Genomic DNA, 42771 nt, shown 5'->3' with positions numbered 1-42771 from the left:
ATGCACAATTAAAGTATAAATACGGAAATCGGAAATTTTGGGCAGAAGGATATTATGTGAGTACAGTGGGCTTGAATGAAGCAACCGTAGCTAAATACATTCGTGAACAAGAAGCACACGATCAAGCAATAGATAAACTGAGTGTAAAAGAGTACGAAGATCCGTTCAGCAATTATAGGAACAAAAAGAAATAAACCAGTTTAACTGGTAAGTGAAAATGACAAATTACACTGAGCCTGAACGGATTTGTGGTCAGGCTAGCGTCTTTAGGCGCAGTTTGGCAACAGGGGGTTATACCCCAAGAGCAAACCACCCGTTGGACGGGTGGTCATGATTAACAATAGATGGAATTTTATGATTGCTTATTGAGTATCTCTTTGATACACTTATCCGGTAATGATAATGATTATCAATGAATGGGATTTTATTTAAAAGATGAGAGGAACGTAAGGTATGTCATCATATTCAACAAGCGAGAGTGAGCCAGGGTCTTCACTGAAACCTAAATTGCGTACTCGGCCGATCGCTGCCTCTTTGATATTATTTGGTGGATTTATAACATTAATATTCGGGATTGCATTTTGTATTTCATTTGGTGCTTCTGACATTTCTCTATCTACCGTATGGGAAGCTGTGTTTCACTACAACCCGGATATTCCCCAGCATTTAGTCATTCATGAGCTGCGTTTACCACGAGTGCTTGCAAGTGCTATGGTTGGAGCAAGCTTCGCAGTTGCTGGTGCACTGATGCAAGGAATGACGCGAAATCCGATGGCAGATTCCGGGTTATTGGGATTAAATGCAGGCGCAGCCTTTGTGATGGCGTTGTCCTTTGCTTTTTTTCCAGGCTTATCGTTTATTGGACTCATTCTGTGCTCTTTTCTGGGAGCAGCGATTGGTGCAGGGCTTGTGTTTGGTTTTAGTGCATTTTCAAAAGCAGGGGTGACTCCTGTCCGCTTGGTGCTTGCCGGATCTGCTGTTAGTGCTCTTTTGGCTGCACTAAGTGAGGGTGTCGCACTTTACTATAACATTGGACAGGACTTGGCGTTTTGGTATGCAGGTGGAGTAGCAGGAACAACATGGATTCAGCTTAAAGCTTTGTTACCGTGGATAGGCTGCGCACTTATTGCTGCAATAGGACTCTCCCGATCCATTACACTTTTAAGCTTGGGAGAAGAGATTGCGACTGGACTTGGGCAGCGCACAGGACTTGTCAAATTAGCTGCTATGATTATTGTTCTGATACTTGCCGGTTCTTCTGTTGCAGTGGTAGGTGCAGTCAGTTTTGTTGGTCTAATTGTCCCGCATGTGACAAGATTTTTGGTTGGGGTCGATTATCGATGGATCATTCCTTGCTCTGCAATCCTTGGAAGTCTGCTTGTTGTATTTGCCGATCTTGCAGCCAGAACGATCAATCCTCCTTATGAAGCGCCAATTGGTGCACTTATTGCATTGATCGGGGTGCCGTTCTTCCTTTATTTGGCACGCAATGAGAGGAGGTCATTGTAAAATGAACAGCTCTCAAATTAGATTAATTGATCAAACCAGAAAAAAACGCGGAATTACAGTAATGTGTGTTATTGCTGTTCTTATCGTTGTTGTATTTATTGTGAGTATGAATATTGGATATATCCGTCTGTCGCCAATCGATGTAATGAAGACCCTGTTTGGCAAGGGAACAGACAGACAATGGCTCATCCTGTTTGAATTTCGACTCCCGCGGATCGTGATCTCCGTGCTTATCGGAGCGGGTCTGGCTGTGTCAGGCTGCGTCATGCAGGGGATTTCTCGTAATCCATTGGCTGACCCTGGGATATTAGGAATAAATGCTGGCGCAGGGCTGATGGTCATGCTGTTTATTTCGTTTAATCCGATGACAACTATGGGATCTGTATTTGTACTTCCGCTGCTAGCTTTAATCGGGGCCGGTTTGACTGCGATTCTGATCTACGCGTTAGCCTATAAAAAAAATGAGGGGATTTCATCTTCAAGACTAATACTTAACGGTATTGCCGTAGCTGCAGGAATCAGCTCCGTGATGATCGTTCTTACTCTGGCGCTTGAGCCGCAAAAATATCAATTTGTAGCCAAATGGCTAGCGGGAAGTATTATGGGCACTAACTGGAAATATGTGCTTGCGCTGCTGCCATGGATATTAATTTTGCTTCCGTTTGTTTTTTATAAAGCGAGGGTAATGAATGTTATATCTCTTGGTAATGGGACTGCGACTGGACTAGGTACCGACGTACAAAAAGAGAGTATTATGCTATTATCCGCTGCAGTTGGTCTGGCCGGCTCTTCCGTGGCAGTAAGCGGCGGTATCGGTTTTGTCGGACTGATCGCGCCTCATCTGGCTCGAAGGCTTGTTGGGCCCAAGCATCAATTGCTGTTTCCGGCATCCGCCTTAACAGGAGCTTTATTAGTTATTCTTGCTGACACCATTGGCCGCTCGATATTACAATCGTCAGAAATTCCAACGGGTATTGTTGTAGCAGTGATCGGAGCCCCATACTTTTTATATTTATTGTCACGCGTAAAGAAATAATTAAGCTAAGTTACTGTATATTCCAGAGGAAAATGACGGATAATTGAGCATTTCTCAAAAAAAATGTCCCTTTTTAAGGATTACGCTAATATTTTGTGATTTTTATTGATTATTTGTAGAAATTTATATATAATCGTTTTTGTTTGATTTTTAAAATCTGAAATGGAGGTTAGTGAATTGGGTAAGGCTCTTATAATTGGTGCTGGCGGTGTGGCCAGTGTAGTTGTTCACAAATGTTGTCAGGTTCCAGATGTTTTTGAGGAGATCTGTATCGCAAGCAGGACGCTCGCAAAATGTGATGCTCTCAAAGAAAAACTGGATGGCGGCCGCACAAAAATTCAAACCGCAAAGGTAGATGCGGATAATACGGATGAGGTAGTTGCACTGATTAAGAGTTTCGGACCTGACGTTGTTATCAACGTTGCACTTCCGTACCAAGATCTTGCGATTATGGATGCATGTCTTGCTACTGGCGTTCATTACGTTGATACAGCGAACTATGAACCGCCAGATGTTCCAAAATTCGAATACAAATGGCAATGGGCGTATAAAGAAAGATTCGAAAAGGCTGGACTTACAGCATTGCTAGGAAGCGGCTTTGATCCAGGTGTTACAGGAGTTTTCGTTGCATATGCACAGAAGCATCATTTTGATGAAATTCATTCTATCGATATCGTAGATGCTAACGGCGGGGATCATGGATATCCGTTCGCAACAAACTTTAACCCTGAGATCAACATTCGTGAAATTACTGCTAACGGACGTTACTGGGAAAACGGTGAGTGGATTGAAACAGCTCCATTAGAATTCAAGAAAACTTACGACTTGCCAGAAATCGGACCCAAAAACATCTATCTTTTATATCATGAAGAACTAGAGTCTTTGGCTGTGAATATCAAAGGATTAAAGAAAATTCGCTTCTGGATGACATTCTCTGATAACTACATCAACCACCTGAAGGTGCTTGAAAACGTAGGAATGACTTCAATTGAGCCAATCATGTATGAAGGTAAAGAGATTATTCCGTTGCAATTCTTGAAAGAGATCCTTCCAGATCCAGCTTCTCTTGGACCTAGAACTGTAGGGAAAACAAATATCGGATGTATCATTCAAGGAATTAAAGACGGTAAGCCAAAAACTTACTATGTATATAATGTATGTGATCATCAGGAATGCTATAAAGAAGTGGGCTCTCAAGCGATTTCTTATACAACCGGGGTTCCAGCGATGATCGGCGCTATGCTCGTTATGAAAGGGCTTTGGAAAAAGCCTGGCGTATTCAATGTAGAAGAATTCGATCCAGATCCATTCATGGACGCTCTGAACAAATACGGCTTGCCTTGGAAAGAAGATTTTGCTCCTGTATTGCTTGATCCTGCTGAGGTACATGCATGAGCCTGGATTTTAATGCATTACCATCACCATGCTTTGTCGTTGACGAAGCGCTGCTTACTAGAAATCTTGAAATTCTGGATTCGGTTCAACAACGCACAGGCTGCAACATTCTACTAGCGTTAAAAGGGTTCTCGATGCATTCAACTTTCCCATTAGTAGGGAAGTATCTCAAGGGCATCACGTCCAGCTCGCTGAATGAGGCAAGACTTGGCTATGAGAAAATGGGCAAAGAGGTGCATGCTTACGCACCGGCTTATGTAGATTCAGAGTTCGATGAGCTGCTTCAGTATTGCGATCATATTGTGTTTAATTCATTTAGTCAGTGGAATAAATACAAGGATCGGGTAAAGAGCGTTCAAGGGAAAACGATCGAATGCGGCATTCGAATTAACCCTGAATACTCGGAGGGTCGTACTCCGATTTACGACCCTTGCTATAATCATTCAAGACTAGGCGTTACCTTGGCGAACTTCAAGCCTGAAGAGCTGGAAGGAATCGACGGGATACATTTCCATACCCTCTGCCAGCAAAACTCGGATGCACTTGAGCGTACCGTTCAAGTTATTGAAGAGAAGTTCGGAGAGCATCTGCACAAGATGAAATGGATCAATTTTGGCGGCGGTCATCATATTACTCGTGAGGATTATGATATTGAAACGCTTGTACGTGTCATTAATCGAATTAAAGATACTTATAACGTTCAAGTCTATCTGGAACCGGGTGAGGCTGTTGCATTGAACACAGGTTTCCTTGTCGCATCGGTATTGGATATCATTGATAATGATATGAACATCGGGATTCTGGATACTTCGGCGGCATGTCATATGCCTGATGTACTTGAAATGCCGTACAGACCGGAAATCATTGGTGCAGGAATGCCGAATGAAAAGGCTTATACTTACCGTTTTGGCGGATTAACTTGCCTTGCGGGAGACGTCATAGGAGATTATTCTTTTGACGAGCCTTTGAAGCCGGGTGATCGACTCGTGTTCACGGACATGGCGATCTATTCTATGGTGAAGACAAATACCTTCAATGGTGTAAATTTGCCATCAATCGCTAGCTATAACGAGCAAGAAGGAATTAAAATCATTAGACAATTTGGATATGAGGATTTTAGTTCGAGATTGTCGTAACATAAGTAAAGCAAAAAGAAACCTTTCCTTGGTAAAATGGAGGCACCACCCAACCATATACCAAAAGGAGAGGTTTCTTTGTACATTCAATATACAATGGACCAACTTCATATGCCAATGGACTTGGAGGATGACATGCTTTTTACTTGATTGTCGCCCACTATTGACAAGTAAATTTGAAAAAGTTAACATGGAAACTAAGGGGTATCATAATAGTTTCCGAAGTTTAATTCCAATTAAAGGATGTTTTGATAATGGAGAATGTAAATCGTTTGCGTATCATGAATGCAGCTCGCGACTTGTTTAATACGCGGGGATACCGAAATGTAACTGTTCAGGACTTGTCAGAAAAGCTGGGTATGAGTAAAAAAACAATATATCAATATTTTGTAAGTAAGGAGGAAATTGCTGCTGCTGTCTTGGAAGAAACAATGTCAAATATGGATCGACTTTATGATTCATGCGAGAGTGACCCGTTTCAATCAGACCCTTTGACAGTATTAAAATTGTTCGTTTCGCTTGCAAAAGATGAAATGATGAGACTTGGACCGATGTTTAGGCACGATCTTGAAAAGTTCCTACCTGAATTAAATGAGAAGTACCAAAAGTTCAGTAATGAGAAGAAAAACCGTTTGGGTCAATTACTTGAGAAAGCTCAAGAGATGGGTTTGATTAAAAAAGACATTTCCGTTCACTTGACGATAGAAATTTTGTTGATATGCATAAAAGCACTTGTTCAAAAGGATAACAGGTTTCAGTCTGAGAAAGGGATCGATCTGTTTCTTGATATCTTCTGTAAAGGTATTGTTGGACTAGAGATGGAAGAAAACGAAAGAAGTAGTTAAATTCTGATTTTTTTTGGAAACCGAAAATCCTGTAATAGTTTCTTTGTTCTCATCCTATTTTATAAAGGTGGCGTAGACAATGGAAAAGTATGTGTTGAGTTTCATTGAGATCGATAAGTCTCATTTATCTGAAGTGGGCGGTAAAGGAGCCAATCTCGGCGAGATGACGAAAGCTGGTATGCCTGTTCCTCAAGGTTTTTGTGTAACAACGGCTGCGTACCGCGCTTTTATCCATACAAGTGAATTGATGGATCAGCTATTCACTCAGTTAGACCATATCAAACATGACGATTTAGAGCAAATACGCGTACATGGACAGCAGATTCGGGATCATCTTATTTCATTAACGATGCCTGAAGACATTCAAGACGCGATTTTGGAGGTGTGGAAAGTAAATGGCCAGAATAAGGCTTATGCTGTTCGCTCCAGTGCAACCGCTGAGGATCTACCATCAGCATCGTTTGCAGGACAACAGGACACCTATTTGAATATCTGTGGTTTAGAGTCGCTTTTTGCAGCCATTCAACGTTGCTGGGCCTCATTATTCACCGACAGAGCAATCTCTTATCGAACAAAAAACGGTTTCGACCACCGAGATGTATTTCTCTCCGTTGTGATTCAAGAAATGGTCTTCCCGGAAGTTGCGGGTATTATGTTTACCGCGGACCCGATAACGGGGCACCGAAACACAGTATCTATCGATGCAAGTTTCGGACTAGGCGAAGCCTTAGTGTCTGGTTTAGTCACTGCGGATTTATATCAAATTCGATCTGGAAAAATTACCAAGAAGCAAGTATCAAAAAAGGAGATCGCAATTTACGGAGTTCCAGAAGGGGGAACCATCACGAGGCAGTTGCCACTTGAGCAGCAACAACAACAGGCTTTACCTGATCAGAGAATTATTGAGCTTGCAGCGATTGGCCAGCGCATTGAAGCACATTATGGCTTAGAGCAAGATATTGAATGGGGTTATGCGGAGGGCAAGTTTTATATTCTTCAAAGTCGACCGATCACTTCGTTATACCCTGTACCACAAGTGTCAGATAACGATTTTCATGTTTTTCTCAATTTGGGCTATATTCAAGTGATGACCGATCCGATGAAACCCCTAGCGATTTCGCTTTTGAGCAATATTCCTGCTTTTTTTAAGAATGATCCGGAATCCAATGGTTCTAAATTTTTACTTGAAGCAGGCGGACGAGCGTTTGTCGATTTCACAGGACCATTGTCCATCAAGCCTGTCCGTAAACAACTCTTAAAAGTATTTGGTGGTATGGATGAATTATTAGCCGCGGCGGTACTCGAAGTTACTGAACGCGATGCTTTTCAACAAATTTCCATCCCGAATAAAACACTTATGCAAGTCGGGAGGAAAATGGCATCAATCATTATCCCTACTGCAGTAAAAGTGGTTAACAACTTGTACTTCAAAAATCCAAGTCATGCCGCTAAAGAAGCGAACGACCTTATCGAAAAGATTGTTGCGCATACCGAGAAAGAAATATTTGACGCGTCCGGATCGGATCGAATTCGACTGATTCGGCACGGCATGAGACGTATGTTGCCGGATATACTCTCTAAAATTGCCGTAAACTTAATTGCGGGTGTCCTGACTTCTGGCCGTCTCAAGAAAGAACTGGACAAACAGCTAGATGAGGCCGGGCGTAGTTCTCTCTTTAACAAATTGAGCAAATCTATGCCTGGTAATGTCACAACGGAGATGGGCTTGGCGCTCGGCGACCTAGCGGATGTAGCAAGGTTACATCCCAAAGTTGTTGAGATTTTGCAGAGCGCAAGTACCAGCCGATTTTATGATGAACTTGTTAACATTCCGGGCGGGATGGAGTTTCGACGAGCATTAGATATTTTTATGCAAAAATACGGCATGCGAGCCATTGGTGAAATCGATATTACGAAACCAAGATGGATCGAAGATCCGATACTCATTGTTCCAAGCATCTTAAGTAATATCCGGACAGCTGAAACTGGAGAACACAGGAGGAAGTTTAAACAAGGAGAGCTTGAAGCCGTAAAGGCTGGTCAAGAAATAATAGCCCAGTTCCCTTCTTCGAAAACAAAAAAGATGTCCCGTTTAGTCCAACAATATCGTTCGCTAATGGGGATGCGGGAACACCATAAATTCGTGCTAATTAAAGTGATGTACATTTATAAGCAAGCAATTCTTGAGGAAGCACGAACCCTTGTTGGAAAAGGCGCATTACTACGTGAAGATGATATTTTTTGTTTTACGCTAGAAGAGATTATTAAATTAATTGAAAATCGTTTCACTGGTAAAGTTAAAGATATTGTCGAGGCTAGGGAAAAACAGTATGAGCAAAATTTAAAGCTCAAATCTCCTCGCGTAATGACTTCCGAAGGGGAAATCATTACGGGGAAATTGCGAGAAGGCAATGCCCCAGTAGGGGCGATTGTTGGCACCCCGGTGTCGGCAGGTATCGTAGAAGGTATTGCGAGGGTTGTTCTCAAGCCGGAGGATGCAAAACTTCAACCGGGAGAAATATTAGTGGCTCCCTATACGGACCCGGGATGGACCCCTCTATTTATTTCCGCAGTTGGTCTCATTACGGAAGTAGGCGGCATGATGACGCATGGTTCGGTCGTTGCCCGTGAGTATGGGATACCGGCAGTTGTCGGCATTGAAAGAGCGACGGAAATTATTAAAGATGGATCGTATGTTCGCGTGAATGGGACAAATGGATTTGTTCAAGTACTTGATGGCAGTAATCGATGAGTCCCAGCAATGAAATAATTAATAGCTTGGTAGGGAAATGCTTGAAGCACCATGACTTCTTATCACATATACATGGTATTAGTTATAGTTAATTCTTATTTTTAATAGTGAGGAGAAACTATGATTATTTAAGTGTAACCGTGAGAAGAATAATCAGGAGGTGTATTGTGATTACTATTCTATTATTACTAGGGAGCGGAATGGGACTGTATTGGTTGTTAAAGGAGCCATCGGATTCTGCGTATAACAATGTTGTAAGACAGGCAAGTGGACAAGAGGAACACAATCAGCCGATCACTGTTATCGTTTCAGCAAAGGGCCTTACAGCAAACAATCAGCCGACGACAAACAACTATTTCAATGAATCCTTGAAAGAAGTACCATGAGTAATCTACAAGTGGTCATAATGCTCACGATATTTGCAATTACTGTCATTATGATGCTGTGGAGACCACGCGGTGTCAATGAGTGGATACCGACCGCTGTATCGGCTGTATGTGTATTCCTGATCGGGATCGTTCCTCTAACAGATGTTTTAAGTATCGGTGGTATCGTTAGCGGAGCAGCTATAACAATCCTATCGACCATTGTAATGTCAATTGTTCTTGAAAGCATCGGTTTTTTTCGATGGGCAGCCATTAATTTAGCAATAAAAGCAAACGGATCTGGCTATAAGCTATTTTGGTATATTAACCTTCTGTGTTTCTTAATGACTCTATTTTTTAATAATGACGGTAGTATTCTAATTACGACCCCAATTATTATTCAAACCTTGACTCTCCTCAAATTTAAGCCAGAGCAGCAATTTCCCTATCTGATTTCTGGTGCATTAGTAGCTACAGCATCCAGCGCGCCCATAGGTGTTAGTAATCTTGCAAATCTGATAGCCCTAAACATTGTAGAATTGGACATTAACACCTATGCAGCAATGATGTTTGTTCCATCCATGCTAGGTATCATTTGTATTCCAACTTTGCTGTATTTCTATTTTAAGAATAAGAAAATAATACCTTCGCAAATTCCTACTGATATTCATTCTGCACAGTCTCCATTGTTCTCTGACAGTGATGGACAACCTCCTATAGACTGGGCTCTCTTCCGCGTATGTATCTCAATCGTAATCCTTACCAGAATCAGCTTCTTTGTATTAGCTCCGTTAGGGGTTCCGACGGAATGGCCGGCTATTATGGGTGCGTTAGTACTCATTTTGATTAGATGGTATAAGAAAGGGATTGCCCCTTCAGATGTACTCAAGAAAACTCCTTGGAGTATTCTGATTTTTGCCTTCAGCATGTATGTTCTAGTATATGGTCTTCATAATACTGGAATGACAGAAATTATTATTAATCAATTTGGACCATCTGCCAGAGAAGGATCATTCAACGCTGTATTTATTTTCGGATTACTGTTAACGGTATTATCTAACATTTGCAACAATTTGCCATCGATTATGATAGGTACGTTTTCAGTGGCAGATATGGGGTTAGATGTTCATTCTATGCAAGTAGCGTATCTAGGAAATGTGATCGGAGCGGATATTGGCTCTCTTATTCTACCTATTGGAACACTGGCAACATTAATATGGATATATACGTTGAGAAGATATCAAATTTCAATTAAGTGGGTTGACTACGTAAAGGTTACCATTCTAGTTATTCCAATCAGTCTAATTGTAAGTTTGCTAGGTTTATATTTATGGACAGAGCTATTTTTCTTGTGAGGAATCAAGTGAAGAAGCCGTTTTCCGTCTTGACGGATGTAACGGCTTTTTTCTGTATGATTTTCTAGAGGATTGAGTGGATTTCGTCTAATATACATATATGGAATATAAGGGCAGGCAAAATCTATTAAAATGGATCTATTCCCATTACGCATATGCCTATGCACGAAATATAGAAACGAAAACACTAAATATTATTTTGGATAGTTGTCTAAAACCCGATTTGGTTTTTCTGCTGAACGTTATTCAACCGAGTCGCTGCATGAGATAAGAAACCAAATTCTAAATGAAGTTAGCAGGAGGCTAAAAATCTGAATCTATTATTAAAAAAGCGAACAAGCTTTCGCTTTGATGGTATAATGGTGTTGTGATGGAGGTCAATTATGAAAGGAATTGGGACGATGGCGGCTAAGACAAAGATGATTCCTCCGCAGCTTCCGGCGGATTTAAACGAGGCGGCTTGGGAAGATTTGCTGGCGGATGAGGATCATGAACTGGTACGTGCGACGATGAGCGGCGCGCATTTTGAATACGAGGTGTTGGAGAAATGCACGCTATCCAAGGTACAGTTCCGCGGCTGCTCGTTTGCGCATACCAAATTTGAGCGGATGGATATGACGGATGCCGTGCTGGAAAACTGTGATCTATCCAACGCAGTGTTGCACAAAGGTATTATCCACCGTGTGCATTTTAAGGATTGTAAATTGACCGGGGTCAATCTGTCCAAGGCGAACCTCGGATTCGTGACTTTCGAAAATTGCCTGATGAATCTGAGCGACTTTGTGGAAGCATCCTTGAAACAGGTGAAATTCAACGGTAGCTCGTTGCAGAATGTGAATTTTTACGGCTGCAAATTTAAGGATGTGGAGCTCCATGAATGCGATTTGAATGAGGCGGATTTTAACGATACATCGCTAAAAGGCATGGACATCAGCACTTGTACATATGAACGGATCGATATACCCGTACAAGCATTACCCGGATGCACCGTGTCGCCAGAGCAGGCGATCGGTTTTGCTAAGCTGTTTGGGTTGAAGGTGAAGTATTGAGCGACAAATGCCGGAAATCCGAAAGAATCGGAAATTTTTTTGAAAAAAAACATCCGGCAGTTATACCAATGTTTTCTGGCTGTAGCGATGGTATCGGATTTCTTGCAACCATTATCTTGGAGCGCAGCCTGTCAAAATCATAAGTACGACACTATCATATCCAAAATAGAGCAAAAGATGATTATTACACTCAAGGCAAAGGGGTACAGTACGAAAACGATCAAAACCTGCCATCACAGAGCGCTATACCCACGTCAGCACTAAAAACCTGAAGCGCATCCAAGCCCACTGGACCGAATCCACCGTGATCTGGTTTAACCAATCGTATAGCTGTTAAGGCGAATAATCGGACTTACAGAATAATGAAATAGAGGTATAATCAAGGTTGACAGCAAGAGGTGCAAATCCCCCGGATTTGTTCGGGGTTGTGATGTGCAGAGATAGGGGAGTTATAAGAAATCCTCGCATGATTAATAATTGAGGGTGAATCTGAATGTCTAACATCAGTTCGATAATAAAAATGATTGATATGGCAGCAACTCAAAAGAATTATAAAGAAGTGGAAAATCTAATTAGTGTATTGGACATTAGCGATCAACATGGAATACATAGCTTATTGAAAGAAACAACAATTAAAGTTATTACTGAAAATAAGGACAAAATCAATATTGCTTATAGTGTAAAGGAGCATATTATTGGGTTTCATTTTTATAAATTATCTTGGTCAGATGATATGCTAGATCAATTGATTAAAATATATAAAGAGGAACGTTATCTTGCACTAGAAAGCAGAGTAATTAGTGCAATAAAATCAGATGAAATAATTGTTAGTCAGTTAAACAAATTGGAAAGCATATTTAGTTCAAAGGAGTTTATAAAGCAAATTGAAAGCTGGAAGAAGAGAAATTGTTTAGCTTAGGCATCGAAGGCGGGGACATTTTATATAATATTCACGCATCGAAGCCTTGCAGCTCCTTGGTCTGCAAGAAGCTATCGGCAGGGAAGTGGAATCAGCGGATGTCGTGAATATAGGAACGTTAGATGAAATTACTCGAGGATTTAAAGACCTACAAATCATTATTAACATCACCCCGTGGTCCGATCTTAATGACAGTGATAATATGAATATTATCTTCAATCATATAAAGGATTCTAAAACTTCCAGCACGAAGTCTATACATTGAGGACTCGCCTTGGATTTTCTTAATGTCCAGGATTGCGAGGATTTTCTGTTAGGAGTAGTAGGTGATTTGAGACTCGCTCTTTACTCTTTTTGTCGAGTTTCTCTAAGTACTTGTATGATCGCTTGGATAACTCAACTTTGTAATTCAGCTAGAATATCCTCGAACTTTATAGTTTTCCCCTCAAGGTATTCTTTTTTTGCTTCTCTTATCGCCTGAAGATCATCTTCTGTCAACGGCTCGTCATCGTAAGGAATATGATATGGGATATCTTTCTCAGATAGTTTATCAATTAAGTCTGTAAGGTCTTTTTTACTCATGGCCATGGAAACTTTCAACTCCTTATAAGGATATTGTCAAGAACACTGAGTTTAATACATTAAAACATATTTTGAAGGCATCGCTCCGGGGCCAAGTAACTTCATCTAACAATGTGTTCAAGCATCGGCGGACAAGCCGCCTAGGTCCCGAAAGATAAGTCGAGGAAGCGATTGCCGGGACACATCCGCACCTAACCGATTGCGGCCGCTCACTGCGTTCACTTAAGGTGGTGGGACGTCGTGAACACGGGAACGTTATCTGAAATTCGGATAACCCACTTTAAACCTACTAAAGGAGTAAATTATGAATAATATCAAGGAACTACTTATTTCAATTAGTGATCACAATTATCAAATTCCTGAAGAGTCTAATCTTCGTCTAATTATAGCCAAAATGATACAACAAATAGGCACAGTTGACTCTGAATTGAGAGAACTGATTTATGCGGCATTAGCAAGATGGATGATAGATCACAGTCTTGATGGGGACTTAGTGAAACAAATTACAAATCTGATTTTGGACGATAATCACTTGTTTTTCAGAATAGGTAATTCTGATGATGATACAGTATTCACTCGTTCTTTCTCAGTACTTTTTATTCCTCTTATTTTTATTTATAATCAGAAGTCCAATATATTAACTGAAACAGACTATGAAGAAATATACACAAAAGTAATTAGGTATTTTAATTTTGAAGAAGATCTAAGAGGCTATATTTTACATAAGGGATGGGCACATGCAATAGCCCATGCTGCTGATGCTTTAGAATCAATCGCTGCATCTTCATATTATTCTGAACATCATTTATTTGGGATTCTAGAAGTCATCCAACAGAAAACTTTAAACAATAATAAATATTATTACATGGATAATGAAGATGATAGATTAGCTAGGGCAGTGGTTCAAGTTATTAGCAAGAAAATGATAAAAAACGATTTGTTAATTAATTGGATCCAACAATTCAAGAAAATAAAGATTGAGGGCAAGCTTCCTGAGGATAACATAATTAGAGGGAATACGAAGAATTTCTTAAGAAGCATTTACTTTAAGCTATTGAAATTAGACTCTTTTGAAGAGTTGACAAATGAAATAATAATAATCTTGAATGACTTTCAGAAATGATAGAAGTTAGTTACTCGATGATGTCCCGAACTTCCGATAACACCATATTCGCGCTTCGGTCATTCGCCCTTAGTACGGCAGGAGACTTTGGCAGGGAAGTAGAATCAACTGGACGCACTCAACATTCGTCGAGCGTCGCGAACACAAAAACGTTAGCTGAAACCGCTCAAATGTTAGTATAAAAAATCGAGGTGACAAAAATGAATTTATCACAACCTTTTGAATCCAAACGTCTGAAATTTCGTTTATTAAATGAACACGATATTGAATCAATTCACAGACAGTTTTCTGATATTGATATGTGTAAGTATTTTAGTGAACCCCCTTGTGATAAAGAAGAGGCCAAAAGTATTATCGAACACTACCAGAATCCAGAAGGAAAAGGGTATCTACGTTATGGAATGTTTGATAAAAAAAGTGATAAATTTATTGGAACATGCGGATATCATTATTGGGACCCCGTGAAGAATCAAGTAGAAATTGGATATGATATCTGGAAAGAGTATTGGAGACAAGGTTATGTAACAGAAGCGCTGCCTTATTTAATAAATATTTGCTTTTTGCATCTAGGCGTAGAATGTACATATATACTTACACATCCACAAAATAAAGCATCAATTGCATCTGTCAAGAAATATGGCTTTGTTGAATCTGATTTATGCAGGACTGTTGATACAGAACCGCAAATATGCATGACATTATTAAGAGCAGACTGGAATATTGAAACAGTACATAAAATATAAAACTAAGCTGACTCAGATTTTAGAAGTCGTGAATGTGCCTCAATTAGATATTCAATTTGCATTGCAATAGAACGTTTATTTTTGTCTGCAATAAACCAACGCTAAATCGTATTCTTGATCATATCAATATTTCTTGACGTATGAACTTAGATATCAATTAGATGAGATATCAGAACTTTTTAATAATGGAACTTTCTTTACAAAATTCGATGTAGCCGATCCACACTTGTGAAATAATATACAATAGAGGGGTCATCTATCTATGAGGAACTGAAAGAGATTCAAAGAACATGGTTTAGTAGCATTGATGAACTACTGGAATGTGTAGATGATTTTTTTTCTGCTATAACTAATAAATTGATTTCAATAAAGGAGAAGAAAAAATGATATCAGATGTTGGCAACACAAAAAAGATACAACCTATTGAATTTCTATGGTTAGGATTGTATGCTTTTGCAGGATTTAGTGTGGAACTAATACTTGGGATTATTGTTAATTTATTAGGTATAGAGGAACTAAGTAAAGGATTAAACTCTATTTTAACAGGACTTCTTTGGTTTGCTGTTTCTTATTTGTTAATACATTATTCAAAAAAGAAATTTGATTTCGACGTTTTTGCAGTCAAACATAAACTAACAGTACAGAAATTTCTGGTTATTCTAATTTTAATAGTAATGATAACAATTGCTACATTCATTGGTTTTAATGGTTTCAAACCGTTAGTTGAATTTAAAAATGGTTCACAAGGAAATATCATTACATATCTATTACAGATTTTTTATTACTTAGGCGAATCTGCGCTTATCGTTTTATGCATTAGCTTTGGGCAACGGTTCAGTGAAAAACAATTTTCAATAAGCAAAAATATCCCAAGTGGTGGTCTATTTCTAGCTATAACATGGGGTGTTACGCATATCTTTCTACAAGGAATAAGTGGCGGTTTATTCACTATATTCTTTTCTATTTTAGCAGGTATAATTTATATAAATTGTGAAAAAGATTTTAAATGGAGCTATTTGTTTATAGCAATTGCTTTTATTCTCTAACTGTTTGATAAGACTAATGGAGTAGAGTACCAGAAATATCTGGCACTCTTTTTCTATTGCAGCGTAAAAATGCTCAGGTGAAGTGCAAAAAGAAAGAGGCCCAGTGGTGAAAGCTTCCGGCTCAAACAGGCCAGTTGAAGACGTTTGAGGGGTAAAGAGATTGAAAAAAATAAAATTGAAATTATTGAGTTGAATAGTTTGCTCTTACGAGCCCCTTGGTCGCCAGAGGTACTTTTAAAGAAAGAGATTCAGACCAACAATCCTGCACCGAATAAGCACACGCGCGGTGTAACGGCCTTAAGACGGTGAGAATTCATGAATAAAAAAACGTTATAAGAAACTGGTGCAAGGTTAAATCATTCAAACAAAGGGAGTTGAAAATATGTTTTGTAGCAAGTGCGGGGAGGAACAGAAGGAACAGAAAAATGTAATTTGTCCTAATTGCGGAAATACAGTATTTACACCATACAAACTTAAGGGCTTGAAATGGGACAAACCCAAAGAAAGTGAGGATATATCTATTGTCGCAGATATTGCATTATCAGATCAAAAAAACGAACAATGGTATTATGCATTAAATGGGGAAAGACACGGACCTGTTTCAAGGCTTGAGCTGCTCAACCTTTATAAAAATGAAAAAGTATTTTTAGGCACTAAAGTTTGGAAATATGGAATGTCAGAATGGGCGGACATAAGTCATACAGATTTGATCGATAAAAGTATTGAACCACCACCGTTGAAAGGCGAGGATATTAATAATACATTAGTATGTATATTGGCATTCACACCAATTTTAGGGACTTTGTTAGAATATATAATTGCTGGAGCAATTGGTGTGGCTAGCGGTTCATTATGGTTTATTACTACAATACTTAATACCATACTGTGTATTATTGATGAAAGAAAAATAAAAAAAGCTGGCTATAACACTAAAGAAATGTTGGTGTGGGCAATATTCTTTATTCCAGTTTATCTTTTTAGAAGAGCACATTTGTTGAAACAGAAAAGTGTTTATGCCATTGTTTGGTGTATTACGTTTGTAATTATGATTTTCGCTCCAACGTGGATTTCTGGAATTACTGGTATTGCAGACCCAAGTGCTGTTGATCTTGTTAAAGAGGGGACAATGAATTCGTATCCTAATAAAACAGTGAGTCAAATGGTAGATAACTATTTTCTAGATCCTAAATGGGAAGCTATTATAGGGGACGATAGAAATACATATGTTAATGTTAAGAGAAAAATTACATATCAAGGGAAAAATACCAATGTACTCATTCAATACAAACTAATTAATGATCGTTCATTTGAGTTTTATGCATTGGAGTTTAATGGGGTGCCACAAAATATGCTAACTTATACAGCATTGATGAACAGCATGTATGCTGAGTAGATTTTATTCGGTATATTCGAAAAACACACCAACAGATTATAACATTTAACACCATTTTCACGCATCAGGCCATTCGGAAGGATGTGATTTCGATGATGATTTCATTTAATGTGGGAAATTCACAGAAGTTTAATTTAAGGGCAGTGTGTCTGATCGTCAAGGAGGACCGAATACTCTTCCAACGTTTCAATAACAGTGATTACTGGTTCTTGCCAGGAGGAAGAGTTGAAATGATGGAAGAAACACAAGAGACAATAGAAAGAGAACTACATGAGGAATATGGTTGGAAGATCAAAAGCAAAAGACTAGTTTGGATTGTAGAGAATTTCTTTAGATTGGACAATAAGGACTTTCATGAGTTGGGCTTTTATTATCTGATTCAAATCGATGATGGAATAGAAGTAACTGAAACAGAGTTCAATTGTCTTGAAGGTATTTCAGTGAGTAGATGGATTCACATCAGTGAACTAGATCAGTATCCGATCGTTCCGGAATTCATTAGACAAGGGATCGATATAGGTCAATTACAACAGACAAGAGAAGTCAGACACATTATGAATCGAGGGTAACTCGGAGCGGGCTACTAACACTTGATTGTATTCTTTCAATTATTGCTGCTCACTTTATTTCATATTAGAGGAGGTCATTAGGATGAACAAGCATAGTGTTTATGAAACAAACAGCTTCTATTGGGATACAAAAGGAAATGATTTTTTAGGAGCAATCGTGCTTCCTTTTTATGGAGCATTTGTCTCAGAAGAAAAATGCCAACTTTTTGGCGATGTCTCAGGAAAAAAGATGTTAGAGATAGGCTGTGGAAATGGTCAATCCTTGCAGTATCAGGGGGATCGCAAAGCATCTGAACTATGGGGGATGGATATATCAAAAGAACAAATTGAAAAGGCAAAGCAACATTTGACGGCGTGCGGTCTTTCAGCAAAATTGATCTGTTCTCCCATGGAAGAAGAATGTAACATACCCGTGGATTATTTTGACTTTGTGTATTCTATTTACGCCATAGGCTGGACAACCGACCTTGAAGGCACTTTTTGCAGGATCGCTTCTTATTTAAAAAAAGACGGCATATTTATTTTCAGTTGGTCTCATCCTATACACAAATGTGTTGTTGAAGAAAATAATAGATTTGCTTTTAACAAGTGTTATTTCGATGAATCCTGGTATTCGGTATCTCTTGATGAAGGCGCTCTAACCTTATCTGATCGTAAACTATCAACCTATGTAAATGCGTTGGCGAAAGCAGGGTTTGTTATTGAACAAATGATTGAAGAAACCGAGAATGAAATAATACAATTGCACGATGAAAATAATGATTTCGTAAAAAGAGCGAAAATGTTTCCTGTAACCTTTGTTATCAAAGCAAGAAAACTTTAAAATGACTGAAGAAGAAGCTCCAAAAATAAGTGAGTTAGTGGCTCGATGGAGGGCTGCATCAGATAACATTATTTTCACGCATTGGGCTAACGCCTTCGGTCAGGCAGAGGGATATCCGGGAAGTAGAGACAGCGGCCACACCCAGCATTCGCTGGGCGCGTGAATACAGAACGTTATTTGAAATCTGAGCACACGAATAATGAAAGGAATAATTCAATGGTAAATTCTCCGAAGCATATAGTGACTATTTTTGGGGAGACCCATTGCCGGACAATTTAATACATCGGATGAAAGTCTGGAGATTGAATATTGTATAAATTATAAAGATCAATTTTTAGTAGAGTATAATAACCGGGATTTAAAGAGAAGGACATTTTGTGGGAATATCGAGGAAGGCTCGGACTTCAAATATTATGAAATATGATTTGTATCATTATTTTGAGCAAGATAAAGGGCCATTCAGAAACCTATCTAAACTCTCAATTGAACAAGCAAGTCTTATTTCAAATCAAATTCGAACTGAAGGCAGATCATTTGCAAGCCAACGAAATGATAATTATTTGATGATCAGAAGAGAACTTGAAAGACAAGCTAGAGATCAATTCATTTGTAAAGGTGGGAAACCACGAAATTCATACCCTCATTATATGACATTAGAATCTTGTAAATGGCTTGAGTCATGGTATAGCAATCCAGGACGAATCTCAATTGATTGGAATGAATTCTCTAAAGAATCCATCAGTTTTACTTATGGTGATCTTTTTCCAACGATGCGTTACCCTGATGGAAAAGCATATAGAAAACAAGTTTATAATAAAGATGAAATTATTGAAATAATACAAGAATATGGATTACCACAGGAATGGAATAGTAATGGAGAAAACGGACCAGAAAGATACATTGAAGTTCAAATATGGGATGAAGAGATTATTAAGAGATATTTGTAAGCGATCCTTCGAAGTCGAAGACTTCAAATAACACCGTATTCACGCGGCGGGCATTCCCCCTCGGTCGACGGAAGCATTAGCGGAGAAGTTGAATCAGGCGACAACCCTGCACCACCTAAATAACGGGGAAAGAGTGACATTGATTGCTGAAGTAAATGGATAATTATGGGGAAACTGTTGTAATAGATCATGATATTGTTCTCTACTTAACGAAGAAATTAAAGAATTAGAGTTTGATAGGGATTCAGTGAAGGTGCGGACATTTTATAACGTATTCACACATCGGGCCATTTGGCCCACGGTCCGCCAGAGGCATTTCGGAGAGGTTTAGTCAAGCGGACACTCCTGCGAACCTAACCGTCGCGGTCACGACCGGCAGCTAAAGCTGCCTTAAGGTTCTCGGGTTCGTGAATACAAGAACGAACGTTATGTGAAAGACTAGCAATATTAAAAACAGGAGATGAAAAATGCCACTAATTCATGAATTCCTTGTATTCCCGAAAACCGGTTTTGAACTAAATCAAATTGTTAGGAATGACAATGGTAGAATCGATAAGACTAAATCAGGGTTAGATTATTTAGTTGAGATAGACGATGATTTATTTCAGTACTTTTCAGATACATTAAATTGGATTCCTACAGAGTCAGCTAATTATGGATTTAATTACTATGGTCTAACAGAAATCCATTCAGTGGGAGCAACTAAATTAAAGAAAGTCATAAAAGGTTGGTTTGATATATTTGAGAGTGCCCCTGATATCGTGAAATTAACAGGGAATTATACTTGGTCAGAAAATATAAATGAAGGGAAATACGAAAAAATATATAAAAGAAAAGATGATGTTTTGAAGGTGCTTTTTGAACTAATGATACTATGTAATATAGTTGAGGAAAATAATGAAAAGTTTCTATTGCATATGGGAATCTGAAAAAAATAAAGATTCATTTAAGCTATTCAGGAGGGCTAGTCCATCAAATAACACCGTATCTACGCTGTGGGCTTTGCCCTTGGTTCGCAAGAAGTGGTAAGCAAGGAAGTTGAATCAGCCCACAACCCTGAGAGGCTAAATCTTCAATCGTATAAAGGATTCTTAAACTTCCAGCACGAAGTCTATACATTGAGGACTCGCCTTGGATTTTCTTAATGTCCAGTTCGGGATTTAAACTTGACTATCTGTTGATATGCTCTTATATGTTATTTCGTTTTCACGCTTTTTCCATGACAAACGGGCAAATAAAAATGCAAAATAGTAATCACCATATATGCCATGTACAACAGATAAGTTGTTTCTAATCCCCAAGGAAATTTTTTGGCTCTTTCGGTACAAAAATCGAAAACAGAATATAGGCCACGAGTCCGCTTCCATATGCTGCAAAAAATACTGCCCAGAGTAACCGTACCACTTTGGGGTTTACATCAAAGTATTTGGCAATACCGCCACAAACACCGGCAATCATTTTTCCTTCTCTAATCCTATGTAATCTTTTTTTCATAAACAGTTACCTTTCTGTCATTGTTCATCGGCTCTACGCTTTTGTGTCTGGCTCTTTGATTAATGACCAAGCTTGCCAACCCAATCAGCTATCTGTTCTGTTACCCCTTTAGGGGGGCATTGTTGAATTTCCACTCGGTATAACAGTGTAGAATACCAAAGAGCAACACAAATATAATCAGTTTCTTCTTTTTCTTCATTTTGAGATGACCTATTTCAACTTTCTTCACTATGTTTTAGCCCTTTCAGTATAAAGACAGAAAGGCAGCCGCAAAGCAGTAAGCTAATCCAACTAAGTATTACTTGACTTGTTGATGCGTCATAGTATCCAGAAATAGTAAATACAGCCGTAATGGGATAAAAGGCTTTTAGGAAATTAGACATACTCATAAATAGTCCGGAAAAAGAGTACATCTCAGTGATTACTAGCGCAAGCCAATAGCTCTTTTTCATATGTGATACCAAAGCAATAATGGGCGAGATAGCAAGGAATATGCCTACGCCGTCCAGAAAATATGCTTTCAGAAAACCTAAAACCATTTCTACTGACAAATCAGAAAAATGTAAAATGGCCTCAACCAAAAATGTTATAGCAAAGAGCAGCAAGTAAATAAGTATGCTGAACACGAAAGTAATAATCATCTTTGCGGCGGTTAATTTTTCCTCATTTATGGGAATAAGCCGCAGAGATTTTATAGTGTCCTCCTGTTCTTCACGACAAATCATATAACTGCCTAAAAGGGCAATGACCGCAGGAAGAACAAAAAAAGTTGCCCATGGTTGAGTCATAGTCATATACCAGCCTGCATTGTCTATATTACGAGAGCCGTCATACACATCCTGCTCTCCTAAAAAAACAATGACCGCTACCATAACTGTTGCAAAAACTGCAAGCCAAACAATATTTGAACGGCGAATTTTTTGACGTTCCGCCCAAAGTAATGTTCGCATTCTTTCACCTCACTTTCTTCTCCCCAACGTGATATTTGCAAGCACTACTGCAGCAATATTCCAAACGCAAATGCAAAGAAATGCCAATGGAACATTAACCGCTTGTGTAAATACAATGCCCGGAATATCTCCATTCCTTGCGATTATAACAGCCATACTGGATAAGGGGTGTAGATACATATTTACCGTCATTATGAAAAAACCGAGAAAGCTATAAATCAATGTAATACAAACCGGGAGAATATATCCCTTTTGCGACGCAGCTATTGCCAAAATCGGCAGCATTGCAAAGGCAGCAATAAAACCAATCTCCAAACACTTTTTTAGCAAAAATATTACGCTTCCCCATTCAAATGCGACATATCCGGGAAGTACACTGAACATAACAGAAGCAACGGCTGTAATCAGCATAAAACAAATGGAGTAGATCAAAACTATAAAAAATTTACTGAAAAAGTACCCCATTTTGCTGATAGGCACAATCCAAAGTTGTTTGAGCATATCGTGCTGATTTTCGTCGTGCATAAGTATGGTGCAAAGCATTCCCAAAACGAAAGGCAAGATAATCAAAAATGTGTATCCGAACGCAGACCATTTATAAAACTGTATCGGTTCAACACCTACGTTACCAAAGTACTTGAAGTATAATAGTGCGAAAAACGGCATAATGAGGGCAGCCAACATCATTATCCAGACAAGTTTCCTGCGGCGCAGTTTTAGGAATTCTGTTTGAATTAGTTTAAGCAATGCCTTCTCCTCCTGTAATTTTTTTGAAATAATCTTCCAAGGTGTCGTTGCAGAGCTGAGAGCTGATAACGGTCACATTCTGCGTTACAAGGGCTTTATTGATTTCACCCATATCCAGAGCAGTGTCATAAAGCCGTAAGGTATGGTCGTCTTGAACAGAATAATCTTTCAAGGAAAATTGACGCTCTAAGATCAGTGACGCTTTCGGAATATCTGAAACTTGCAACAGGATATATTTGCGGTTTTTCTTTTCCAGTTCGCCCATGCTGCTTTCTTCCAAAAGAACGCCGTGGTCGATGATTCCAATATCATCAGCCAATAATGAAATTTCCGAAAGAATATGACTGGAAATAAGAATTGTCTTTCCTCGCTCAACGCTCAAATTCTTAATAAAATCTCTTACTTCTGCAATGCCAATAGGGTCAAGACCGTTTGTAGGTTCGTCCAAAATCAGCAGTTCCGGGTCATGCAAAATAGCGTTCGCAATACCAAGACGCTGCTTCATTCCGAGGGAATACTTACTAAACAACTTTTTGTCTTTATAAGGTAATCCCACTACTTTCAATGCGTTTTCAACTGCGTGTGGGGCGGCTGTACCACGCAGCTTCGCAAAAATCTCCAAGTTTTCCGTTCCTGTCAAATTTGGATAAAATCCCGGTGTCTCGATAATAGCACCGATACGGGGATATACCCGTTTTTCTTGACCTTTGATATTTCGTCCTAACACATCTACCTCGCCAGATGTGATTGGAATCAACCCTAAAATCATTTTCATAATAGTGGTTTTCCCGGCTCCGTTGCGCCCTAACAGACCGTAAATCCGACCTTTTTTTACATGGAGATTGACTGAGCTAACTGCTGTCTGCTCTCCGTAAATTTTTGTGAGTTGTTTCGTTTCAATCACAAAATCATTCATATAAAATCTCCTCACTTTCGATAACTGTGCTTTCGCAATGTGATAACCGATATAAAGGCAGAAACAATCACAATTAAAAGTATAAAACATTAACCTTGCCAAAACCTTGCTTTAACCTTGTTTTTATCTTGTTTTAGCAGTAATAAAGCCCTGTGCTGTCACAGGGCTTTTGGCAATAAAATCGTGAATGTAGTTCCAGAGCCAGGAATGCTGGCTGCTGTAATCGTTCCTCTGTGGGCGCTGACAAGCTCTTTGGAAATAGAAAGCCCAAGCCCGTTTCCTTTGGCAACCCGTGAATGGTCGCATTGGTACATTCTTTCAAAAATATGTGGGAGATTATCAGAAGATATACCTTTCCCGTTGTCTGTTATTACAATTTTGGCTTGCTGTTCATTCTCAAAAATACGAAGCGCCATATTATCACCCTCACTGTGAGTAATAATATTTTGTAATAGATTATTGAGAATACGGGTATATGCGTTTGCGTCTATGTGTATGGAATACTCTGTTTCAGGTATATCAAATTCATATTCAAAATGACTGTTTTCTAAAAAAGGAATCCAATCAGCTATAATATTACGGGATAACTCATTCAAATCAAAAATCTCAAAATGAAAAATCTGTTCCCCGGAATCTAATTTAACCCATTCAAACAGATTTTCTACAAAATGTTTTAAGTGCTGGGCTTTATTAGACGCAACATGTATATATTCGTCCTTTTCTTCTCCTACAACAATTTTACTTTCGATTGCTTCCAAATAACCAACCAAAGAAGCAAGTGGAGTTTTCACATCATGGGAAAGACTTGCCATTAGCCGTTTGTATGCCTGCTCTGAATGCTTTTGCTGAATAAGCCGTGATTGGCTGTTGATTGCAATTTCGTTAATACCATAACAAATTTGCCTTGTCATATCGCTCTCCGTTGCTAAAACACGTCGATTAAGGTTTCCATTTTCTATATCTTCTAAAGCGTCTTTCATAAGAGTAAGCTGCGTTTGGATACGCTGTAAGACAGAAACAAGGTACGCTATAATAAGCAGGGTAAGAACCAACGCAAAAAGCAGATAAACACTCATATATGTCAAGCCTCCTTATTAAAACGATAGCCTACACCTCGGACTGTTAAAATATAAAATGGACGGTCGGGGGCTGGTTCAATCTTTTTGCGCAATTTACTGATGAAAGACATAATGTTACTATCGTCAAAAGCATATTCTTCTTCCCACACTTGCGTATAAATCTGTTTTTTGGTAAACACCCGTCCTTTATTAGAAGATAGAAACAAAAGCAAATCAAACTCTTTGCTTGTAAGCTCAACTGGAATATCATTGACAGAAACAATGCGGTTTGCTTTATCAATGACCATTCCTTTCAGCACCATGCACTCCGTATCTATTCCCGTCGTAGGGTTTAAGGTGGTATAGCGGCGGATAAGAGAATTGACACGGGCCATCAGTTCGTTAATACTGAATGGCTTTGTCAAATAATCATCAGCACCAAGCCGCAGCCCGGAAACTTTATCTTCCTCGTCATTTTTGGCAGTTAGCATGAGCACCGGGATATTACTTGTTTCCCTAATTTTTTTCAGAACTTGAAAACCGTCTATATCCGGCATCATTACGTCCAAAATCACAAGAGAAAGAGAGCAGCTATTTTTATTTTCGTCGGCCAGACGCAGCCCCTCCACGCCGCCATGTGCAATAATAGCAGATAAATACTCTTGCTCTACACATTTTTTCATAAGAGCACAAAGCTCTTTGTCATCGTCTATGATTAAAACTTTATATTTCATTTTTTTCTCTCATATCCATCCTCTTTTTTCTTGCATCTGCTGGTTTTTCCGCATCCCTTGGGATTGCCCATGCACGACCGAAGCGAACCGCTCCGTCAATTCTGTTTTCCTCACATATTTTCTGAATTCTCCGCTTGGAGATTCCCCATTTTTCAGAAGCCTGCTGTACAGATATATAATCAAGCATTTATATTCCTCCATTTTGCATCTATGAATTTTAATGTATACGCCAAAGCGAATAAAATCAAGACAAGAAATCTTAACTTTATCAGTCCGTGCAGTCCTCTCACTTTTTCCTTAACTGATCGTAGTTACCAAGAACTTTAATGGCGGCAGGCAGAATAATTCCTATGAGATTACGAATTCATTTGTCTGCCAAGTGGATACCCCTATAGGTCATGGTGGCTTATGCCCTGACTTGCAAATGGATAGGAGTAAACAAGGAGAATATTAACTTCCCTTAACAACAATTTTTCTCAACAGAGAAAAAAGTATTTGAGGCTATACCTGAAAAAACATCAGGGTTGAATATTGTGCAGGTTAAAGGAGTTATGCTGCTTCGGTAGCATAACTCCCGGAAACGCCCACCGGCAAAGCCGTTAGGGGATTCGAAAGTAGTGGGAGGATTTGAAACAGCAAAATTTACAGGTAGATTTTTGAAATGTACGCAAACGGCGTGGGGCGCAACACCATTGTCAAATACTTGCGTGTGCCAGCGGCTGTGCTCTACTCTATGTAAGGGGTATCCGGTATTCGAAGCAAATGGAGATAGAGGAAAACCGCTATCGGTGGAGTTCCGGAGGGCTGTCAAACCTGTTTAAGAATCCGGCATACATCGGTGGTACAGTACATTACCAATATCAAAAAGTATGGACACCTGGAAGGAAATTACAGTCGCACCCTGACCGAACCAAGGTACATGAGAATTTAATTGTTGGCATCACCAAGTGTGCGGATTGCGGCAAATCCATGAATCTCAATTGTGTGACCAATGAGCGAAAAAAAGGTGTTGTCCGTACCTACTCCCTTTACTGCGATACCTATAAAAAATACAGCAAGCTGGAATGCCGCTGTCATTATACCAATTACAAAAATCTGTGCAGAATCGTTCTTGAAAGCATCAATAGCCTGATTTCCAAGGTGGAGCTGGATGAGGATAAGATCATGAAACGGCTTCGCAAGCTGAAAAATCAGGGAGCGATGTCAGATGATAACACCTCAAAAAAGGTCGCCAAAAAGGAAAACGGATATCGGAAATCGCCCGGATTTATGCGAAGTTGTATGAGGACATAGCCTTGGAAATTGTCAGCGAGGAAAATTTCAAAATGCTCAGCGACCGGCTTCAGGACGAACAGAAAAAGCTGCGGGATGAGCTTGCTGCCATTAAAAAGCGAAGCGAAGAATTCGAAAAAACAGAAGAAAACATCCAGAGCTTCGTCACCCTGATTAAGAGCATGAAGCATGTGGAAGAGTTGGACAGGCCGATTGTGCAGGCGCTGATTGAGCGGATTGAAATCGGCGAAAGTCGCACGGATGCCGATGGCGAGAGGAATCAGCAGATTGATATTGTTACAAATTCATCGGTAAGGTGGACTTTTGAGCAGTGAAAAATATGCATCCCGAAAGTACCAACAACATTAGTTGAAACCGGAGAGCAATGGTCAAAGTCTTTAGGATGTAATCAAATAGCATTGGATACCGAGTTAGATAATTATACAAGTCAGGAATTTCATAAGAAGATTGGTTTTAAAAGAAGCAGGAAGAATAGTAGCTTTTATTAAAGACATAAACTGATTTTATTAGAATATAACATTTTGATTGCTGTTGCAAGGGAGAGGGAACTTCAGTTAACACCATATTCACGCAATGGGACTATCGCCCCTTGGTTATCAGATGTATAATCATGGAAGAAGCTCAGATAACAAACGCCCCAGTCTAAGATAAGAGCTATCTAAGGCTGGGGCGTTTCGTGAATGCAAGAACGTTAGCTGAAACTCACCAAAATTAAAATACTAATTTAAAAGCGTGATGGGGAGGATTGAAATGGAAATTTTTGATAAAAGTATGAAGGTTATGAATGAATTATTTGCAAGAGATTATCAGTTTGCATTAGCAACTTCAAATAATAATATACCTTCTGTTAGATTCGTAGATACATACTATGATAAAAGTTCTTTCTACATAGTTACATATGCAAATTCGAAAAAAGTTAAAGAAATAGAAATTAACAAAAGCGTTTCATTATGCAATAAGTTATATAATTTTAGCGGAATTGCTTATAATATGGGACATCCATTAAAACCTCATAATAGTGAAATTAGAGAAAAACTAATAAATGCCTTTGAATCATGGTACTTTAAGCATAATAATGAAAATGATGAAAATATGTGTTTTGTAAAGGTGGAATTAACACATGGATTTTTTTATAAGGATAGTATGGGGTATAAAGTGAATTTTATAGCACAGGAAGCTAGTGAATTCCCATTTGAATTTGATATTTTTGTTATAGAATAATTTCTGCTCCTACGGGTTGGTGAGTACCACAACGCAACGTTATCGGCAATTATTGCATTGTATTAATAGAATATTGAGAGCATGAAAATCCTTAAGAATGAGGACAAAACAATGAAAGTATTTAGAAAGAAAGTTAGATCAATAAATGTTAAAGGCATGTTGTTTTTTTGTGTAGTAGACGAAAGAAAACATGATGTAGTGTTTCGAGTTTACTCTGGTAAATTTAGGTCTTCGTATGTAGAAATCTTATTTGATTGGAAGGATACTTACTGGATAAATCTATATAAGCCAAGTGTGCGCGCTAAATTAATAGAATACATAATTGATAAGGGTTGGAAACCTGATAATGAAAAACAAATCAGTAGAATTTTGAACAGTAATAAACTCATTGAAGAGTTATCCCTTAAAGAAATATGAATAGCAAACTTGAATAGAAGTAAGGGATAGGTAGAGAAGTGGATTCTGCTCACAACCCTGTGAGGTTAAGTCCGTCGGACCTGGGCCGTGTGCGCCTTAAGCCTCTCGGGTTCGTAGATACAAAAACGTTAGATGAAATAACGAAGATCTCTATTAGGTGGTGAATCCTGTGAAGTATTCGGTCGTTGTCCTGGATCTCGATGGCACGTTTTTAAACTCTTCGAAGCAAGTCTCTGAGCGGAATTTGGCAGCAGTACTGTCTTGTTATAGCAAGGGCATGAAAATCATAATCGCTACGGCTCGTCCTCCGCGGGCCGTTAGATGGTTTCTTCCTGGAGAATTGATGGAAATAGGATCATTTGTTTACTATAACGGGGCACAAGTAGTTTGTGAAAAATCCAATGTAGAATTTTATGAATCCATATCGCTATCTATAACTTCTGAAATTCTGGAATATGGTTTACATCAAAATCCAGAAATTGAATTGACAATGGAATTCAGGGATGAATGGTTTAGTTTAAGAGAACTTGATTATTCTAATATGATGAATGTAAAGGCTAATCCTATTGTTAAGTCACTAGAAGAGTTGAAACAATATGAAGCGACGAAAATATTAATTTCTGGATTTGATCAGGTTCAGGATCTTTACATTAAGTTTGGCCAGCAAGTAAATATACTGGTTACTGACAATAATCAACTGATTCAGATTATGCCATTGAATGCATCGAAAGAACGGGCAGTTACTAGACTCTGCAATATTTACAATATAAGTATGGATTCAGTGATTATATTTGGAGATGATCATAACGATTTAGGCCTGTTCAAGACAACTGGATATTCAATTGCCATGGGAAATGCGATAAATGAATTAAAAGAAATTGCTGATGAAGTAACAGAAAGTAATGATCAAGATGGAGTAGCCATCATCTTAGAAAGATTGTGCGGGTAACTCAAAGTTACCCAATTATCATTGATAATTACAAATTCAAGGGGGATGAGATATGAAATGCTTAAACAGCATCTCAGGTATTACCATTATTGGTTTAATCATCTTTTTAGTATCAGGGTGTTCAAATAATTTGAATTCTTCTGAACTCAGTTCATATAAAGATAAAACATTTAATTTTATTGTGCATTACCCTGCAGGTTGGAATAGTGTAATTGAAGAAACCTGGGAAGGAACTGAAGAAAGAGAAAGTAGTCCTGATGGGGGTATTGTTATATATGTTGAAAGTAATAAGGATGATATTATAAGAGTATTTGGCCAACACGGTCAGATCTCTTTACCAACTGAAGGATTTGTACAGGAAGATTTTTATACCTCTTCAGGTGAAAAAGGCCTATTATTTTCGAATGAATTAATGGATGAGAAAGAAATATATTTCATAATGGATAGTGGCTTTAATGGTGCACATATTCGAGTAAGTAACGATTCATTCAAACGAAATGAAGAAAAAATAATGAATGTTTTAAGAAGCATTGAATTAATTAATGATTGATTAACAGCATCGAATAACACCGTATTCACGCTGCGGGGCTGGCGTTCCTTAAGCCAGTGAGGGCTCGTGAAAACAAGAACTTATATGATATATGGGAGAAATATGAAAAAATTTGTGAGGTGTGTATTCCGTGGGGTATATTGAAGAACTTAGAAAGTTAGTTGGTAATCAACCCTTGATTCTGGTAAGACCAAGTGTGGCAGTAATAAATAAATTTGGTCAGATACTATTAGTTAAATATCAGGATGATTCTTGGGGGATCCCAGGAGGTTTGATGGATCTAGGGGAGTCAGTTGAGGATTGTCTTAGAAGAGAGGCTAAAGAAGAGTTGGGTATTGATTTAGGACCGCTTCATCTTTTTGGTGTGTTTTCAGGGAAAGAGCTATATACAAAATTAAGGAACGGACATGAATATTATAATGTAATTGTGGGTTACATTTGTACGGATTTCAAGGGAGATATCAAACCAGATGGGGAAGAAGTCATAGAAGCAAAATTTTACAATCTTATTGAAGTGCCGGAAAGTACACAACCATATATTAAAGAGAAGTTGAAAGAATTAGGACCAAACCTGCAACAATTATTGGGAGCAACTCAATGAACCCCCCGACGTCTATTACACCGTATTCACGCTGCGAATTAGCTTGCGTCGATCCTTGGTCTGCCAGAAGTAATTGACTCAGGGGTAGATTCAGTGGAGCATCCGCACCAACTAACCGCATCGCGGCCAGACCTTAGGGGTGGGACGAAGTGAATACGGGAACGTTATGCGTAATTCCTAAGAGTTGTGTTTAATAAGCTGACGAAAGGTTCTCAATTCACTTTTTTATAAATCTAATTTGAAGGTGGATTCATGATGGTTATTAAACAAAAAGAATTTAATGTGAAAGAACTGAGTTATTCTATTCGATTAGCAATAATTGAAGATGCAAAAGCTCTGTCGGAACTACGAGTACAGATTGATGGTGAGACAGAAAATATGGACAGAGAAAGCGGAGAGGCATATATTGACCCCACTGGATTTGAAAAAATTATTAAAACGGATCTAGAGAGTTTAAGGAATATATTTTTGGTTGCAGAAATTGATAATCGAATTGTGGGGTATTCTCGGTGTGAAGGAACAAATTTAAAGCGACTGTTACATAAAGTAGAATTTGGAGTATGCGTATTAAAAGGGTTTTGGGGATATAGTATAGGAAAAAATCTATTAAAAGAGTCTATTTCCTGGGCTGATTCTATTGGTATCAAAAAAATGACATTGAATGTATTAGAAACAAATTACAAAGCAATAGAATTATATAAGAAGCATGACTTTGAAATTGAAGGGATATTAAAACATGATAAATTACTTGCTGATGGCAGACTTTACAGCACTATTGTGATGGGAAGGTTTAAAGAAGAGTGAATTTTTTTTCTGATAAATTCATATCTTCAAATGCCGACCGATAAAGTAGCGCAATATGTAGAAATCATAATTTATGGGGAGGGAAAGACAATGGAGTTTAATTTTTCAATTGTAGAAAGAGATGAAATGTTTTTACTGGGAATTAAACAAGTCATATCTGAGGATGACGAGGAACAACTTTACAAGTTTTTTGATGGCATTGTTCAAGACGGCAGGTATTTGAAACTTTTTTCTTCTCAAAAAGAAAATATGGGGGAGTGGAATATCTATACTTCAAATTCCCAAATTGATGGAAGCGGTAATTATCTCTTTATGGTTGCAACAGAATTAAATCATCATATTGATTTGTCTAAGTTGGATGGAATGAATCTGGATTTTATGCATGTTTTGTCAGCCAAATGGTTGACCATTAGGGTTTCGTCACATGACGAGATGAAGGCTGTTCACAAACGCACGATCCTGGACAAATGTATCGAAGACTTAGGATATCGATTAGATTTTCATTATAATAAGCCTATTATGGAGTTTCAGCCAATTGCATGCACCCAAAATCCTCCATATCTTGATTTTTGGATGCCTGTTCAAAAAGTATAATAGTGCTATATAGGGCGGTCATGCCGCAACAGATTTGTTGTTTCAATTTCATTTCTTTACATAAATCCCTTCAACACTGTGCGGCTCGGTACCGATGGTCCAGGGAAAAAAGAATTATAATCAAGGAATACATATACTCTATCAATAAGAGAATGCTAAACTTGAAGAACAAGTGAAAACGCTTCAAAGAGTGATACAAAATTTCAAGTTATGTTTGCTTATTTCTTTGATGATATTCACGGACAATGGAGGGATTTCCATGAAGGATATTAAACTCGATAATTATTTCTGGCAGGACGAGGTAGTTCGATTGCGGGCAATTCAACCCGAGGACTGGGAAGAGCATTATAACAATCGTTTTGACACACCTGCACGCAGGTTGCTTAATTATGTAGTGGAATTGCCTCCCACGATCGCTGAAGCCAAAAGTTTTGCAGAAGAATTTACGGATTTTGCTAAGAGTTACGAGAGAATTATGTTTACCATTGAAACTATGAATGGCGAAAATCTGGGTGGAATTAATCTTTGCGGTATTGACGAGAGAAACGGAACCTTCGGCATTGGCATACAGATCAATCGGGATCACCGGGGCAAAGGCTATGGCACCAGGGCTATGAGAATTCTTTTAAGATACGCCTATTTCGAACGCAGACTGAATAAGTTTAATGTCTCCGTTCTTGAAGGAAACGATGCCTCGGCGATGATGATGCAGAAATTGGGCTGTGTTCAAGAAGGAGTTCGTCGACAAATCGTTTATTCCAACGGCCGATATCACGATGAAGTTCTCTATGGCATGACGAAAGAAGAATTTGAGCAAATAAACAATATTCCACATATAGGATGATAGAGGCTGTGATGTCATTTCTCAAATGTATAATCATGATAGAATAATAGACAACAAATGACCCAGCCTATGATAAGAGCTATCTAGGGCTGGGTCATTTCGTGAATAAAAGAACGATATCGGAAATTAAAAAATAAATAAGAGAGGAGAAATCAAATTGAATAACAAAGCCAAAAAAATAAAAAGGCTTGGGAATATCGAGCATATGAATTTTGGCTTAAAAGAGATGGTTTGCGCCAAAAAAATATTAGATAATCCACTAGCATGTCTTAAAAAGCATAAACAATATTTTGAAAATGTTGAAGGGAAAAAAATTGCAAATCTTTGTGGATCAAATGGACGAAAGGCTGTTCCGTTAGCTTTATTAGGAGCAGAGGTGACTGTATTCGATATTTCTGAGGAAAATAGAAAATATGCCATAGAGCTAGCTACAAGTGTGAATGCCAATATCGATTATATTGTAACGGATGTTTATGATATTGATCTTGAGAAATATAAAGGATATTTTGATCTCCTATATTTAGAAGGAGGAATATTACATTATTTTGATGATATTGATAAGTTGATTTCTATTCTTTATAGCATATTGAAAGATAGTGGGATGATGATTCTAAGCGACTTTCATCCACTAGGAAAATGTATCACTAGCCAAGGAAAGATTGACTATTTTGATTCAGAAATAAAAAAAGGGGATGTGGCCTATAAAAGTTTCTTTATTGAACAAGAACAATTGGATTTTCCTGATGTTTCTATAAGGTCCTATACCTTAAGCGAGATTATCAATTCAGTCCTCTCACAAGGCTTTGAACTCAAGAGGTTTGATGAACATCGTGGCTGGAATAATGAAAATATTCCATGGGAATTTACTATACTAGCGCAAAAATAAGAGCAATTTTACATGGAGGGTGCTGACATTCGATAACACCTTATTTGCGCATCGGGTTGTCATGAACTTCGTCGCATAACATTTATTTAAAGGGGCGAAAATATTGGTGTCTGAATATTATTGGGACAAGAAGGTTGAATATCTTAGAAATACTAGGTGGTTATACTATAATGATGATTACTTAGAGTTCTTAGTCAAGGGAGTATGGAAGATTAAAGGTCCAGTCAATATTATTGATTTTGGTTGTGGTTATGGATATTTGGGACTGAAATTACTTCCATTACTACCTGAAGGGAGCACCTATACTGGAATTGATAAAGGTACTGAGTTGATTAGTAAAGCAAAAGAAATATTTCAAGAACTGCCTTATACAGCAGAGTTTATTATTGGTGATATCGAAGAAATAAAAATAAGGGAAGACTTATTTGTTTTGAGTCACATTGGATAGCCAGTATGTCTAACTATTCTTTAGATGGAGTGGACCTCTCAGAAATCGTCCAGTTGGGAATCCTGCAAAAGCTATTTGAAGCCGATTCAAAAGGCAATGGTAAAGACGGTAATATTGGTATGCAATTACCTATTATATTTAGTCAATTAGGATTAATAGATGTGGAGTGCAGAGTAAGTGACCGAGTTAATTTCCTGGATCAGAACATGGATGAGGAAAAGAAAAGAATACTTTTTCATTCGTTAAAGGAAGAGGGCCTAGGATTAGAGCCTGGGGATAGAGACAAGATAATTGAGAATTTAATAAATCGTGGATTGACAGAAGAGGAAGCCCAAAAACAATATGAGGTAGAATTTTCTCTTTCTCAAAAGTTTGGAGTTGAATCATGGTTTACCTATTCTCCTAATATGAAGGTAACATTTGGTACAATAAAGAGATAGAGTAGGTCTTTCAGAGAAGAATACGACATCAGCTAACTCCGCTATGGGCTACGCTCTCGGTTCGTATGATGGGGTAGCGGAGAAGCCCCTTCAGCTCACAACCCTATGAGACTAAGTCCGTCGGACCCGGTCACTAACCTTCCCTTAAGCCTCACGGGTTCGTAGATACATGAACGTTATCTGAAAGAGTGAAGCCAATATTAAATTCATTAAAAACTTATGTTGGACGATCCTGAGATGCAGGGAAATTTTATACATAGGTAAAGAAATTATGAGGCCGGGTAGCGTCGTAGATGAGGCAACGTGTATGAAAAATAACCAACAATTTTTAGAAGGAGCCTCAAGATGTTAAAAGAAGAACAACCACGGAAATATCACGTGCTGGCTCGAGGAGTCATATTAACCGATAAATATCTTTTAGTTGCCCATTGTATAGGAATGGATAATACATTTTTACCAGGAGGACATGTTGAGTTTCATGAAAGTATTAGAACCTCTTTTGAAAACTATATAAATGATGTTGAAGGACCCTTTTTTGAGAGTACATTCAAAGAGAATTAGTGAGGTTTTTCGATGAAGAGAACTCTTCGGACCTACGGTCCTTAAGCTGTTTGGGAGTCAGAATTACGCAACGTTAGAGGGAATCAACGCAAGAGCACGAAATTAAAAAAGGCGGAGATAGAATTGAACCAACAAATTATTTTGGATAATGTAACTTGTCTTTTGAAAGAAGAATTATCGGAGTCTGTTATAGGAATTTATTTACACGGATCTATGGCCATGGGATGTTTTAATCCCGCTCAAAGCGATATAGATATTTTAGTAATTATCAGAGAAAAACAACCCATCGATATCTATAAGAAAATTGCAAGGAAATTAATCAATATTGAAGATGAGATGAATGTGATAAAGGGATTTGAATTAAGCATAGTATTGGAAGCATATGCCGATAACTTTGTATATCCAACACCTTTTGAATTTCATTATTCATCATTTCATAAAGAGAAGTATAAAACAGATGAGAATTATTTTTGTGGGGGGTATGAAGATTCCGATTTAGCTGCTCACTTCGTTATAACGTATAATCGTGGAATTGTACTTTTCGGTGAACAAATAAAAAACGTAATCAAGCCTATAGATAAGCGTTATTATGTTGAATCAATTAAATCTGATGTTGATGAAGCACTTGAAGGAATTACTGATAATCCTATTTACTATGTTTTGAATCTTTCTAGAGTTCTTCTATATTTAAGAGATTCGGTAATCTCTTCGAAGAAAGAGGCAGGAGAATGGGCACTGAACATGGTACCAACTGAATATAAAGACGTAATCGCTCAATGCCTTGCAAAGTACAATAATGAAGTAGAAAATTTAAATCTTAGTAAGAAAACATTATTGAACTACGCAACGTATATGTTGGAAGAAATTGAAGAATTAACAATACAGCAATAGTGCTTTTATTTAGTGTCTCGAAAAAGCGTTGACATCCTATATCACGAGATTCACGCAGCGGACTTGCATCCTTGGTTGGAAAAAGATAAGTAGATATCTAAAGCTAGTCGTTTCGTGAATACCTTTACGTTACCTGAGAGAAATGCAATACAATATTAAATTTAAAATAGAGGGCTGCACATGGATGAATTGATTAATGTTTTTCTTCGGAAAATGTCAAGTAACGATATTTCACTTGTAGAAGAATGGTTAAATAAGGAGCATATAAAAAAATGGTTCGGCGATCCTCAAGAATGGCTGGATGAAATCAATAATTTTAATGGACAGTATTCATGGATAGTTCATCATATAGTTGAATATAACCAAGTTCCAATTGGATTTTGTCAATATTATGATGTTGGCAAGACCGGGGAAGGTTACGCCTGGGATAATGAACCGCTGGGGACATATGGAATTGATTATTTAATTGGTGATGAACAATTATTAGGTAAGGGGATTGGAAATAAGTTAGTAAAAGAATTAAATAAACGGGTTATTGATAATGAAAAGCCTGTACAACTGATAGCGGACCCTATTAAGGAAAATATCGCATCTATAAGAGTATTAGTGAATAACGGGTATAATTTTGATAAGGTAACAGGACTCTATAAATTAATAGTTAAAAATCAAGTGGAATAATAAAGCGTAAGAAAACAAAGTATGGAGGTAATATTATATCAACTGGTAATTGCATGATATGTGAAAAAAAATGCAAGGATGTGAATCAAGAGATCTATCTGCCAAAGGCAAGTATCTCGAGCGAGCAGGTTAAAGTAATTATGATATCTGAAGCATTGCCCAAAAATTTGGACGACAATTTTTACATTAATGAAGAAGCCGCTTTTTTCAGGACGACTCAGCAAGCTCTAGCGGATTCAGGGTATAACATAAATTCCTTTGATGATCTTAATAGCATGGGGATATATTTAACAACAGCCATCAAATGCAGTAAGAAAGATTATTTAGTCTCCGCTACTACAATCAAGAATTGTAGTCTGGTGTTAGAAAAAGAGATTGAACCATTTCATAATGTTAAATCCATAATGTGCATGGGGGATTTTGCGATAAAATCAATAAATTACATATATAAGAGAAAGCATGGTGTCAAAGTTATTGCTAGTGGCTCCACATATAAAATTAGAAACCAAGAGTATATTTATAACAATATTAGATTTTATCCGTCATACACACAGACCGGAGATAGCTATAATCTTGAGAAGAGTAAGAGATACATGATAGCCGAAGATATTAAGAGTGCTTTTGAATATGCAGAAGTTATTTTATGAAAAGAGAAGAAAGACGTTTATTGATAATTATAATTTTTATGATTGTTATTTTTGATCCTTTGAGGTTGATAAGATAAAGCTATTAATGACAAAAGAGGAAGTTGAAGAATTATACGGGAATGGAACTGATAATTCTTCTGAAGGTTGTGAAGGATGTGAAATTTATTTTAGTTATCCTGAATTGAACATTTCCGGTCAATATTCAGAAACTTTGGATCGAATGAATAAGGATAGGGACATTGATGATAGCAAAAGTCCAAAGGTTAAAAAACTTGCCACATTTAAAGATGAATATTTCTATAACTATTATTATAAAGGAAATGTATATATTGGATTATCTCCAGAGAATGCTTTCTAGGGGAAAAGGAAGATAAAGTAAGCAGTATATCAATAGAAATTCGAGTGATGGAAGATGAAGATATAATTTACTAATTCGAAGCAGTCGGCCACTGCATCTAACGCTGTTTTTTATGAATCGGAGGGTGATTCTAATGAAAATATTAGATTACATCACAAAGGGCGTTGAAATCGGTGTGGGTTTTGGTACCATCTCATTCAGGTTTTTACTAGCTGACTGTTGTTACCTACATATCTTACGACATGGTTGCTTTCTCTTGAAGGTGTTTTAACTTGTCTCATTCTAGGGAGTCAATCTTCATTGTTATGCCCTTGAAACCAAGGGCTTTTTTTCATGTGCGGGGATGATAAAATTAGCTAACAAAATATTGTATTACAGGTATACTCAAGGAGATAGAAGGGTTCAGGAATATCTAGAATTTTGCTGGTTTTATGACATGCAGAGATAGATAAGTTAGCGGAAATCAATGCAATCATATTCAAAGCGTAAAAATAAAATGCTTTCTTTTGGAAAGGAGTATATTAGATGAGGCAAATATATGTTATTCAACATTGTCAATCCGAACATCATGTTAACAATATGACTGGTGGTTGGACGGATACACCATTAACCGAATTAGGTAAAAGGCAAGCTGAAGCAGTTGGGATAAGGCTACAGAAAAATCTAGATCCAAATGAATATTCTCTCTATGCTTCAGACTTAATGAGAGCGTCTCAGACTGCATCTATTATTGGTGAACAACTAGATAAGATATACAAGTAAAGAAAAATAACTCCCTAAGGGAAATAAATACTGGAATCGCAGCAGGAAAAACAAAGGATTGGGCTAGAGTAAATAGAAACCCAAAAAATAGCGAGGGATTTGATTTAGATTATCAAGAATTTCAAGATGGCGAAACATGGAGACAGTTTTATACTCGAGTCTCTAATGGTATGGAGAATATTTGTGAAATTGATAAGTCAAACTTAATAATAGTAACTCATGGTGGGACATTGGCATATATTATTGCTTGGTGGTTGAAGTTCACGCCTGAAATGCTTAATACAGCGTACTTTTCTGGTTCTGTAGGTAGTATATCGTTACTAAATAATAATAGTTTCAAACAGAATATACTTCAGCTTTTTAATGACACTTCACATCTAGTATAAGCAATATACCCCAAGGACTTGAATGGTATTTCAAAGAAGGCATTGACATCCGATAACACAGCATTCACGCATTGGGCATTCGCCCTCGGTCCGCGGGAAGCATTTTCAATGAAGTTATCTCAGCGGACAACCCTGCATTGGCTAAGTCTCCGACCCGGCGACCCGATCGCTTCGCTAGATCGGTCGGCAGCTTAAGCCAGTGAGGGTTCGTGAATGCACAAACGTTATACGAAATAACTTCAATAATCATTTAGAATAGAAAGAGCGAAAAAAATGAAAATTAAAGCGATACTTTTTGATTCAGGACGAGTTTTGAATCATCCTAGAACAGGACATTGGTTTATTCCACCTAACTTTTATAAATATATTGATAAACCCTTGTTTCAAAAGCAAGGATCTGATTTATTACAGAAGGTTTTTCAAATTTGTTTACAAAGTATAGATGGGCAGGATTATGTTTTAACGGAACAAGAAGAATACGATTTGTTTCTAGAATTCTATAGTGAATTTGCCAAACAACTTCCACAATTACAACTAACAAAAACCGAGATAGAATGTATTGCAAAAGATACAGTGTTCAATGACGAGAAATTCTTATTTCATGATGATGTATTTGAAGTTATACCTAGACTAAGTGCTACTTATAAGCTAGGTGTTGTTTCGGATACATGGCCATCATTAGAAAGGGTATTTGTTAATTTTAATTTACGAAATTATTTTTCTTCTTTTGTTATGTCGTCTATATTAGGAGTTAGGAAACCTAATGAACTGATGTATACGACTGCTTTGAAGGAACTGAATGTCAATCCCAGCGAGGCTATTTTTGTAGATGACAATATTCATAACTTGGAAGGCGCGAAGAAGTTAGGGATACATACTATATGGCTTTTAAGAGGTTATGAAGAAGTAATTAATGGTGATTATAAAAGTATTAAGAACCTATTTGAATTGGAGAAAACAATTAAAAAACTTATTGATTGAAATATCAAGGATACGAAGTTACTTCGTATAACACCGTATTCACGCATCGGGGCTACCACCCCTTGGTTGTCAGATGAATAATCATGGAAGAGCTCAGACAACAAACGACCCAGTCTAAGATAAGAGCTATCTAAGGCTGGGTCGTTTCGTGAAAACAAGAACGTTATCTGAAAGAGTCCAAATATAATTAAAACCCAGAAAGGCGAGAAATCATGAAATTCAGAGCCAATCAATCCATTGTAGTTGGAGTGGTCATTGTTTTAGCTGCCATTGTTATTAGCTACATCAATTCCATGAATTCGATAACTTATATTTTTGTGGCTTTACTTCTATATCTATTGTTTTATGGGGTTTCATCTGATATCGAGGTGACGGAATCGAGAGTCATTAAACGATCTTTTTTCTATAAGAGAGAAGAGATAGAAATTAAAGATATAAAAACTATTGACGCGGTGACAAAAAAAAGTTCGGTCAAATCTATATTCATATTGGTAAGTCCAACCCCGAAGATTATTTCATCCTTCATTTAAAGAATAACAAAAAAATTATAGTGAGCGCGTCATTCACAAATAATGGTAACAGCGTTGGGAGATATTTAAAAAGTAAATATAATATTCAATTGAAAGAAGTAGATAAGATAAAGTACATCTACAATCCGTAGGTTACTCAAGAAGTGGACTCCTTCAGATAACACCGCTACGTCGCATGCGCTCCTTGGTCCTGGTGATGCATTTGGCAGAGGAGATGATTCACGGACAACCCTGCGAGGCTAAGTCCGTCGGACCCGGTCGCATTGCTCCCTTAAGCCTCTCAGGTTCGTAGATACAAGAACGTTAGACGAAATTCCCTAAATCGAGGTGGGGTATTTGCAATGGAGTAAGATGAAAGAGCAAATTGAATCAAGACTCTGTGAATCTTTGAGAGGCAGAGTTGTTTATAATAGTACTCGATATAGAGGTTCTCATGATAAGGTTGGCAGATCATGGATTACTTTTGATAATGAAATCATACATGACTTTTGTACAGTTAAGTTACGATATGAATTTAATATTGCTGCAGACAGGATCAGGGAGGAATCTGATTCTCATGATTGGAGAAATCCAGAACAAAAGGATGGGTATTATGAAGCGTACAAAATTGCAGATGAAGAAATGGAAAGACAAGGATACATAATCAGTTTGAATTCTATAAAGCAATTGAAGAATATCTAAACTTATCAATAGACGAAGCAATGAACTCTCTCAACCCAATAATTAAAGCGATGTCGTGGTTTGATAAGAGATTGGGTAAGAGAAGACTTTTAAAAATTGATGAAGATGAAAACATAATTGTAAATAAATTTAAAAATATCAGACTTAAAGTTGAAGGTGTAATCAATGAAGAGGGGAACTTCGTCTAACACCGTATTCACGCTGCAGGGCTATCGCCCTTTGGTTGTCAGATGTATAATCATGGAAGAAGTTCAGACAACAAACGCCCCAGCCTAAGATAAGAGCTATCTAGGGCTGGGGCGTTTCGTGAATACACGAACGTTATATGAAAGATATGCAGATTTATTAACAGAAGGGATGTTATCAATTGAAACGAGTGGATGTTACTTATTCTCTAATAACTAATAATTCGAAATCTAAAGTCCTCATGGTACACAATATAGATCGTGATAGTTGGTCTCTACCAGGAGGAGCCGTTGAAACCAATGAAACTTTAGAGCAAGCAGTAATAAGAGAAGCAAAAGAAGAAACGGGGCTAGATATCAAGATATTTGGATTAGTAGCTCTAAATGAATGCAAATTTGAAAAGATTAATGAACATGCAATCTTTTTTACGTTTAGGGCTGAAATCATTGGAGGAAACGAAGAGATTGTTAGACCTGATGAAATTTCAAAGATAGCTTGGATGGATATTAATAAGGCTGAGAAATTAATGCCGTATTATAAAGATGGACTTAGAAAATTAATTGAAGGAAATGAAATAACATATGCAAATGAGGGAAATAAGTAATCTGTAAGGGTATTTCTTCGAAGGCATATCCTTCATATAACACAGTATCTACGCTGCGGGCTTCGCCCTTGGTTCACATGAGGCAGTAGTCAGAGAAGTGGATAAAGCTCACAACCCTGCGAGGCTAAGTCCGTCGGACCCGGTCGCATACGCTCTCTTAAGCCTCTCAGGTTTGTAGATACCCAAACGTTAGCAGAAATTCATGCAAATAAAAAGGAGTATAACAACATGTCTTGGGATAACATTGTTGAACAAGTTATGAAATTTAAAAAAGATAATAGAAATGTTTGGTTTAGGGGACAGGGAGATTCTAGTTGGGAACTAAAATCCTCTTTATTTCGATAAAAGTTTGATAGTCTTGAACAGTTTTTAAATAATGAGAGAACTAAATATAATTTATTTAAGAATTTAGGGCATATTTATCATAACGAGGATGATTGGAATTTAGTCTATATCATGCAGCACCATGGTGTAAAAACGAGACTACTTGACTGGACCGAATCTTTTGCAACAGCGCTTTTCTTTGCATCAAGCAGTTGGGATGATAATAATGGTATTACAATTTGGATGCTTAACCCTCTTAAATTAAATAAGAAAACGATAGGAGGTTCACACTTTTACACAACTCATAAGGAAAGATATCGAGAAAAAATTGCTAAAAATACAGAGACTCCCTTTCCAACTAACTCCATTGCTCTCCATCCAATTAGAAATAATCCTAGGATAGTTGCTCAACAAGGGGTCTTTACAGTACAAGGTAATACATTGGAACCATTAGATAAAGAATTTGATGGAAATCTTATTAAGGAAGGTATATTAGAAAAAATCGATATAGATGCAAAGTATAAAAAAGACGTATCTATATTTCTAGAATTATCGTTACTACTTAGGTCTCCCAACCCCGGAGATTTTTGTTTTGTTCCTCAATAAGAAGGAATTTAAGTGTAGTCATCGCGAAATAGTAGATAAAGCC

Annotated in this window: 49 protein-coding genes and 3 pseudogenes; 44 read left to right on the top strand and 8 right to left on the bottom strand. The window is 37.8% G+C overall.

The window, feature by feature from the left end:
• The 11 genes from BLS49_RS21820 to BLS49_RS21770 form a co-directional block, all read left to right on the top strand.
• The coding region (locus tag BLS49_RS21820) for a transposase (RefSeq protein WP_175471318.1) at positions 1 to 194 on the top strand (194 nt) is incomplete at its 5' end.
• Between the two features lie 259 nt (positions 195 to 453).
• Positions 454 to 1509: a FecCD family ABC transporter permease gene (locus tag BLS49_RS21815; RefSeq protein WP_091235754.1), complete on the top strand. Its 1056-nt coding sequence runs from the start codon at positions 454 to 456 to the stop codon at positions 1507 to 1509.
• Between the two features lies 1 nt (position 1510).
• On the top strand, positions 1511 to 2545 hold the full coding sequence (locus tag BLS49_RS21810) for a FecCD family ABC transporter permease (RefSeq protein WP_091235752.1): 1035 nt from the start codon (positions 1511 to 1513) through the stop codon (positions 2543 to 2545).
• Between the two features lie 177 nt (positions 2546 to 2722).
• A complete protein-coding gene (locus BLS49_RS21805) occupies positions 2723 to 3940 on the top strand; it encodes a saccharopine dehydrogenase family protein (RefSeq protein ID WP_091235750.1) in 1218 nt (405 codons plus the stop codon).
• Positions 3937 to 5076 carry a carboxynorspermidine decarboxylase gene (gene nspC, locus BLS49_RS21800; protein WP_091235748.1) on the top strand — a complete coding sequence of 380 codons (1140 nt, stop codon included), beginning with the start codon at positions 3937 to 3939 and terminating at the stop codon, positions 5074 to 5076. The genes BLS49_RS21805 and nspC overlap by 4 nt, the downstream gene beginning before the upstream one ends.
• Positions 5077 to 5330: 254 nt before the next feature.
• A complete protein-coding gene (locus BLS49_RS21795; RefSeq protein WP_091235747.1) occupies positions 5331 to 5921 on the top strand; it encodes a TetR/AcrR family transcriptional regulator in 591 nt (196 codons plus the stop codon).
• A gap of 79 nt (positions 5922 to 6000) precedes the next feature.
• On the top strand, positions 6001 to 8673 hold the full coding sequence (locus BLS49_RS21790) for a phosphoenolpyruvate synthase (RefSeq protein WP_091235745.1): 2673 nt from the start codon (positions 6001 to 6003) through the stop codon (positions 8671 to 8673).
• Positions 8674 to 8840: 167 nt separating this feature from the next.
• Complete coding sequence (locus BLS49_RS21785; RefSeq protein WP_091235743.1) at positions 8841 to 9059, top strand: hypothetical protein; 219 nt, start codon at positions 8841 to 8843, stop codon at positions 9057 to 9059.
• Complete coding sequence (locus tag BLS49_RS21780; RefSeq protein ID WP_091235741.1) at positions 9056 to 10393, top strand: arsenic transporter; 1338 nt, start codon at positions 9056 to 9058, stop codon at positions 10391 to 10393. Before BLS49_RS21785 ends, BLS49_RS21780 begins: the two co-directional genes overlap by 4 nt.
• Before the next feature lie 383 nt (positions 10394 to 10776).
• Positions 10777 to 11442 (top strand): pentapeptide repeat-containing protein, encoded by a 666-nt coding sequence (locus tag BLS49_RS21775; protein WP_245742691.1) that lies wholly within the window; start codon positions 10777 to 10779, stop codon positions 11440 to 11442.
• A 493-nt stretch (positions 11443 to 11935) separates the two neighbouring features.
• On the top strand, positions 11936 to 12361 hold the full coding sequence (locus tag BLS49_RS21770; RefSeq protein WP_091235739.1) for a hypothetical protein: 426 nt from the start codon (positions 11936 to 11938) through the stop codon (positions 12359 to 12361).
• A gap of 396 nt (positions 12362 to 12757) precedes the next feature.
• Here BLS49_RS21770 and BLS49_RS21760 read toward each other — a convergent pair whose 3' ends face one another.
• Complete coding sequence (locus BLS49_RS21760) at positions 12758 to 12949, bottom strand: hypothetical protein (RefSeq protein WP_091235733.1); 192 nt, start codon at positions 12947 to 12949, stop codon at positions 12758 to 12760.
• 298 nt (positions 12950 to 13247) lie between these two features.
• On the opposite strand from BLS49_RS21760, the gene BLS49_RS21755 reads away from it, so the two are divergent.
• The 8 genes from BLS49_RS21755 to BLS49_RS21720 all read left to right on the top strand — a co-directional run bounded on the left by BLS49_RS21755 (position 13248) and on the right by BLS49_RS21720 (position 20516).
• Positions 13248 to 14066 (top strand): DUF2785 domain-containing protein, encoded by an 819-nt coding sequence (locus tag BLS49_RS21755; protein WP_091235731.1) that lies wholly within the window; start codon positions 13248 to 13250, stop codon positions 14064 to 14066.
• A gap of 200 nt (positions 14067 to 14266) precedes the next feature.
• Positions 14267 to 14809: a GNAT family N-acetyltransferase gene (locus BLS49_RS21750; RefSeq protein WP_091235729.1), complete on the top strand. Its 543-nt coding sequence runs from the start codon at positions 14267 to 14269 to the stop codon at positions 14807 to 14809.
• A 383-nt stretch (positions 14810 to 15192) separates the two neighbouring features.
• Entirely contained in the window at positions 15193 to 15855 is a 663-nt protein-coding gene (locus BLS49_RS21745) for a hypothetical protein (protein WP_091235727.1), read from the top strand.
• Positions 15856 to 16237: 382 nt separating this feature from the next.
• Complete coding sequence (locus BLS49_RS21740) at positions 16238 to 17248, top strand: DUF4339 domain-containing protein (protein ID WP_091235725.1); 1011 nt, start codon at positions 16238 to 16240, stop codon at positions 17246 to 17248.
• 92 nt (positions 17249 to 17340) lie between these two features.
• Positions 17341 to 17817 carry an NUDIX domain-containing protein gene (locus BLS49_RS21735; protein WP_091235724.1) on the top strand — a complete coding sequence of 159 codons (477 nt, stop codon included), beginning with the start codon at positions 17341 to 17343 and terminating at the stop codon, positions 17815 to 17817.
• Between the two features lie 82 nt (positions 17818 to 17899).
• Complete coding sequence (locus tag BLS49_RS21730) at positions 17900 to 18640, top strand: class I SAM-dependent methyltransferase (protein ID WP_091235722.1); 741 nt, start codon at positions 17900 to 17902, stop codon at positions 18638 to 18640.
• A gap of 413 nt (positions 18641 to 19053) precedes the next feature.
• Positions 19054 to 19587 carry a hypothetical protein gene (locus BLS49_RS21725; protein WP_091235757.1) on the top strand — a complete coding sequence of 178 codons (534 nt, stop codon included), beginning with the start codon at positions 19054 to 19056 and terminating at the stop codon, positions 19585 to 19587.
• Positions 19588 to 20054: 467 nt separating this feature from the next.
• A complete protein-coding gene (locus BLS49_RS21720) occupies positions 20055 to 20516 on the top strand; it encodes a hypothetical protein (RefSeq protein WP_091235721.1) in 462 nt (153 codons plus the stop codon).
• Positions 20517 to 20877: 361 nt separating this feature from the next.
• Here BLS49_RS21720 and BLS49_RS21715 read toward each other — a convergent pair whose 3' ends face one another.
• The 7 genes from BLS49_RS21715 to BLS49_RS21685 form a co-directional block, all read right to left on the bottom strand.
• The gene (locus tag BLS49_RS21715) at positions 20878 to 21081 is read right to left on the bottom strand and encodes a PspC domain-containing protein (protein WP_091235720.1); all 204 of its coding nucleotides are present in this window, start codon (positions 21079 to 21081) and stop codon (positions 20878 to 20880) included.
• Between the two features lie 215 nt (positions 21082 to 21296).
• A complete protein-coding gene (locus BLS49_RS21710) occupies positions 21297 to 22031 on the bottom strand; it encodes an ABC transporter permease (RefSeq protein WP_091235718.1) in 735 nt (244 codons plus the stop codon).
• Between the two features lie 9 nt (positions 22032 to 22040).
• Positions 22041 to 22778 (bottom strand): ABC transporter permease, encoded by a 738-nt coding sequence (locus BLS49_RS21705; RefSeq protein WP_091235716.1) that lies wholly within the window; start codon positions 22776 to 22778, stop codon positions 22041 to 22043.
• Complete coding sequence (locus tag BLS49_RS21700) at positions 22771 to 23694, bottom strand: ABC transporter ATP-binding protein (RefSeq protein ID WP_091235714.1); 924 nt, start codon at positions 23692 to 23694, stop codon at positions 22771 to 22773. The genes BLS49_RS21705 and BLS49_RS21700 overlap by 8 nt, the downstream gene beginning before the upstream one ends.
• A gap of 158 nt (positions 23695 to 23852) precedes the next feature.
• Complete coding sequence (locus tag BLS49_RS21695; protein WP_091235712.1) at positions 23853 to 24770, bottom strand: sensor histidine kinase; 918 nt, start codon at positions 24768 to 24770, stop codon at positions 23853 to 23855.
• Positions 24771 to 24775: 5 nt separating this feature from the next.
• Positions 24776 to 25486, bottom strand: coding sequence for a response regulator transcription factor (locus BLS49_RS21690; protein ID WP_091235711.1), 711 nt, complete (start codon positions 25484 to 25486; stop codon positions 24776 to 24778).
• The gene (locus BLS49_RS21685; RefSeq protein WP_091235709.1) at positions 25476 to 25673 is read right to left on the bottom strand and encodes a DNA-binding protein; all 198 of its coding nucleotides are present in this window, start codon (positions 25671 to 25673) and stop codon (positions 25476 to 25478) included. Before BLS49_RS21685 ends, BLS49_RS21690 begins: the two co-directional genes overlap by 11 nt.
• A 575-nt stretch (positions 25674 to 26248) precedes the next feature.
• Here BLS49_RS21685 and BLS49_RS21680 point away from each other — a divergent pair.
• The 25 genes and pseudogenes from BLS49_RS21680 to BLS49_RS21560 all read left to right on the top strand — a co-directional run.
• Positions 26249 to 26779, top strand: coding sequence for a recombinase zinc ribbon domain-containing protein (locus BLS49_RS21680; protein WP_091235707.1), 531 nt, complete (start codon positions 26249 to 26251; stop codon positions 26777 to 26779).
• A gap of 2 nt (positions 26780 to 26781) precedes the next feature.
• Entirely contained in the window at positions 26782 to 27093 is a 312-nt protein-coding gene (locus tag BLS49_RS21675; RefSeq protein WP_091235705.1) for a DUF4368 domain-containing protein, read from the top strand.
• Positions 27094 to 27096: 3 nt separating this feature from the next.
• On the top strand, positions 27097 to 27267 hold the full coding sequence (locus BLS49_RS25845; protein WP_425432171.1) for a GNAT family N-acetyltransferase: 171 nt from the start codon (positions 27097 to 27099) through the stop codon (positions 27265 to 27267).
• A gap of 262 nt (positions 27268 to 27529) precedes the next feature.
• The gene (locus BLS49_RS21665; RefSeq protein ID WP_091235703.1) at positions 27530 to 28000 is read left to right on the top strand and encodes a pyridoxamine 5'-phosphate oxidase family protein; all 471 of its coding nucleotides are present in this window, start codon (positions 27530 to 27532) and stop codon (positions 27998 to 28000) included.
• Between the two features lie 111 nt (positions 28001 to 28111).
• Entirely contained in the window at positions 28112 to 28417 is a 306-nt protein-coding gene (locus BLS49_RS21660; protein ID WP_091235701.1) for a hypothetical protein, read from the top strand.
• Positions 28418 to 28586: 169 nt separating this feature from the next.
• Entirely contained in the window at positions 28587 to 29366 is a 780-nt protein-coding gene (locus BLS49_RS21655) for an HAD family hydrolase (protein WP_245742688.1), read from the top strand.
• A gap of 52 nt (positions 29367 to 29418) precedes the next feature.
• Entirely contained in the window at positions 29419 to 29916 is a 498-nt protein-coding gene (locus BLS49_RS21650) for a hypothetical protein (protein WP_091235698.1), read from the top strand.
• Between the two features lie 130 nt (positions 29917 to 30046).
• Positions 30047 to 30517, top strand: coding sequence for an NUDIX hydrolase (locus BLS49_RS21645; RefSeq protein WP_091235696.1), 471 nt, complete (start codon positions 30047 to 30049; stop codon positions 30515 to 30517).
• Positions 30518 to 30772: 255 nt separating this feature from the next.
• Positions 30773 to 31321 (top strand): GNAT family N-acetyltransferase, encoded by a 549-nt coding sequence (locus BLS49_RS21640; RefSeq protein ID WP_091235695.1) that lies wholly within the window; start codon positions 30773 to 30775, stop codon positions 31319 to 31321.
• 90 nt (positions 31322 to 31411) lie between these two features.
• Positions 31412 to 31915, top strand: coding sequence for a GyrI-like domain-containing protein (locus BLS49_RS21635; RefSeq protein WP_091235693.1), 504 nt, complete (start codon positions 31412 to 31414; stop codon positions 31913 to 31915).
• Between the two features lie 259 nt (positions 31916 to 32174).
• Entirely contained in the window at positions 32175 to 32759 is a 585-nt protein-coding gene (locus tag BLS49_RS21630; protein WP_091235691.1) for a GNAT family N-acetyltransferase, read from the top strand.
• A 157-nt stretch (positions 32760 to 32916) separates the two neighbouring features.
• The gene (locus BLS49_RS21625; protein WP_245742686.1) at positions 32917 to 33645 is read left to right on the top strand and encodes a class I SAM-dependent methyltransferase; all 729 of its coding nucleotides are present in this window, start codon (positions 32917 to 32919) and stop codon (positions 33643 to 33645) included.
• Between the two features lie 106 nt (positions 33646 to 33751).
• Positions 33752 to 34533, top strand: a pseudogene (locus BLS49_RS21620) (methyltransferase domain-containing protein).
• A gap of 345 nt (positions 34534 to 34878) precedes the next feature.
• Positions 34879 to 35094, top strand: coding sequence for an NUDIX hydrolase (locus BLS49_RS21615; RefSeq protein WP_245742684.1), 216 nt, complete (start codon positions 34879 to 34881; stop codon positions 35092 to 35094).
• 123 nt (positions 35095 to 35217) lie between these two features.
• Complete coding sequence (locus BLS49_RS21610; protein ID WP_091235690.1) at positions 35218 to 35985, top strand: aminoglycoside adenylyltransferase domain-containing protein; 768 nt, start codon at positions 35218 to 35220, stop codon at positions 35983 to 35985.
• A 180-nt stretch (positions 35986 to 36165) separates the two neighbouring features.
• Complete coding sequence (locus tag BLS49_RS21605; protein WP_091235688.1) at positions 36166 to 36663, top strand: GNAT family N-acetyltransferase; 498 nt, start codon at positions 36166 to 36168, stop codon at positions 36661 to 36663.
• A 140-nt stretch (positions 36664 to 36803) separates the two neighbouring features.
• Positions 36804 to 37310: a uracil-DNA glycosylase family protein gene (locus tag BLS49_RS21600; RefSeq protein WP_091235755.1), complete on the top strand. Its 507-nt coding sequence runs from the start codon at positions 36804 to 36806 to the stop codon at positions 37308 to 37310.
• 85 nt (positions 37311 to 37395) lie between these two features.
• Entirely contained in the window at positions 37396 to 37668 is a 273-nt protein-coding gene (locus tag BLS49_RS21595) for a hypothetical protein (RefSeq protein ID WP_091235686.1), read from the top strand.
• A gap of 525 nt (positions 37669 to 38193) precedes the next feature.
• The gene (locus BLS49_RS21590; RefSeq protein ID WP_091235685.1) at positions 38194 to 38430 is read left to right on the top strand and encodes a phosphoglycerate mutase family protein; all 237 of its coding nucleotides are present in this window, start codon (positions 38194 to 38196) and stop codon (positions 38428 to 38430) included.
• Entirely contained in the window at positions 38421 to 38816 is a 396-nt protein-coding gene (locus BLS49_RS25840) for a histidine phosphatase family protein (RefSeq protein WP_091235683.1), read from the top strand. The genes BLS49_RS21590 and BLS49_RS25840 overlap by 10 nt, the downstream gene beginning before the upstream one ends.
• A 273-nt stretch (positions 38817 to 39089) precedes the next feature.
• Positions 39090 to 39797: an HAD family hydrolase gene (locus BLS49_RS21580; RefSeq protein ID WP_091235681.1), complete on the top strand. Its 708-nt coding sequence runs from the start codon at positions 39090 to 39092 to the stop codon at positions 39795 to 39797.
• 212 nt (positions 39798 to 40009) lie between these two features.
• Positions 40010 to 40327, top strand: a complete 318-nt coding sequence (locus BLS49_RS21575) for a hypothetical protein (protein ID WP_091235680.1) — start codon at positions 40010 to 40012, stop codon at positions 40325 to 40327.
• Positions 40328 to 40678: 351 nt separating this feature from the next.
• Positions 40679 to 41196, top strand: a pseudogene (locus BLS49_RS25835) (SF0329 family protein).
• Between the two features lie 179 nt (positions 41197 to 41375).
• On the top strand, positions 41376 to 41798 hold the full coding sequence (locus BLS49_RS21565) for an NUDIX hydrolase (protein WP_091226183.1): 423 nt from the start codon (positions 41376 to 41378) through the stop codon (positions 41796 to 41798).
• A 396-nt stretch (positions 41799 to 42194) separates the two neighbouring features.
• Positions 42195 to 42728: pseudogene (locus BLS49_RS21560) on the top strand (FRG domain-containing protein); the annotation flags it as partial.
• Positions 42729 to 42771 lie beyond the last annotated feature (43 nt).

Source organism: Fontibacillus panacisegetis, assembly GCF_900102215.1.
Lineage (GTDB): Bacteria > Bacillota > Bacilli > Paenibacillales > Paenibacillaceae > Fontibacillus > Fontibacillus panacisegetis.
This window is presented reverse-complemented; position numbering and strand designations above follow the sequence as displayed.

Bases quoted from the DNA above. Each gene is read 5' to 3' on its own strand.
- BLS49_RS21815 (WP_091235754.1), top strand. From the start codon at position 454: ATGTCATCATATTCAACAAGCGAGAGTGAGCCAGGGTCTTCACTGAAA.
- BLS49_RS21810 (WP_091235752.1), top strand. From the start codon at position 1,511: ATGAACAGCTCTCAAATTAGATTAATTGATCAAACCAGAAAAAAACGC.
- nspC (WP_091235748.1), top strand. From the start codon at position 3,937: ATGAGCCTGGATTTTAATGCATTACCATCACCATGCTTTGTCGTTGAC.
- BLS49_RS21795 (WP_091235747.1), top strand. From the start codon at position 5,331: ATGGAGAATGTAAATCGTTTGCGTATCATGAATGCAGCTCGCGACTTG.
- BLS49_RS21790 (WP_091235745.1), top strand. From the start codon at position 6,001: ATGGAAAAGTATGTGTTGAGTTTCATTGAGATCGATAAGTCTCATTTA.
- BLS49_RS21780 (WP_091235741.1), top strand. From the start codon at position 9,056: ATGAGTAATCTACAAGTGGTCATAATGCTCACGATATTTGCAATTACT.
- BLS49_RS21775 (WP_245742691.1), top strand. From the start codon at position 10,777: ATGAAAGGAATTGGGACGATGGCGGCTAAGACAAAGATGATTCCTCCG.
- BLS49_RS21770 (WP_091235739.1), top strand. From the start codon at position 11,936: ATGTCTAACATCAGTTCGATAATAAAAATGATTGATATGGCAGCAACT.
- BLS49_RS21760 (WP_091235733.1), bottom strand. From the start codon at position 12,949: ATGGCCATGAGTAAAAAAGACCTTACAGACTTAATTGATAAACTATCT.
- BLS49_RS21755 (WP_091235731.1), top strand. From the start codon at position 13,248: ATGAATAATATCAAGGAACTACTTATTTCAATTAGTGATCACAATTAT.
- BLS49_RS21750 (WP_091235729.1), top strand. From the start codon at position 14,267: ATGAATTTATCACAACCTTTTGAATCCAAACGTCTGAAATTTCGTTTA.
- BLS49_RS21745 (WP_091235727.1), top strand. From the start codon at position 15,193: ATGATATCAGATGTTGGCAACACAAAAAAGATACAACCTATTGAATTT.
- BLS49_RS21740 (WP_091235725.1), top strand. From the start codon at position 16,238: ATGTTTTGTAGCAAGTGCGGGGAGGAACAGAAGGAACAGAAAAATGTA.
- BLS49_RS21735 (WP_091235724.1), top strand. From the start codon at position 17,341: ATGATGATTTCATTTAATGTGGGAAATTCACAGAAGTTTAATTTAAGG.
- BLS49_RS21730 (WP_091235722.1), top strand. From the start codon at position 17,900: ATGAACAAGCATAGTGTTTATGAAACAAACAGCTTCTATTGGGATACA.
- BLS49_RS21725 (WP_091235757.1), top strand. From the start codon at position 19,054: ATGAAATATGATTTGTATCATTATTTTGAGCAAGATAAAGGGCCATTC.
- BLS49_RS21720 (WP_091235721.1), top strand. From the start codon at position 20,055: ATGCCACTAATTCATGAATTCCTTGTATTCCCGAAAACCGGTTTTGAA.
- BLS49_RS21715 (WP_091235720.1), bottom strand. From the start codon at position 21,081: ATGAAAAAAAGATTACATAGGATTAGAGAAGGAAAAATGATTGCCGGT.
- BLS49_RS21710 (WP_091235718.1), bottom strand. From the start codon at position 22,031: ATGCGAACATTACTTTGGGCGGAACGTCAAAAAATTCGCCGTTCAAAT.
- BLS49_RS21700 (WP_091235714.1), bottom strand. From the start codon at position 23,694: ATGAATGATTTTGTGATTGAAACGAAACAACTCACAAAAATTTACGGA.
- BLS49_RS21695 (WP_091235712.1), bottom strand. From the start codon at position 24,770: ATGAGTGTTTATCTGCTTTTTGCGTTGGTTCTTACCCTGCTTATTATA.
- BLS49_RS21690 (WP_091235711.1), bottom strand. From the start codon at position 25,486: ATGAAATATAAAGTTTTAATCATAGACGATGACAAAGAGCTTTGTGCT.
- BLS49_RS21685 (WP_091235709.1), bottom strand. From the start codon at position 25,673: ATGCTTGATTATATATCTGTACAGCAGGCTTCTGAAAAATGGGGAATC.
- BLS49_RS21680 (WP_091235707.1), top strand. From the start codon at position 26,249: ATGGAGATAGAGGAAAACCGCTATCGGTGGAGTTCCGGAGGGCTGTCA.
- BLS49_RS21665 (WP_091235703.1), top strand. From the start codon at position 27,530: ATGGAAATTTTTGATAAAAGTATGAAGGTTATGAATGAATTATTTGCA.
- BLS49_RS21660 (WP_091235701.1), top strand. From the start codon at position 28,112: ATGAAAGTATTTAGAAAGAAAGTTAGATCAATAAATGTTAAAGGCATG.
- BLS49_RS21650 (WP_091235698.1), top strand. From the start codon at position 29,419: ATGAAATGCTTAAACAGCATCTCAGGTATTACCATTATTGGTTTAATC.
- BLS49_RS21640 (WP_091235695.1), top strand. From the start codon at position 30,773: ATGGTTATTAAACAAAAAGAATTTAATGTGAAAGAACTGAGTTATTCT.
- BLS49_RS21635 (WP_091235693.1), top strand. From the start codon at position 31,412: ATGGAGTTTAATTTTTCAATTGTAGAAAGAGATGAAATGTTTTTACTG.
- BLS49_RS21630 (WP_091235691.1), top strand. From the start codon at position 32,175: ATGAAGGATATTAAACTCGATAATTATTTCTGGCAGGACGAGGTAGTT.
- BLS49_RS21615 (WP_245742684.1), top strand. From the start codon at position 34,879: ATGTTAAAAGAAGAACAACCACGGAAATATCACGTGCTGGCTCGAGGA.
- BLS49_RS21605 (WP_091235688.1), top strand. From the start codon at position 36,166: ATGGATGAATTGATTAATGTTTTTCTTCGGAAAATGTCAAGTAACGAT.
- BLS49_RS21600 (WP_091235755.1), top strand. From the start codon at position 36,804: ATGATATCTGAAGCATTGCCCAAAAATTTGGACGACAATTTTTACATT.
- BLS49_RS21595 (WP_091235686.1), top strand. From the start codon at position 37,396: ATGACAAAAGAGGAAGTTGAAGAATTATACGGGAATGGAACTGATAAT.
- BLS49_RS21590 (WP_091235685.1), top strand. From the start codon at position 38,194: ATGAGGCAAATATATGTTATTCAACATTGTCAATCCGAACATCATGTT.
- BLS49_RS21580 (WP_091235681.1), top strand. From the start codon at position 39,090: ATGAAAATTAAAGCGATACTTTTTGATTCAGGACGAGTTTTGAATCAT.
- BLS49_RS21575 (WP_091235680.1), top strand. From the start codon at position 40,010: ATGAAATTCAGAGCCAATCAATCCATTGTAGTTGGAGTGGTCATTGTT.